This window comes from Undibacterium sp. GW821-FHT11H02, from assembly GCF_058808015.1.
This window is the reverse complement of sequence record NZ_JBXARG010000008.1, coordinates 115,343-173,013: the sequence shown is the minus strand read 5'-3', so window position 1 is coordinate 173,013 and position 57,671 is coordinate 115,343. Positions and strand designations below refer to the sequence as shown.

Genomic DNA, 57,671 nt, shown 5'->3' with positions numbered 1-57,671 from the left:
TTCGACGAGTTGCTTAGACCAACCAGCGCGAATTGCTCACCAATTTTGTAATTATCGTACTTGAGATTAGAACGTACATAAGTGTAGTTGGCGGAGAGACCAAAACCACTTTCACCAAACATATGTTGCACGTTCAATTCTAATCCATCCAAATTGGCAGCTTTCTGATTGGTGAACGTGGTAATTTCAAATTTTGCTACTGGATCACTAGCTTGACCGGTAATGGTTCCTGTTTCATTTCCAGAGGCATCCGGAGTTCCCTTAACTACGCCAGGAGCGCCATTATGATTTCTGAAAATGTAATTACGGATACAAGTGACGTCACCTGTCGCGCAAGCGCTTCCACCTTTTGCGATGGCTTCGTTCCACAAGGCGCCACCAACTGGTGTGTGCAAATTAAATGGTGTCGCTGTGATTTTTGATTGTCCCACATAATTAGTTAAGTCTTTGCGGAACAAGCCAGCTGAGAGATAGCTTTGTTTTGCGTAATACCATTCAAAAGACAGATCCAGATTTTTGGATTTGACAGGCTTCAATGATGGATTACCTTGGCTACCCGTGCCGCCGTTGATTCGCACTAATGAGTCTAGCGTTTGGCCGCCTTGAATCTGATCATAACGTGGACGGCCTATGGTTTCTCCATAGCTGGCACGCAAGACCATATCTTTGCTCAGCTCAACATCATAGTCTAAGCTTGGCAAAACATTGCTGTAGCTTCCTTTGAGGGTCGTGAAGCTTGGGTCACCAAAAGTGATAGGGAACTCATTGTTCGATACCATCACGATCGCTTTGGCTGTCGGTACTAAAGCCGTTGAGACGACATCCGTTTTTTCGAAACGTACACCAATTGCTGTATGCATAGGCAATGTGGTATCCCAGTTTGTATTCAACTGTAAGTAGGCGCTCTTCGATTTTTCAGTCGCGAGTTGATCGGTATCGAAAGTGGTTTTTGGTAAGTAGAGCTCTGGCTTACCTGAAGCAGTCGCGGCTAATTGACGTACCTGTTCAAAATTGAAGGTATTGAAATTATTGAAGAGGTCAGGACTGTTGCTACCGCTAATTTTGCTGAAGTATTTTCTTACCGTTTCAGCATGCCACACGTTGCTTGGATAATCAGATGGTTTGGTTGCACCGCCCCAGGTATCACGTTGCTGATTCGAAAATGCAGAGCGATTATCCACTGTCGTAGCCGCGACACCGAATACCAAATGGGAGTCTTCTAATACCTTCAAGCGTCCTTTTAATTGCAGCTGACTAATGTCACCTTTCATATAGCCGTTTTGAAACACGGAGCCAGTGACTTGTTGAGGCGCCGCAGTGTAATTTGCACCTTTGATACTTAACACTGGAAAGTCGTTACTAAAGTTAGCAGTCGTAGTGCCTCGGCTAAAACTCGCGGTACCAAGGACATTGCTGGAACCGAAAGGACTATCAGACATCGATTCAGCGCTTGACTTGTGGGCATCGAGTTCAAGTTTAAGTGAACTCGTTGGCGTCCACACAGCATTGAAGCCCAATGATTTGTTCTGCGTCTTGGTTGCGAATTTAGCACCACCCATAGCGATGTCGCTATTGGCGGGGTCTATGGTCTCAGTATAGATAAGTGGCGCAGCGACCGGTCCTTTACTAAAAGAGGTAACGGAAGGCCCAAAATTGAACCATGCGGACAAGTCTTGACGACGCGTCTGAATCTTATTTTCAGAAAGGGTGTAATCGAGAGTCGTCACTAATTCTTTGATCGGTGCAAATTGCAGCGTTAATTGCCCATTCGTGCGCTGGCGTTGTACGCCGCTCATACTGTAGTTGAGGTTCTGCGGGACTGAATAAATGTCTGTTGGTCCTGGGCGATTAGTAATGTTGTTGGCACCAGGCGTGCCGGGTTGAGGTACGGTACCCCAGTTGTTTTCATCTCCACGAAACGGACCACGCCAGCCGTTGGAGACAGCCGCTGTGTTGTAACCGAGATTACGTTCCTGTTTGCTGGCACTGATAGCGATACCAACTCTTCCTTCGTCAAAGGTATTGCTATAGATTCCGGAGAATTCTGGCGTTACCGCTGAGCCTGATTTGACATCATTTGGTAAGGCACTACTGGAATTGTCCTTGACTGCTTTAATTCCAACGCTGGCGTGCATACCAGGATTTTCAAATGGTCGAGCAGTCATCACGTTAACTGTCGCGCCGATACCGCCGGTAGGTGATTCCGCACGGCTGGTCTTGTAAACTTGAAGTTGCGAAATTGCTTCCGATGCCAAATTGGCGAAGTCAAACGCGCGTCCATTGAGGTCGCCCAAGTTCGATGTTGGCATCTGGCGACCGTTCAATAACACGAGGTTAAAGTCGGGCCCAACGCCACGCACAGTAATCTTCGAGCCTTCGCCAATCGAGCGGTCAATTGAGACACCGCTGATACGCTGTAGCGATTCGGCTAAATTTGTATCGGGAAATTTTCCTATGTCTTCAGCGACGATGCCATCCACGATACCCTGAGAATCGCGTTTCAGATTCATTGAAGAGCTCAAGCTCTTGCGGTAGCCGGTAACTACTACGGTGCTAACAGCAGCCTCTTCTTTTTTTGCTGTATCTGCTTGTTGTGCATATGAACTTGCACCAACGAGCCCACATGCACTTGCCACAGCGACACTCATTAGCGTTCTCTTGCTCTTCGGGTTAAACATTTTGTCTCCTTGTTTTAATATTCTGCGATCTCTAGTATCTCTGATCGGATCATAGAGGCTTGTCACTACAGGTGTATGTTGTTCGATGCTGCTTATCGCGGCGATTTCTTAGGCAACTTATTGCTGCTTTTACCTCTTGTTAAATCCTTGTCCTGATTTGCTCTTACGTGTACCTTACTTGTCGCTTTACTGTCAGCACCTACAAAGGTCTTTATCCAAAAAAACTATTTTTTACGCGATACCAACTTAAGCAGCTCGCTCAAAGTGTTTATCGCCGGGTTCAGCAAACAAGGTCAATTAGCTGAATTTGTCAATTTTATGGAATCGTTTCCATTTGTGGTTTGAAATATAGCATTCATCAAAATTTGATGTCAACATTTTTTTGGAAACGTTCCCATTTTGTGTCTATTTGCGACATTTTTATCGCTTTTTGGTAAGAACCAGCAAGCTATTCCGCGGCAGAGTCGCGCACAATTTATGCCACTTAGTTAGGACTTTGTTTGCAAAATCTGTGGATAACTTTGTGGGTAAGATTTGAATAATTTTGGATTTGAATTCATCTTGAGATAAATCAAATTAATTACCCATATTAAGTCTTTGATTTTTAAATGAATTTATATATATTTATCAAGTGGATAAAATTTCCACAGGAAAATATTTATTGGTTTTTTTGTGGATAATTAATTTCCGGTGTGATGCACAATCAAATTGACGGCGCCGCTACACTCATAAAGAGGAAGAAAATCTCATTCGACTTTTAACTTATATAGCGCGGGATTTTCAGCCGGATAAGTGAGACCCAGCTCTGCTAACTTTTCGCTTACGATATGCGCAATCGCGAGATTTCTTTGGGTCTTAGAATTAGCCGGAATAATATGCCAAGGTGCCTGCTCAGTATGCGTTGCGCGTATCGTGTCTTGATAGGCACTTTGATAATCACTCCAAAATTTTCGTTCGCTTAAATCCTGAGGATCAAATTTCCAATGTTTATTCGGATCAGCGATACGCTCTTCTAAGCGTAGCTTTTGTTCGTCTTTAGAAATATGCAAAAAGAATTTTAAGATGGTCGTGCCTGTTTCAACCAGCATGCGCTCGAAAGCATTGATGTGGGCAAAACGTCGCTTACATTCTGCACCGTCTATCCAAGCATGAACTTTGGTGATCAAAACATCTTCGTAATGGCTACGATTGAAAATGACAACCTCACCTACAGCAGGTACTTGCTGGTGGACGCGCCATAAAAAATCATGCGCCAACTCAATAGCGCTTGGTGCTTTAAAACTGACACTGCGCACACCTGCGGGATTGAGCTGACCGAAAACCGCCTTCACCGTGCCATCTTTGCCAGAAGTATCCATACCCTGCAAAATGACCAGCAATTTATGCCGACGTTGCGCATATAGAATGTCCTGATAGGCAGCGATTTTTTCGCCCAAGCTACCCGTCTTCAATTTCATCGCCTCTTTGGTTCCGACATCAGTAAAAGGACGCTTAGCTGCGTCTTTGTCCTGCAAGACAAAGTCTGACGCAGCGAGAAACTGTTGGGCGATATTGGTCATGGCGCTTATCTCGGAAATTAGGAAATTTGATGCAAACGTTTATGCTCTATCTTAGTACATTTATCCATAATGACATGCAATCCTGCCGCTAGCGCCTGTTCAGCTGCAGCACCGTTGACGATGCTTAGCTGCATCCACACCGCACCTGCATTGATGGCAATCGCTTCATTCACGATCTCTGGGATATCTTCAGCTTTACGAAAACAATCAACAATGTCTATTTTGAGACCACTATGTTGTTGCGCCTCGCTCAAACTCGCATAGCAAGTCTCGCCCAATATCGTATTCCCTGCTTGCAATGGATTGATGGCTAACACCTTATAAGCATGTTCTTGCAAGTACTGCGCGACTTTGTAGCTGTCGCGCTCGGGTTTATTCGAAATGCCGACGATGGCAATGGTTTTTGCTGTGTTTAAGAGGTGATCAATCAACTCGTCTGACATGCCTGACATATTTCGGCTCCCTACAAAAATCCTGTGGAAAAAGAAAAAGGCAGCCGTAGCTGCCCTATTCTATTTAGACTTAATGTCTCGTAAAACTTTTGCAGAATTAACGCTTAGAACGTAATTTCTGTATCGCTGCCAATTGTGCGATCGCTGATTGCAACTCGGCTTGCGCTTGCGCGTAATCGATGCCCGAATCACGATTCACCAAAGCTTCTTCTGCCAATTTCTTAGCTTCAGCCGCTTTCGCTTCATCAAGATCATGACCACGAATCGCTGTATCAGCCAATACAGTGACTGTATCAGGCTGCACTTCCAGGATACCGCCAGCAACGAATACGAATTCGTCTTCAGCTTGACCTGCAACCTTAATACGCACTGCGCCTGGCTTGATACGTGTGATCAATGGTGTGTGCTTTGGATAGATACCCAATTCACCTGATTCACCCGGCAACGCGACGAATTCAGCTTCGCCAGAAAAGATCAACTCTTCTGCTGAAACCACGTCAACGTGAATAGTATGTGCCATGTGCTAACCTTTTTTCAAAATGCCCCTCCCCCTTCAAGGGGGAGGTCGGGAGGGGGATGGGTTTAACGTCGAGCGCTAATAACGTTCTTCCTCACTCGCTGTTTACCCCATCCCCACACCGACCCGTCCACTGCGCTGCAATTATGCAGCTTAGAAATGGAAGGCGAAAAAACATGTTTTTTCGTCCGACCAATTCCCCTTGAAGGGGAGGGGGCGTCACTCCTCGCCCTTGCGGGCTTGGAATAATTATGCAGCCATTTTCTTCGCTTTTTCGATCGCTTCGTCGATTGTACCTACCATGTAGAACGCTTGTTCTGGCAAGTGATCGAGTTCACCGGATGCAATCATCTTGAAGCCTTTGATTGTATCTTTGAGTGAAACGTATTTACCTGGAGAACCAGTAAATACCTCAGCAACGTGGAAAGGCTGGGACAAGAAACGTTGCATCTTACGTGCACGAGCAACGATCAACTTATCTTCAGGTGCCAATTCGTCCATACCCAAAATCGCGATAATGTCACGCAATTCTTTGTAGCGTTGCAAAGTACCTTGAACAGCGCGTGCTGTTTCATAGTGATCTTGACCAACGACTTGTGGGTCCAACTGACGTGAAGTTGAATCGAGTGGATCAACCGCTGGGTAGATACCCAAAGAGGCGATGTCACGAGACAAAACAACGGTGGAATCCAAGTGAGCAAACGTTGTCGCTGGGGATGGATCTGTCAAGTCATCCGCTGGAACGTAAACCGCTTGAATAGAAGTAATAGAACCAGTCTTAGTGGAAGTAATACGTTCTTGCAAACGGCCCATTTCTTCAGCCAATGTTGGTTGGTAACCCACCGCGGAAGGCATACGGCCCAACAACGCAGAAACTTCAGTACCAGCCAATGTGTAACGATAGATGTTATCGACGAAGAACAACACGTCTTTACCTTCGTCACGGAAACCTTCAGCGATCGTCAAACCAGTCAAAGCAACGCGCAAACGGTTACCTGGTGGTTCATTCATCTGACCGTACACCATCGCTACTTTGGAATCTTCAGGCTTTTCCAAGTTAACAACGTTAGCGTCAGCCATTTCGTGGTAGAAGTCATTACCTTCACGAGTACGTTCACCAACACCAGCAAACACGGACAAACCGCTGTGTGCTTTAGCAATGTTGTTGATCAACTCCATCATGTTAACGGTCTTACCAACACCAGCACCACCGAACAAACCAACTTTACCACCCTTCGCAAATGGGCAAACCAGGTCAATAACTTTGATACCGGTTTCCAACAATTCTTGCGATGGAGAGAGTTCGTCGTAAGCAGGTGCTTTACGGTGAATAGATGCTTGTGTCTCACGGCTAACCGGACCACATTCATCAATTGGGTTACCCAATACGTCCATAATACGGCCCAGTGTTGCTTTGCCGGTTGGAACCATAATTGGTTTACCTGTGTTGCTAATCATCATGCCACGACGCAAGCCATCAGATGTACCCAAAGCAATCGTACGGACGATACCGTCACCCAATTGCTGCTGGACTTCCAATGTCAGATCGGAGCCTTCCATTTTCAAGGCATCGTAAACCTTAGGCATCGCGTCGCGTGGAAATTCAACGTCCACAACAGCGCCGATACACTGAACGATTTTGCCATTAGCCATGTTCGTTCCTTCAATAATATTAAAATTCGTTTAGACCGCTGCCGCGCCGGCGACGATCTCGGAGAGCTCTTTGGTAATCGCTGCTTGACGAGTTTTGTTGTAAATCAACTTCAACTCACCAATCACATTACCTGCGTTATCGCTAGCTGATTTCATCGCCACCATACGTGCCGATTGTTCAGACGCCATGTTTTCTGCCACTGCTTGATAAATCAGCGCTTCTACATAACGTACCAACAATTCATCGATCACCGCAGCTGCATCTGGTTCGTAAATATAGTCCCAAGAATGGGAAGCTTTATTTGTTTCCAGCTTGTCCGATGTCAGAGGCAATAATTGCTCAACCACCGGTTCTTGCTTCATGGTGTTAATGAATTTGGTGTAGCTCAAATAAACCGCATCGAGCTTGCCTTCCTGATACGCATCCAATAACAATTTCACTGGACCGATCAATTTATCGAGGTGGGGTGTATCACCCAATTGCGTCGCATGCGCCACAACTTTTGCACCTACACGATTCAGGAAGCCGAAACCTTTGTTACCGATTGCGACCGCTTCAATTTTTGAACCCTTACCTTCGAGTTCACGCATCTTGTTGGTGACCAAACGCAAAACGTTGGTATTCAAGCCACCGCACAAACCTTTATCAGTTGTGACAACGATCAAGCCAACTTTCTTAGCTTGATCTTGTTGAACCATGAAAGGATGCGTGTACTCTGGGTTGGCCTGTGACAAGTTCGCCGTGATCGTACGAATTTTTTCACTGTACGGACGAGCCGCACGCATTCTGTCCTGCGCTTTACGCATTTTAGAAGCAGCGACCATTTCCATCGCTTTCGTGATCTTCTTCGTATTCTCTACGCTTTTGATCTTGCCACGTATCTCTTTACCTACAGCCATGAGTATTGACTCCTTCTAGCTACGGTAAATTAAAATGCGCCGGATTTTTTGAAATCAGCGATTGCGGCAGCCATGGCAGCTTCGCCATCTTTGTCCAATTGCTTAGTCTCTTCAATCTTTTGCAACAAGGCTGCGTGACTAGTTTTCATGAAGTTGTGTACGCCAGCTTCGAAAGCCAAAACTTTCTTCACAGGTACATCATCCAAGAAACCTTTGTTCACTGCGAACAAAGTCACCGCCATCAAAGAAATCGACAATGGTGCGTACTGAGCTTGTTTCAACAATTCAGTAACACGGGCACCACGATCCAATTGCTTACGGGTTGCTTCATCCAAGTCAGACGCGAACTGCGCAAACGCAGCCAATTCACGATACTGTGCCAAGTCAGTACGAATACCACCGGACAAGTTTTTGATAACTTTAGTTTGCGCAGCACCACCAACGCGAGACACGGAAATACCCGCGTTAATCGCTGGACGAATACCTGCGTTAAACAAAGAAGTTTCCAAGAAGATCTGACCGTCAGTAATCGAAATTACGTTGGTTGGAACGAAAGCAGAAACGTCACCAGCTTGTGTTTCAATGATAGGCAATGCTGTCAATGAACCTGTCTTACCTTTAACTTCACCTTTAGTGAATGCTTCAACGTAGTCTGGGTTAACACGTGCTGCGCGCTCTAACAAACGTGAGTGCAAATAGAACACGTCACCTGGGTACGCTTCACGACCTGGTGGACGGCGCAACAACAGGGAAACTTGACGATACGCTACCGCTTGCTTAGACAAATCATCATAAACGATCAATGCGTCTTCGCCGCGATCACGGAAGTATTCACCCATCGCACAACCGGAGTATGCGGATACGTATTGCATCGCTGCAGATTCAGCTGCAGTTGCCGCAACAACGATGGTGTATTCCATCGCGCCGTGTGCTTCTAAAGCACGAACAACGTTTTTAACAGAAGATGCTTTTTGACCAATCGCTACATAGATACAAGTAACGTCTTGACCTTTTTGGTTAATGATCGCGTCAATCGCTACCGCTGTTTTACCAGTTTGACGATCGCCAATGATCAATTCACGCTGACCACGACCAACTGGAACCATGGAGTCGATAGACTTCAAACCAGTTTGCAATGGTTGAGAAACGGATTGACGTGCAATAACGCCTGGAGCAATCTTTTCGATTGGAGCAGACAATTTTGCATTGATTGGACCTTTGCCATCGATTGGTTGACCCAATGCGTTGACAACACGGCCGCGCAATTCTGGACCGATAGGAACTTCCAAAATACGACCAGTACATTTGACTGTGTCGCCTTCAGAGATGTGCTCGTAGTCACCGAGAATAACGGCACCAACGGAATCACGTTCCAAGTTCAAAGCCAGACCAAATGTATTGCCTGGGAATTCCAACATCTCGCCTTGCATCGCATCGGACAAACCGTGGATGCGGCAGATGCCGTCGGTAACGGAAATAACCGTACCTTGATTACGAATCTCAGCACCGTCGCCAAGGCCTTGAATACGGCTCTTGATCAACTCGCTGATTTCTGATGGGTTGAGTTGCATACAAACTCCTAAAATTATTTCATTCTTTCGGGAACCACTAAAATCCAATTCTAGAGCGCATCACTGCGTTGCATTTCCTCGCAATACATCCGTATTGCTGCGGGAAGCGCCTTGTGCTGCATCTCTATAATTGAATTTATAGAGGCTCCCTTTTGACTGCCAATTAGGCCGTCAGAGCGTTGTGCATCTGTTGCAGCTTGGCACGAACCGAAGTATCTAACACTTGATCACCAACCACGATACGCACACCACCGATCAGGGATGAATCCACTGTGACGGTTGGGTGCAGTTTGCGACCAAATTTCTTTTCCAGTGTTGCGGCCAAATCTTTAACCTGTGCCTCAGTCATTTCAAATGCGCTGGTGATTTCAGCATCTGCAGAGCCAGCGTCGGCGTTTTGCAAAGCATGAAATTGCACAGCGATTTCTGGCAATGTGGTTAAACGGTCATATTCAGTCAATGTCGTGATGAAGTTTTTCGCTTCAGCAGTTACAGGTGACTTCAACACGGACAAGAAAGCCTCAGCAGTTTGCGCTGCGGAGACTTTGGGGTTGTGTGCAAGAGCTACTACATCGGGATGCGCTGCCGCTTGCGCCATCTCGGCAACCAGTTCCGACCAAGCGGACAAGTTACCGGACTTTGCAACGCGATACAAGGCTTCTGCGTATGGACGAGCGATCGTTGCGAGTTCTGCCATGATTACAGCTCAGTCTTCAATTGGTTCAACAAATCTGCGTGAGCAGAAGCGTTAACCTCACGTTTCAGAATTTGCTCTGCGCCTTTGACTGCCAATACAGCAACCTGGTCGCGCAATTCTTCGCGTGCTTTTGTGACTTGATTTGCAGCTTCCGCTTGAGCAGCAGCGATAATACGCGCGGCTTCTGCATTGGCAGCATTCTTAGCTTCTTCGACGATCAACTGACCACGCTTTTCAGCGTTAGCAATTTGTGTCATACCTTTGTCATGAGCGGCTGCCAATTCAAGCTGAATCTTTTTCTCAGCTTCTTTCATGGCGGCTTGCCCTTGATCCGCAGCGGACAAGCCGTCTGCGATTTTTTTCATACGTGCATCGATGGCACCAATCAATGGTGGCCAAACGAATTTCATGGTAAACAAAGCCAGGATGAAGAACACCCCTGCTTGGTACCACATGGTTTGATTAAGATTCATCGTCGTTTCCTTGTGTGAATTATCGTTCCGCTAGCGCTGATCCTGTGACCAGCACCGCGGTAGAAAAGGAAATTAAATTAACCTTTGAATGGGTTCGCAGTTGCGAAGAACATCGCGATACCAACACCGATAATGAACGCAGCATCGATCAAACCAGCCAACAACAACATTTTGCCTTGCAACTTGTCCATCAATTCTGGTTGACGAGCAGACGCTTCCAAATATTTACCACCCATCATAGCGATACCGATACAAGCACCCAAAGCGCCCAAACCAATGATCAAACCACAAGCCAAAGCTACAAATGCGACGTTAGTCATGAGAAAACTCCCTAAAAGTTAAAAAATTAAAATACCAAAAAACTAAATTACAAAACTAAAACCAAAACCTAAAACCAGTGACACCATTAATGCGCTTCGTGCGATTGACCCATGTACACCAAAGTCAACATCATGAAAATAAAGGCCTGCAAGAATACGATCAAAATATGGAAGATAGCCCAGATAGAACCAGCAATGATTTGGCCAACGCCGCCGAAATGGCTGTAAGCGCCTAACAAAGCAATCAACAAGAACAACAATTCACCGGCAAACATGTTACCGAACAGTCGCATACCGAGTGAGAAAGTCTTTGCTGCGTATTCAACTACGTTCAAAGCAATATTCGCTGGGAACATCATTGGGCCAAACGGTGCGGTACACAATTCTTTGAGGAAGCCGCCAGCACCTTTAATTTTGATGGAGTAGTACATCATCAGCGCAAACACACCTACAGAGATACCTAAAGTACCATTCAAATCAGCAGTAGGAACCACGCGGTGATGCATCTCTGGGTCTAAACCCAACAATGGGAACAACCAGACTGAGAACAAATCTACAGGCAAGAAATCCATCGCGTTCATCAGGGAAACCCACATGAACACGGTTAATGCCATAGGCGCGATAAAGGAAACATTGCCATGAACGATGCTTTTCGCTTGATCATTGACCATTTCAACAATCATTTCAATCGCGCATTGAAAGCGACCAGGCACACCAGAAGTTGCTTTACGAGATGCCATGTACATTACGATGATCGCAACCAGACCACAAAACACCGACCAAATAATGGTGTCGTAGTTAATGTAAGACATGTCCACCAGGGCTGTCTGTTGATCATGGGAATTGCTTAAGTGACCGAGATGATGGCCGATGTATTCCGACGGGGTTGGGGCGTGCTCAGTTGCGCTCATAATCAATGCCTAAAGAGTAGTATTAAATAACTTTTCATTACCACGATGAATGCAGCGAGAAACGCCAGCCAGTTCAAATCGGGGTAAAACATAACCACCGCTCCCATAAGAGCCAAGGTCAGTGCAATTTTTATAAACTCGCCGACGAAAAAATTCATCGGGTTGGCACCACCGGGTTTTCGCACGCTGCTGAGTAAGCGCAAAGCAAAAAACGCGTTCGGGAGCGCGCAACATAGACCGCCGAGTAGAGCGGATATACCGGAAGAGAGACCAGACACTAACAACGCCACCAGCGCCGCGATGAAAGCTGCTGCAAATTGCAACAGGATGATGCGCGCCATGCCACTCCCCAGTTTTACAACAAATGTTCGTTTTTCACCAATAGGCTAGGCACGTTTTTCTTATTTTTATGTGCGCAGTGTGTGCTAATTTGGTGCTAAGTATGTTCTATTTTAGTGCTGCATCTGTACTGTTTCAGTGCGATTTCGGTGCACTTACAGGCAGATTTTCCAAAGCCACGGAATTATACGTGCATGTATAAGCGAGGTCAAACGTTTGATGCAATGCAGCAAATTTCGTTTTGTAATTCATTCACCTAATTGTCTTCGACTTTTTAACGAGTTTGCCGAGGATTATCGGCAAACCATTGCCATTCAAACATTTATTGAAAACTTAAAGCACACCTCTCAACACTGAGGCACGAAGAAGAAGAGAAAAATACGGAGAAAAGCAGTAACAAATTATAGCGATTGCCTTTCTTCGTATTTTTCTTTTCTCCTTAGCTTTGGGTCTCTGTCTTGAAAGGTTCTGAAATGGTTTCTGAAGACGAATTACTGACCACGAATTTTCAGTATCACGCCATCTAAAGAATCCAGATCTTCAAAATCAATCATCATCTGACCGCGACCTTTACTGCCCATCTTCAAAGTCACTTGAGTTGCTAGCAAATCTGACAATTCTTCTTCCAAACGCGTAATGTCACGCGATTTTTCTGCCTTGTCTTTTTGTTTGGCTGGCGTTGCCAATTCAGCTGTCGTCTTAGTAACTAATTTTTCCGTGTCACGTACTGACATGCGTTTTGCCACGACTTGATTCGCTAGTTGAATCTGTGTTGCTGCATCAACTGCCAATAAAGCGCGGGCATGCCCCATGTCGATATCGCCTGCCATCAGCATGGTCTGTACCGGACGCGCCAAATTTAACAGACGCAACAGATTCGATACCGCGCTTCGCGAACGCCCTACCGCATTTGCCGCTTGTTCGTGGGTGAAAGTAAAGTCGGAGATCAGGCGATGGATGCCCTGCGCTTCTTCCAAAGGATTTAAATCTTCGCGCTGAATATTTTCAATCAGAGCCATTGCCGCAGCGGCTTGATCGTCGACATCTTTTACCAAGACGGCGACTTCGGTCAAACCCGCCATCTGCGAGGCACGGAAGCGACGCTCACCGGCGATGATCTCGTATTTGGTGACGCCATTGGCTTGGCCTATAGGACGTACCAGAATAGGCTGCATTAAGCCCTGCGCTTTGATTGATGCGGCGAGCTCGGCCAAAGCGCCCTCGTCCATACGAGTTCGTGGTTGGTATTTACCGGCTTGCATTTGCGTCACCTGTAAACTGGTTGGTGCACCAACCACGGTTGGAACCGCCTCAGCGAAATCACCCGCACCATCTAATAAAGCGTCTAAGCCGCGCCCTAAGCCTTTTTGTTTTTTCGTTGCCATAGTCATCTTACTTTTTATCCAATAACTTAATTCTTTCCACCATCTCCGCGCCGAAGGCGATATAGGCTTGCGCGCCTTTAGATGAGGGGTCAAACACCACGCCCGGGATGCCATAGGAAGGCGCTTCTGCCAAGCGCACATTGCGCGGGATCACGGTCTTAAATACTTTGTCGCCAAAATGTTGTTCCAGCTGGTCGGAAACTTGCTGCGACAAGGTCATACGTGGATCAAACATCACACGCAGTAAGCCAACAATTTTCAAATCAGGATTCAAGTTGGCGGAGACTTTCTTGATCGTATTCGCTAAATCCGACAAGCCTTCCAGAGCGTAATATTCGCATTGCATAGGAATAATCACGCCATTTGCCGCGCATAAACCATTCAGTGTCAGCATCGACAAAGCCGGTGGACAATCGATCAAAATGAAGTCGTAGTCAGTACCCACTTGGTCTAAGGCTAAGCGCAGACGCTTATCTCGGTTTTCCAGCTCCACCATTTCGACCTCGGCACCGGCTAGTTCGCGGTTCGCAGGAAGAATGTCAAATTTACCAGATTCGGATCTAACCACAGCCGATTTCACATCAGCCATTCCCAGCAATACTTGATAAACAGACAATTCTATCTTGGCCTTATTGACACCGGCTCCCATAGTAGCATTGCCCTGAGGGTCAAGATCGACCAGCAAAACCCGCTGATCAAGCTTCGCCAAACCCGCAGCCAGATTGACCGTTGTAGTAGTTTTTCCTACACCACCTTTTTGATTGGCAACGCAAAAAATTTTAGCCATAGACACTTTTTTAGAATAATTGCGGTTAAAAGAAAATCCCGGAACTGCTGTTTCACGTGTAACTTAACTTACTGAGACAAGCTTTTTCACATGCACCAGATGTCTTTCTACATCCAGACCCGGCACTTGCAATGGTTCAATGCTCTCCACTTCCCAAGCTTCTGGCAGACGCTCAATTTCTTGCGTTGGCGACACGCCCTTCATCGCAAGGAAACGGCCATCTTCTGCCAACAAATGATGCGACCAGTTGATGAAGTTATTCAGCTCGGAAAAAGCGCGCGAGGTAATCACGTCAAATTTATGTTCAACTTTCAGGAGTTCAACGCGCCCTGTATGTACGGTGACATTTTTGAGTTTAAGTTCGACTTTTACTTGCGTCAGGAATGCGGTCTTCTTACTTACGATATCTATCATTGTCACCGAAGCCGCTGGAAAAACAATCGCCAAAACGATACCAGGTAAGCCACCGCCAGAGCCGACATCGAGAATATTCTTCGCTTGAGTAAATGCATGCACCGCGGACAAAGAGTCAAGCAGATGCTGTTTGACCATATCGTGCGGATCGCGGATCGAAGTCAGGTTGTAGACCGAATTCCACTTGATCAATAAAGCCAGGTAGGACAACATCTTTTCTACCTGTTCCTCATTTAAAGGCAGACCTAAGGAGGCAATACCATCTCTCAGCTCATTTCCCAGAGCTTCTTTATCAAAACGACTCATAGACTATTCACCCGCCACTTTGGCATTCAGTTCTTCATCATTGGCAGGTGCTGCATTGGCAAAACCTTTAAAGCCACGTTTCTTCAGATGCACCAGCAACAGAGACAAAGCCGCTGGCGTCACACCAGAGATACGACCACACTGCCCTAAAGTTTCTGGCTTTTGCGCATTCAGTTTTTGCTTCACTTCGATGGAGAGGCCATTTACTTCCAAATAATCAAAGTCGCTTGGCATCTTCAGATTTTCATAATGTGCCTGACGCTCGACCTCTTTGGCTTGACGTCCAATATAACCGGAATATTTGATTTGAATTTCTATCTGTTCTTTGACTGCCGGATCGGTCACGATTTCACCACCCAAGGATTGCCCTTCTTTGCCTTTGAGTGTCATCAAGTGATCATAAGTAACTTGTGGACGACGCAATAAGTCCGCCAAGGAATATTCGCGTTCTAATGCTTTACCGACCACACGCTCGGCTTCGGCATCTTCGACGATACGAGGATTAACCCAGGTTGATTTCAATCTTTCCATTTCACGTGAAACCGCTTCACGCTTTTCTTCAAACATATGCCACTGCTTATCGCTGACGCAACCAAGCTGACGACCAATCTCGGTCAGGCGCATATCAGCATTATCTTCGCGCAAACTGAGACGGAATTCGGCACGACTGGTGAACATACGGTAAGGTTCTTGCACGCCTTTCGTCACCAAATCATCGACCAATACGCCGAGATAAGCTTCATCACGACGCGGCACCCAGGCCTCTTTACCCTGAGTTTGCAAAGCGGCATTCAGGCCCGCCAGCATGCCTTGGGCTGCGGCTTCTTCGTATCCGGTCGTTCCATTGATCTGTCCGGCAAAGAATAAGCCATGGATAGAACGTGTCTCCAGCGAAGTTTTCAAGCCGCGTGGGTCAAAGTAATCGTATTCAATTGCATAGCCTGGACGCAAGATATAGGCGTTTTCCATACCCCGCATAGAGCGCACGAGCTCGAGCTGCACATCAAATGGCAGGCTGGTCGAGATGCCATTTGGATAGAATTCATTGGTGGTCAAGCCTTCTGGCTCAAGGAAAATCTGGTGCGAATCCTTGCCGGAAAAACGATGTATCTTGTCTTCTATCGATGGGCAATAACGAGGGCCGACGCCTTCGATCACCCCCGTGTACATCGGGCTACGGTCTAAGCCGGCACGGATAATGTCATGGGTTTTTGCATTCGTGTGGGTAATCCAACACGGCATTTGACGTGGATGCATGCCGACATTGCCCATCACCGAGAAAACAGGAATAGGATCAAGATCGCCTGGCTGCTCTTCCATTTGCGAGAAATCGATGCTGCGACCATCAATGCGCGGTGGCGTACCGGTCTTCAAACGACCTTGCGGCAATGCCAATTCTTTCAGGCGACTAGACAAAGAGATGGCTGGCGGATCACCAGCACGACCGGCTGAATAGCTATTTAAGCCAACATGGATCTTCCCATCAAGGAAAGTACCCGCCGTCAAGACCACTGCGCGCGCCTTAAATTTCAAACCAACTTGCGTCACCGCTCCGACGACTCTGTCGCCTTCAACCATCAGATCATCCACCGCTTGCTGGAAAATCCACAGATTTTCTTGATTTTCCAGGCGACTACGGATGGCTTGCTTGTACAAAATCCGGTCAGCCTGGGCACGAGTCGCTCGCACCGCAGGGCCTTTCGATGAATTCAAGATACGAAACTGTATGCCCGCCTCATCGGTCGCGATCGCCATCGCACCGCCCATGGCATCGACCTCTTTGACTAGATGCCCTTTACCTATTCCACCTATCGACGGGTTGCAAGACATCTGCCCTAGGGTCTCAATATTATGGGTCAGCAATAGCGTTTTTTGGCCCATGCGTGCAGAAGCCAAAGCGGCTTCTGTACCGGCATGACCGCCGCCAACGACGATGACATCGAATTCATTTGGATAAAACATGTGGATAGCTCAAGGAGGAATTGCTTGGTGACAATACAGTCAAACTAATACGAGGCACGATTATAGTTGCTTTTCGATCCGAAAATAGCTTATTCAAACTCAAAATTTGATCAATTTACGAACAAACTCGAAATATCAGCAACAAGCCCAAGCAAAAATCTGAAGAAACTGTTTCACGTGAAACACGAGTCGATTAATGCAAGAGCGAGAATAAGGCTAACAAAACACCGCCAGCAATCAATCCCATGTATACGCGCAACTTCCACTTGCTCTCTGGAACAGGCTTGACCTTAGATTTCGAGCGTTTGCGTTTCTTAATCTTCTCTGGCTCTGGAAAAACCTGCACCAATTTCTTTTTCAAACGCTTAGTCTTCTTATCCTTCAGCTCATCATCCAGCCCAAGTGAAAGCTCGAATGACTCATGTACTGAAAAATCACGATTCTTCAAATTCAGAGACTTCATTTTATTTGCACGGGTATCAACCACCATTCCCGACCCCTGGTGCAGAGGCTGGAGTGAGCCGGAAAAATTATCAACATCAAACTCTTCAATATTCGACTTCAAAAGATCACCCTGGGCAACTGACTTAGCAACCACATCCTGCACGAGTTCAATCAAAGACTTCCCTTGAAGGCTATGTATAGCCTCATCAAATTCCGACAATTCACTCGATTGAAACAATCTGCCAAGCTCAATCAAACTTGTTTCACCATCGACAGCGAGCAACAAAGTTTGCTCAAATTTATTCAGCGACAGCACTCGCTCACGCAATTCAGCGTTACCCAACTCTGTACGTCTAAATAACTTGCTATTTATCTCAGCCAAAATATTCTCACTCAAATTTGTTTCACGTGAAACCATTGCTATTTCAAAAATGCATCATACGAGGTTTTCACCACTAAAGCGGTAACCACCAGCAAAAACAAGGATCTCACAAATCCACTTCCGTGCTTAATTGCCAAATGACTACCTGCGATTGATCCTACAACACCACATACCGCCATAGCGAATCCCAAGAGCCACATCACATGCCCACTAAAGCCAAACCAAATCAATGCTGCAATATTACATGCAACATTCAATACTTTAGCGGAGGCCGACGCGTGCAGGAAATCATAGCCGAAGATACGCACAAAAATAAAGATAAAAAAGCTGCCAGTACCAGGCCCGAAAAAACCATCATAAAATCCTATCACGCCCCCCACGAGCAAAGCCATGTACAACTCCCTTCTACCACTATACAAAGGACGAAAGTGATTGCCCAAATCTTTTTTCCAAAACGTATAAACGGCGATCATCGCCAAAATAAACGGTAAGGCTTTACGCAAATAAGTCGGTGGAATATGCGTCACCGTAACGGCGCCCGCAAAGGAAAGTACGAAAGCCATACAGGCAGCGGGCAAAATAACCTGCCATTTAAGCTGAACCGATCTAACATAATTCAAAGCCGCAACCGAAGTTCCCCATACGCCAGCCAATTTACTGGTTCCCAACAGGCTCGCAGGTACTGACGACGGAAAAACAGTAAAGAGTGCTGGCAACTGGATCAAACCACCTCCGCCCACCACTGCATCCACAAAACCTGCAAAAAATGCCGCCATTCCCAAAAGTAAATAATCGCTCACACTAAGCTCAATCCAATAAATAATGCCCTTCATTGCCCCAACTCAAACACGGCTTTATTAACACCCTTTCATAATTCTTTAACTTAAAAACTTACTATCTAACAAAACAAGCTATTAAACGAAGACCTAGCAAAGATACCACGTAGACAAATGCAATCAGGAAACATCGATTAAATCAAGTAAAAAAACAACTGTTGTTTAGCGAAAACATCGCTGTGGGTTCAATTGACATGGCGAACTGGAAAATGGTCTCATTACGCCTGCATACATCAATGCAAATATAGTCGATGTAAAGAGCACGCTACTTAAGACGTGTATAAAACTTACCACCCAAGAGGGAAGCAGCAAACAACATCAGTTTTTATACCAGACTGACTTTCAAAATAGTGTTCCCCCACACGAGGAGTATCAAATGATTGTAGAAAAAATCCTGTCGCGTTCCTTGCGACTCATGTTTACCGGCGGTGTAGTAGCAAGTATGGGCGTCATGGCTTTACCTGCGATGGCACAAGAAAAAAAGATGGACACCGTCGTCGTAACCGGTACCCGTATTACTTCCCCAGGTACGACTTCCAATAGTCCTATTGGTTCCATCTCCGCAGAAGAGATCAAGTCCTCCCAACCAGTTGCTGTAGAAGAATTTTTCAAAGGCTTGCCAGCAGCTGTCCCTGCTATCGGCCCAGGCACTAACAACGGTACTGGCGGCGCGGCGACGATTGATTTACGTGGTTTAGGCTCTAACCGTACGCTGGTCTTGGTCAATGGTCGCCGTCTGGTACCTTATGACTTAGGTGGCACCGTCGATACGAATTCAATTCCTATCGCCTTGTTAAGCCGTGTTGACTTAGTTACTGGTGGTGCTTCCGTGGTGTACGGTGCTGACGCCGTTTCAGGTGTCGCCAACTTTAATTTGAAAAAGAATTTCCAAGGTTTTGAAGTCAATACTTCCTACGGCTCCACGAGCAAATCTGATGCCAAACGTAATCGCACCGACATCACCATGGGCGCCAGCCTTGACGAAGGTCGCGGTAACGTCGTATTAAGTCTGGGTCGTACTAAATCTGATCCTTTGACACAAGGCACACGTGCCTATGGCTTAAGTGCATTAAACTCAGTTACTGGCGCACCAGATGGTTCTGGTACAACAATCCCTGCAGCCATGTCCACCACCAAAGGCACTGGCGGTACCGACGTCTTGGCAGGTACTTGGCAGATCGATCCGACAACTGGCAAATTAGTACAGCCTGTCAATTTGTATAACTTCAATCCATTGAACTACTACGTAACTGGTTTAGATCGCTCACAAGCGACATCGCTGGCCAATTACAAGATCAATGACAATTTTGAAATGTATGCGGAAATGTTCTACACTGCGAGCAAAGTCGCATCCACCTTAGCAGAGTCTGGAACATTTAATAATACCTTCAACGTACCTATCGGTAATCCATTCATTCCAGCTGGGGCACGCGATCAATTGTGCCAACGCCGCGGGATTGCTGCAGCAGATTGCGTAGTTGGGAATACAACAATAGTGCCTTTGACCATCGGTCGCCGCATCACGGAAATGGGCCCACGCTTCAACGATTTCGATAATAAAACACTGCAGTACACTATCGGTGCTAAAGGTGAAATCGCTGGCTCTTGGAACTATGACGCGTATTGGAGCCGTGGATCAGCTGACCAGACTCAAATTCGTAAGAACTGGGGTTCATTGTCCAAAGTTAAACAAGCTTTGAACTCTGTTGCTGTTGGCAAGTGCGTAGACACATCTAATGGATGCGTACCTCTGAACGTATGGGGCGCAGCAGGTTCTATCACTCCTGAACAAGTTGCATTCATCAATCAAAGTGCTATTTTGATGCAAGGCGTTGAACAAGACGTCGCCGCTGCGTCTACATCCGGTGATTTAGGTAGTATCAAGAGCCCATGGGCGAAAGATCCTATCAGTGTTTCAGTCAGTGCTGAACAACGTAAATTGACCGCTTATACTAAGTCTGATGCTGCGTCTCAATTACAAGGTGAAGTTCTCGGTACTGGCGCACCGACTCCTGATCGCACAGGTAGTTTTAAATTGAAAGAATATGCGGTTGAAGCAGCGATCCCTTTGATCAAAGACTTACCATTCATTCGTTCATTAAATGCTGAGATCGGCTATCGTCAAACTAATTTTGCAACTGCTAAAAAATCACAAGATTACGGCAGCTACAAATACGGCGGCGAATGGGCACCGATTCAAATGTTACGTTTCCGCGGCATGGTACAAATGGCAACACGCGCACCTAACGTCAACGAATTGTTCGCACCACAAACAACTGGTTTGAGCAACTTAGCAACGGATCCTTGCCAATTGAATTTGATTAATGCCGCTGAAGCCAATACAGCAGGTACTCTATCCAATCTGTGCCGCTTAACTGGTGTACCAGCTAGCGTGATTGGCTCATTAGATAAACCATCCGCAGGTCAGATCAATCGTCAAACCGGTGGTAACCCAAATCTTGGTCCTGAAGAAGCAAAAACCAAAACTATCGGTTTCGTAATCGAACCATTGCCGAAATTGGCAATTAGTCTCGATTACTACAAAATCGACATTACAAAGGCGATCTCCTCGCCTACGACAACAGACGTTTTGGATGGCTGCTACTCAGCAAAGTTCAATCCAGGCTTAACGATGAACGCTTCTTGCGCTCTGGTATTCCGTAGCACGGCCAACGGTAGCTTCAACGGTACGGATTCGAAAGGTGTAGTCACAACTTTGTCTAACCTAGGTAAGCAAAGTACCGCTGGTTACGACTTAAGTGTGAAATACCAAGTACCAATGACAGTTCTGGGGTTGGACGCGAAATATGGACGTTTGGATTTAGGCTTCGATTTGAACAAGACGACGTCATATCATGCACAACCAACCCCAGCATCCGTGGATCGTGATTGCTTAGGTTACTACTCAGTTGCTTGCGGCGGCCCAACATACAAAAACAAATTTACTCAACGTACAGCATGGACGTTTGGTGAATTCGTCTTCGGCTACAACTGGCGTCATGTTAGTGGTGTGATCGAGGAACCAGGTGGCACCAACTTCTTGCCAGCTTACGCATCAATCAAAGCCTATGATTACTTTGATTTGAGCGCTGTCTGGAACTTCAACAAACACATTCGCCTAAACATCAGTATCAACAATGCAGCGAATAAATTGCCACCGATCGTCGGTTCAACTATTGGTTCAACAGGTACTAACAGCGGTAACACCTTCCCACAATACTACGATGCAGTCGGTCGTTATTTCAGTGTAGGTGCAACAATCAAGTTCTAATCTGATTAGTTCTTAGTTTGAAAAATGGCGAACTTCGGTTCGCCATTTTTTTTCACTATTTTTCATAATTCAATACCACTTCTTTGCTTTCAATCCCTACTTTGTTTAAGCTAAACGACGCCACAATTTAGCTCACAGAGATAGAAGGAAGCACATGAAAAAAATGACTCGTATCACCGCAGCGCTAGTAACAACGATGTCGCTAGCGCTTGGCATCAGCGCTTGCGCCACAACAGCATATCAGGCGACAAAACAAACTGGCTTTATGATCACTGAAGCACAATTTGAAAATCTTTTCCCAAAACGTATTCCCTTCTACACCTACGCTGGATTAGTCGAAGCAACCAAGGCCTATCCTGAGTTTGGCAACTTTGGTAGTGAGCTAGAAAACAAACGTGAAGTTGCCGCTTTTCTCGCCAACATCATGCATGAGTCACACGAGTTACAAGCAATTACCGAAGTTGATACCAGCGCTCACGACCACTATTGCAATGACAAGAATGGTGTTCCTTGCGCAAAAGGAAAGCAGTATTTTGGACGCGGTCCGATTCAACTGAGCTGGAATTTCAATTATGCTTTAGCAGGCAAAGCGCTGGGTTTAGATTTGCTGAATGACCCCGACATGGTGGCACGCAATCCGACCGTCGCCTGGAAAACGGCCTTGTGGTATTGGATGGAAATCAAAGGGTCTGGACCTTTACCGAGCCATGTCGCGATTAAACAAGATTTAGGATTTGGCGAGACCGTGCGCAGTATTAATGGCGACTTGGAATGTTCTAAACCTAGCGACAATATCGGCTATAAACAACAACAAATGCGCATACAGAATTATTTGAAAATTACCGCTATGCTGGGCGTAGCACCGGGCAAACACAAAGCTTGCTGATCAATCAGTTGGTCAAATTAAAGCATCAAACCAATTCAATCTTTAGAGAAAGACAGTAGCGCTATTTTCTGTCTTTCCTTTCTTTCTCCTATCATTTTCCTACCAATCACTTCGCCACCGGCATAGTAAATTCCGCCCCCTTGGCTATGCTGTCTGGCCACCGCTGCATAATCGATTTATAGCGTGTATAGAAGCGAATTCCCTCCTCGCCATAGGCATGCATATCCCCAAACAATGAACGCTTCCAACCGCCGAATGAGTGCCATGCCATCGGTACCGGGATCGGTACATTAATACCGACCATACCCACTTGCACACGACGTGAAAATTCACGTGCGGTATTACCATCGGCGGTAAACAATGAAACCCCATTGCCAAATTCATGTCGATTAATCAGCGCCAAAGCTGATGCGAAATCTGGCACCCGCACCACGCACAATACCGGGCCAAATATTTCTTCGCGATGGATCTGCATCCCTTCTTGCACATGATCAAACAAAGAGCCGCCTAAAAAATAACCGTGTTCATGTCCAGGCACTTGCAAACCTCGTCCGTCGACTCGTAATTGCGCACCTTCACTGACACCGGCAGCAATCATATTTTCTATCTTCTGCTTATGCGCAGCCGAAATTACCGGCCCCATTTCCGCTGCGGCGTCCATGCCATCACGAATTTTCAAGGCGCGTACTCGCGGCACTATTTTTTCCACTAATTGATCAGCAATAGCACCGACTGCCACGGCGACAGAAATTGCCATACAACGCTCGCCTGCCGAACCGTAAGCCGCGCCCATCAAAGCATCTACCGCCTGCTCCAAATCGGCATCTGGCATCACGACCAAATGATTCTTAGCACCACCCAAGGCTTGCACGCGTTTGCCACGACGTGTCGCTTCTGCATAAATCGTTTCCGCAATCGGGGTTGAGCCAACGAAAGAAATTGCTGCAACATCTGGATGCACCAACAAAGCATCTACCGCGACTTTATCGCCTTGCAGTACATTAAAAACACCATCGGGCAAACCAGCTTGTTTAAACAAATCGGCGATCAACAAAGACGCCGAAGGATCACGTTCTGAGGGTTTCAAGATAAACGTATTTCCGGTCGCGATTGCCAACGGTGCCATCCACATCGGTACCATGAAGGGGAAATTAAATGGCGTAATACCGACACAAACCCCTAAAGACTGACGGATATTCCATTGATCGATTCCACCACCAATATTGTCCGAAAACTGGGTTTTCAATAATTGCGGCAAACCGCAGGCAAACTCCACCACCTCAATACCGCGCGTCACTTCCCCCATCGCGTCCGAAAAAATCTTACCGTGTTCACGGGTAATAATGGCCGCCAGTTGTTCCTGATGTTGTTCTAGCAGAGCTTTAAATTTAAACATCACCCGCGCCCGTCGCAAAGGCGCCGTCTCACTCCAAGCTGGCCAGGCGGCTAGTGCGAACCCTACTGCCCGGTCTACCTCATCAGCACTGGCCAATGCCACACTAGCGATTTGCTCACCGCTGGCGGGGTTAAATACAGCTTGTTGACGTCCACTATTCGACGCGACCAATCCGCCATTCATATAATGCGCAATCACTGTCATGCTTATCCTTCTGGTATTCTCCAAATCGAGCGTCTAGATTATCATGTTGGAGCTTAAGTTTCGAGGCGAAGTTTCAAAGCTATTTACACAAAGCTAGGTATCGACGCTCACTGCGACACCAAATCCGTCGTCAAACATGACGCCTCGCGCCTCATAAAAAAACAAGGACACTATGGCACGTTCAACCAAAGCAAGTAATGCCGTGCTACGTTTAAAACAACGTAGCAATAATGCGCCCTATTCTATGGTGAGCACCGGCAGCGGGCATTTTTATCTGGTGCTTGGTCATGATCCTGAAACCCAAGAGCAACTTTGTACTGCTTTAGACATCGATGACTTTGTGCGTTTTGTTAATAGCGTACAAAAAGAAGCTCCTCGCAAAGCCAGTAAACTGGACATCGCATTCGAAGCAAAATTAAAGCGCTAATATTCAAACCCAAATACCAACACGCTAAACAACTACTCAATCAAGGAAAACTCATCTATGAAATCAAGTCTGATCGTAACGCTCGCACTTGCCGGCAATTTATGCGTAAGCACGACGCATGCGCAGGAACAAAAAGCTGCACAAGAAAAAGTGGCCAGCACGACAGCTAGTGCAGCAACAAGCAATCAAGAAACCCCTGCACCAGTCGCGCCAGTAGTACCGGTCGCTCCCGTATTAGAAAAAATCGACAGTGTGGTCGGTAGCGGTCTGGAAGCCGTCACGGGTAAGACGGTGGTCGTGCACTATAGTGGCTGGCTGCGTGATCCTCAGGCAGAGCATCAACATGGCAAAGCTTTTGACAGCTCGATTGGTCGCGGCCCATTTAGCTTTAATCTCGGCGAAGGTCGTGTCATCAAGGGTTGGGAACAAGGCGTACAAGGCATGAAAGTCGGCGGTAAGCGCACCTTGATCATTCCTTCACAATTGGGCTATGGCTCACGTGGTGCAGGCAAAGGCGTGATTCCACCTGACGCAGATTTGGTATTTGATATTGAATTATTGGATGTCATTAATATGCCAGAAGTCAAAAAGATAGATAACAAGCTAGGTAAGGGCGTAGAAGCGATCAGCGGCAAACAAGTCACTGTTCATTACACAGGCTGGTTGCGTGACCCGAAAGCCAAAGGCGAAAAAGGCAAGGAATTTGACAGCTCACGCAAACGCGAAGCATTCAGTTTCACCATCAATGGCGGCGAAGTGATACGCGGTTGGGATCTGGGTGTACAAGGTATGAAAATTGGCGGCAAACGCACCTTAATCATCCCCGCTGCGCTCGCTTATGGCGCCCGTGAAGTGGGTAACGGTTTGATCCCAGCCAATTCAGATTTGATTTTTGAAGTTGAACTGTTAAAAGTAAAATAGATTATTTTGACGGATACCAAATCAAACACACTTAAGTATCTCACTGCCTATCCTGAGCATTTACAAGCCCAGGTCAGGCAGTTGCTTGAGAGCGAAAAACTGGCGCAACACTTACGCAAAAAATATCCACAGATCCATGACATCCGCACCGATAAAGCCTTATATCAATACGTCCAGGATTTGAAGAGTGAAACGCTAAGGAACGGTGATCAGATCAGTAAAGTTTTGTACGACAATAAGCTACACGTCATCAAAAATGCTTTAGGCACACATACCTATGTGTCGCGGGTGCAAGGCAGTAAACTCAAGACCAAAAATGAAATCAGAATAGCCAGTCTATTCAAATATGTACCTGAAGAATTTCTTAAGATGATCAGCGTGCATGAATTAGCGCACCTGAAAGAGAAAGAGCACAATAAAGCCTTCTATCAATTGTGCACCTATATGGAACCCGACTATCATCAATACGAACTGGATTGCCGTTTGTATCTGACGCAAATTGAAGTACATGGTGGTGAAGTCTGGGGTCAAAGTAACTCGCAGTAAGCAAAACAGTCACAGCATCTGGAGAGCCGCATGACCTATTTACTAGCACTCGATCAAGGTACTTCCAGTTCACGCTCTATTCTTTTCAATCGCGCAGGTCAAATCATTGCCAGTGCCCAGCAAGAATTCCCACAATATTTTCCACAAGCGAGTTGGGTCGAACATGATGCGATGGAAATATGGCGCAGCCAACTTGCCACCATCAAACAAGTGCTTCAAACAAGCGGCATCCATACCCGAGAAATCGCCGGCATAGGCATCACCAATCAGCGTGAAACTACCGTAGTTTGGGACAAAAAAACTGGCCATCCCATTTGCCCGGCTATCGTCTGGCAAGACCGGCGCACCAGCGCTCATTGCGATGCCTTACGGGCTCAGGGCTACAGTAAAACCATACAAGAAAAAACCGGACTGGTGCTCGATCCCTATTTTTCTGCGACCAAGCTTGCCTGGATACTTGATCATATTCCGGATGCCAGAAACAAGGCACAAGGAGGCGAATTAGCCTTTGGCACAATAGATACCTGGCTCGCTTGGCAGCTCAGCGAACACCAATTACATGTCAGCGACGTCACCAATGCCTCACGCACCATGCTGTGGAATATTCATCAGAATCGCTGGGACGAGGAGCTACTGTCACTGTTTAATATCCCGGCTGCAATCTTACCCGAGGTACATGCATCCAGTCATCACTTTGGTGATTGCCATCTGTTTGGATCAGCAATACCCATCGCTGGGATCGCTGGTGATCAACAATCTGCACTATTTGGTCAAGCCTGTTTTCAAGCTGGTATGGCAAAAAATACCTACGGCACTGGTTGCTTCATGCTGTTACAAACCGCAGATCTATGCAGTCAGTCACAACATGGCTTAATCAGTACCGCAGCTTGCCAACTCGATCATCAGGTGCAATACGCGCTGGAAGGCAGTGTCTTCATCGGCGGTGCGGTGGTACAGTGGTTGCGTGATCAGTTGCATCTGTTTAGCCAAGCCAGTGACATTGAGGCGCTAGCCAATAGTGTGCCCGATAGCGATGGTGTAATCTTCGTACCTGCATTTGCCGGACTCGGTGCGCCTTATTGGGACCCGCACGTCAAAGGTGCGATCTTGGGACTACATCGCGGCACTCAGGCCGCACATATCGCCAGAGCGGCTATCGAAGCAATTGCCTTCCAAAGTGCCGAGTTGCTGTTTGCGATGCAGAACGACAGCCATACCACCATCACCGAATTACGAGTAGATGGCGGTGCCGCTTCAAATAACACTTTGCTGCAATTTCAAGCCGATTTACTTGGTATTCCAGTCGTCCGTCCGGACATCTTAGAAACCACCGCTCTTGGTACAGCCTATTTGGCAGGACTAAAACTGGGTGTCTACGCGAATTTGGAAGAATGTAGTGCTCTATGGAAAGAACAGCGACGTTTTTTACCCGGTATTTCGCGCGACGCCGCACACAATTTAATGCAAAACTGGAAAAAAGCCGTACAAAGCTTGCGTTAGTTTTAGAAACTGCAGCACAATACTTTATTCAATTCTGAGAAGGGAACATCATGCAACTACTAAAACGATTGCTCATAGGCTTAGCCGCGCTGATACTAATTTTGATTGCCGTCGCCTATATGATGCCCAATCATTACGGCGTCATCCGCAGCATCAAAATTAATACTTCACCAGATAAAATCTATCCCTTGATCGCAACACCAAAAGAGTGGAAAAAATGGTCGGTCTGGAATCAACGTGACCCCAACATGGAAATGCTGTATTCAGGACCAGAAATGGGTGCAGGTGCAGCTTGGGATTGGAAGAGTAAAAGCGAAGGAAACGGCGGTATGAAATTTACCAAAGTAGCCGCCAATCAAGTTATCAACTATGAACTCTATTTTGAAGGTATGGGCAAACCTTCTACGGGTACTTTAACGTTAGAACCTGAAGGCACGACTACCAAAGTGACCTGGTCCATGTTGGGTAGTAGCGAAGGCAATTTTATGATGAAATTATTTGTCCCGTTTATGGACAAAATGGTTGGTCCTGATTTTGACAGTGGTCTACAAAATCTAAAATTAATCGCTGAAAAAAATTAAACTAGCCCCAAAGATCATATTGAAAAAAATGGCGAGGAAGTTCTTCCCCGCCATTTTTTTATCTATCTTTTTTTACCTAGGACTTACACAAAATTGCGCTGGCTAGCCGTGGAGCCGAAGACAGTGCAATTGCACGGCTAGGCGAACACAACAACGCCAGCGTCTGTTTTGCGTAAGTCCGACTACTATTTACTGTGATTGCTGACGCATAGTCGCAAACGCCGCCTTCATTTTCTCAGAAGCAGGCGCACCCAACTTACTACCAATCACAACAGCCAAACAAGCGAATAAAAATCCCGGTACTAATTCATACAAACCAAACCATTTAAATTCACCCCACACCAAGACCGTCAAAGCACCAACGAACATACCCGCCAATGCACCATTACGATTCATACTCGGCCAGATCAAAGACAACAAGACGACCGGTCCGAATGCAGCACCAAAACCAGCCCAGGCATTGCTAACCAAACCTAGTACACTGCTGCTAGGATTTGAGGCGATCGCGATAGAGATCACCGCAATCACCAACACCATCATACGACCAAACCACACCAATTCTTTTTGTGATGCATTAGGACGGAAAAATGGCTTATAAAAATCTTCGGTCAAAGCCGACGAACATACCAATAATTGGCAAGACAAAGTACTCATCACCGCGGCTAAAATGGCTGACAACAAAATACCAGCGATCCATGGATTAAATAAAATCTGTGACAGGGAAATAAAAACTGTTTCCTTATTTGCGGTTACCGCACCAGCTTGATCAGGATGCATCGCAAAATAGGCAATGCCAAAAAAACCAACAGCAATCGCACCACCTAAACACAAGATCATCCAGGTCATACCGATGCGACGTGCATTCTTAATCGTCGCAAAATTTTCAGCGGCCATGAAGCGCGCCAAAATATGGGGCTGTCCCATATAACCTAAACCCCAAGCCAATAAGGACACGATACCAATGAACGAGGTACCACTAAATAAATCCGTGTATTTAGGATTGATATTTTGAATCACCGTGATCGCTTCACTGAAGCCGCCCACATGCATAATCACCATCACTGGCGCTAACAACAAAGCAAAAATCATCAAAGTCGCTTGCACGGTATCAGTCCAACTCACCGCTAAAAAACCACCGATAAATACATAAATAATCGTCGCTGCTGCACCCGCCCACAATGAAACTTCATAGCTCATGCCAAAAGTTTGCTGGAACAAGCGCGCACCTGCGACCATCCCAGACGCACAGTAAATCGTGAAAAAGACCAAAATAACTAAGGCAGAAATAATCCGCAATAACTTACTGGTATCTTCAAATCTGTGGGTAAAATAATCAGGTAAAGTCAAAGCATTATTCGTCAACTCTGTGTACACACGCAGACGTCCTGCAACTAAATGCCAGTTAAACCAAGCCCCCAAAGTTAAACCTATCGCGATCCAACTTTCAGATACGCCAGAAAAATAGAGTGCGCCGGGCAGACCCATCAACAACCAACCACTCATATCCGAAGCACCCGCACTCATCGCAGTAACGAAGGCACCGAGACTACGCCCACCCAAAATATAATCCGATAAATTGTTGGTAAAGCGCCATGCGGCAAATCCTATCCCTATCATGGCTAGAATATAAATGATGAAGGTGATACTGGTAGGGTTACTAAAATCCATCTCCGTGCTGCCTTTCTTTTTTAATGTTTTTCAATTTAAGGAAATATAGGTAAATTATGACTAGCCACTTTTTCCTTGGCTGACGCATTTACATCAATTAGCGCCAAACTTCTGCCTCGCAGTATCGCTCAAGCCAGAACAAGTCACAAGAACAGAAATAGCTCTCATGCCAGGTCAATTCAGACAAGTCGTTGTACAGACAGTTCCTACGGTCTTACATAAGCCTTGAAGTAAATACAAAGTCAAATCAGAATCCAAAATCAACGTATATTCTTCCAAAAAAAATTAGAAAAGCTTGCACTAATTTTGAAAACAGCATTTTCAAAAAAACTCAACTAGGGCTAGTGTCTGTTAACTTCAGCCCAGCAAATTTTGTTTAATGATGTAAAAAAGCCTATTCGATGTTAATCTTCGATTCTCCAGCTTCCGCTTCCGGCTACCTTTACTCTTCCATGCATCAACAAAAATTACGCCAACACAGCATCTTCTTTATCGTTGTTCTCATCCATCTTGGTGTATTTTTTTCCTGGCAAACCTATTCCAAGTTATTGATAAAAACTGATCTTCAAGCTAAACAAAATCAATTCCTACATATCATTCACCTGCCGGCTTTGAATCAAACAGCCCGACTAAAATCAGCAACAGCTAATTCCGTCAAAATTTCGCCCAAGAAAAATAGCATCGACTCAGCTCACAGGAAACGATTTTCTGCGCTTTCAATCTCAGCTCAGAATCAAAACGAAAACAAAACTGAAGAGCAAAGCAAAGCATCACCAGCAGAAGACACAATACAGCGCCCTTTGCAACGCAATATTGCTGAGCTCACGCAAAGCTTGAAAGCAGATTTTCAAGAGCAAGAAAAAAGACTCAAACCTAAAGCTGATCCCATCAAACAATTCGGCAATGCAGTCGCCGATGCGGCTCAAATTCCGCGTGAAGGTGTCAAAATAGAGAATAAACATACTTACGATGACCGCCCCGTCAGCAAAGTAAAAACACCCTATGGCACGTATTGCATACGTCATCGCAAAGCCGGTGAATCGCCAGACCTGGTACCACCAGCTATACCGGTCAGCTGCGGTCGCTTATAGTAACAACGCTGAGCGAGATCTAATGTCATAAACATGTCACCTTAAAGCCCTACAGTCTGTCCTATTCCTCGATACTTTCAGGTGTAGGCCATGACTAGCAAGACGCTCTTCCGTACCAATCAAGACCATTCCGTATTCAAATTGCCAGGATTTCATTTTGTAAAAAATGAAAATAAAGTTCCTAAATTACATCAAGGTTTAATACAAACTCAAACTTGGGCCGATAGTTCAGTTGATTTACTTGCTCTGAATTTAAAGCCAGCGTCCAATATCGTTACGATTTCTGCCGGCGCCTGTCATGCCTTAGCCTATCTCAATAGCAAACCAGCAGCGGTACACTGTGTCGATGAAAATCCAGCACAACTCGCTCTGCTGGAAATAAAGACCAAAGCAATTGCTCATTTGCCTGACTACGACGCAGTACTACAATTTTTGTTAAATCCCGGCCAAAGCGATAATCTAAAACGATATCAACGTCATATACGCGGCAATTTGTCGGTATCTGCGAGTAAGTACTGGCAATCCAGAAACTTTCTCGGTCAACCTCGCTATCAGATATTTAGTCAAAATCTACAGAAACATGGCCTCTACAACATCAGTCTGTCTTGCCTGCGTTTTATCTTAAAGAAGCTAGGTGCCGACTTTAAAAGTATGCTCAGTGCCCAAACGCTGGAACAACAAAAAATCATTTTTGATCAAGCTATCTTGCCTGCATTACATAGAAAATCTTTGAGATTTCTAATCAATCAGCAAAGCATTTTGCGTGGTTTAGGGTTTAATCAAAACCAAATCACTCGACTAAAACAAGTGCACGACGCACATCAAAATATCAATACCATTTTGGTTCAAAGATTAAGACATCTATTATGTGATTTTCCTATACAAAACAATCACTTTGCACTTCAGGTTCTAGGCCAAACCAGCCCATTACACCAACAACATAGTCTCCCTACGTATTTACAAAAAGAATTTTTCCACCATCTACGTCAATACGCACATCGTATTCACGGACATCAAACATGTCTGATCGACTATTTGAAACAACAGCCCGCGTACTCTATTGATGTCTTTGTACTACAAGACCACCTTGATTATTTACATCCAACAGCGATGAAAGAACTATGGGGAGAAATCGAACGCTGCGCAGCACCGCAAGCCAAGGTATTAATCCGTAGCCTGGGAACCAGTTTACCCCTGCCACAAGATGTTTTTTGTAAAACACCCTCAATGTGGCACACCAATTCCCTACTAAATCAAACACTACAAGCAAAAGATCGCAGTGCTTTGTACGGATCCTTCTTCCTTTTAGAACGAAATTAAGCCTTAAATAAGACAATTTTGCCTATAAAATAAGCACTTTTGCTGTGGATAAGTCTTTGCATATCTTGAGGAAGTAATGTGTAAAACCACATCAGCTATCCACAGTCAAAATCTTATGCAGAATCTGTTCTTTTTCTGTACAAGTCTTGTCCCAGTCCTTATCCTTAGGCTAAAGCCTTGATTTCATTTCAGTAAACCGGCTTATCCACAAAAAAGCGCTACGTTAACTACTACTACTATGTATATATATACCTTATGTATACAAAACAAAGCTGCTTTCCTCTTTAGCTCTTCTTCTAAAAACTTATGTCTAATTCAATCAAACCTAAGATCACTGGCTTAATCTTCGCTATGCGTGAAGAACAAGAAGGCTTACAAGCATTCATCGTCAATAAAAAAGTTCATCACATCGCTAAACGTGAATTCATACAAGGTGAATTGTGGGGAAATACGATTGTTATGGTGTTAGCAGGAATAGGAAAAGTTGCTGCCGCCAGTACAACCAGTCTTCTGATTCATCATTTTCAAGTGAATCAACTGATTCTAAGCGGCGTTGCCGGAGCTGCTGACCGCTTGCTGAAGGTAGGAGATATCGTGATTGCTGACGCGCTACTACAACACGATATGGATGCTTCACCGCTATTTCCACGATTTGAAATTCCATTAACTGGTAAATCGCGTTTTTTTGCACACAAAGATTTACATCAAGAGCTGCAAACCGCCACGAAAAAATTTATCCAAAACTTAGGACAACAATTTTCTGCGGCACAAATCGAGGAATTTCAATTACAAGACGTAAAGTTACACAACGGACTAATCGCCAGCGGTGATCAATTTATTCATGACAGCGCTAACTTACGACAATTAAAACAGGCTTTACCTGATTTACTGGCAGTGGAAATGGAAGGTGCGGCAATTGCTCAAGTCTGTGAAGAACATGATTTAGCATTTGCTATTTTGAGAACTATTTCTGATAGTGCGGATGAAACAGCGCATATCGACTTTTTAAGTTTTGTAAAAAACGTCGCAGCACCGTATAGCTTAGGAATTTTAAAGAACTATTTTGAAAATCGACAAGAACAGTTAAATTGAAACAACAAAGATTCATTTATTTTTGTGGATAAAGCTGTGCATAAATTATGCAGATTTTGTGTAGAACTTGCTTACTTACTCAAGCTTAAAAACTTATACAAATATTGTTGAGTCTTCATACAAAGATTTTCCGCCTACTTATATTTTCTCTAGCGCTTTGATTTTTATTAGTAAACTAGGCTTATCCACAAAATTTGTCGACGTTAACAACTACTACTATTCATATATATAAACTTATTCAATTAAAAGAAAAAAACGCTTTTTCTCACCACAAAAAAAACTGCTGAAATAAATCACATTTGTTGAAATAAATGGGTATGATTGCGGCTCACTTCGAGTTTCTCTGAACTTCCTTTTAAACCTAACATTTGCCGACCACGAAAATCCCGCGTTACTTCTGCAATTGCACTCACCCTAACCAAAGTCGATCGATGGATACGCCAAAATTCTTTAGGATCTAGTTCATCTTCTAATTCTTTTAAAGTTTTACGAATTAAAAATTCGGCCTGTTCAGTTTGCACTAAAGTATATTTTTCATCCGATTTAAAAAATAAAATTTCTTTGGTACTGATCATGCGTAAAGTGGATCCAACGCTAGCTTGTATCCAACGTAAATAATCGCGTTGCTGGCTTTGTTGATGTTGCATTAATTGGTTTAACAATTGTTCGACTTGTTCTGATTGTGATTTGGTTTCAGTCGTACTTGTAATAATTTGAGATTCACGATGATCATTTTTATGCGGCTGTTTTTCTTCTAATCTTTGTTGTAAGCGCAAACAAGTTTGTTGCAATCTATCGTTATCGATAGGCTTTAATAAGTAGTCCATAGCACCGCGTTCAAACGCTTGAATTGCATATTCATCATAAGCCGTTACAAAAACAATTAAGGCTTGTTGTGCTAATTGACTTGCCGCTTCAATACCGTTTTTTCCAGGCATACGAATATCTAAGAAAATAATATCGGGCTGATATTGCTGAGCTTCTTCTATCGCTACAATTCCATTAGGCGCTTCTGCAACTATCTGTAAATCAGGCCAGATTTTTTTTAATTTAGATCGCAGATGATCACGCATAGGTGTTTCATCATCAACGATCATGGCAGTAATAGTTTTCATAGAGCAGAATATTCTTTTATGTAAAAGTCGAGTTTAATGATTGTGATTAATCAGGAATATGTAAAGTCAATTTTGCGCCGCCTGTTTCTGGAACTTCAATAACTAAGCTTGCTTTCATGCCGTATAAGACTTTTAAACGTTCCCGAATATTGCTCAGTCCTATACCATCATCAGCGTGTAGATCAAAACCAATACCGTTGTCGCTGACTTCTACCTGGATTTCGTGTTCACCCTGACGTGCGATGATATTGATATGACCGCCATCAGTTTTAGGTTCTAATCCATGTTTGATCGAATTTTCAACCAGAGTTTGTATCATCATAGATGGAAAATGGGCGTGTTCCAATTCACGTGGACAGTCAATTTTATAAGTCAAACGTTCTTGCATACGGGCTTGCATAATATTCAAATAGGCACGCGACAATTCCAATTGCTGACCTAGTTTTCCACCGCCTTGTTCACGAATTTGCGGTAAAGCTGCACGCAGATATTTAATCAAGTGCGTATGAACAATCGATGCCTGTTCTGGATTGGTTTCTATTAATTGCCCAATCAGCGCCAAGGTATTAAACAGAAAATGCGGCTCAATTTGTGCTTGCAAGGTGGCCATTTCAGCTTCTAAAACACGGCGTTCTAAAGCCTCTACATCAGCTCTGGTGGCGGCATCACTGGCAGCGATTTCTGCACGACGTTTGCCACCAGCCAAACTCTTGATCATGATGGATGAAAATACTAGCAAAGGTAAAAGAGCACCCAAGCCTAATATGCCACCGATAATCATCGCTAACAGCGATACAAAAACCAAGTAACTCCAGGAAATGACAGCTAACCAATCAAAGAATTTCCACCAAAAGACTTTCGCTGTATCCGCTACATCCAGCATGAACAAAAGTACCTGATTTTTATTGTCTTCTTTCATGTTAATTCTCCTGATGAACTTCATCCGGTTTTACTTTTTCTGAACCTTCATTTTGTGTGTTGGTTTGCGCATTAGCCTGTGACGGCGTTGTTTGAACCTGATCTTCTTTACCTATAAAGCATTTCAATAACAAAGATCCTATAACTAACCAATTTGCCAGGCTATGGATAGACAAAATGCCACCGATAATTAAGGTCAATAAACAAGCCAGAAAAAGTTTGCCCCAAGAGACCTCAATTATCCATTCCATATAATGTTGCCAAATGTATTTACCAGCATCTGTGACGTTCAAGATAAATTCCAAAACTGGATTGTTTTTGGTGGATTGATTTTTTTCATTATTAGCTTGTTGTGCTTCTTGATTATGTGTTTCAAAGTTCATGATATTTCTCCATTTTTCTGGTTAATTTGATGCAGACCCTGCATCCATGACTACACCTTAGCACCGCAAAAAAACACTCACTAGCCGCCTGCGATTAAAAGCAGAAAGTGAGGTCTCAAAGGTAATTTCCAGCGATGAGTGGGAACAAAAACAGGAATAAAAATCAGGAGCAGTTTGAAAAACTCAAGAAGAAGTAGAGCGATTATGTGTTGAATAGGAAGAATAGACTCAGTTGTCGCAAATTTCACTGCGAACTCAAGACGCTTTCACCTACAATGAGAACTAATCTGAGTTTTATCTTTGTAAATGATTCTTCTATGTCGAAAGCAGTGTTTTTCATGTCTAAACTTCATACTTTTATTGTGATTTCTTGTTTCTTCTTACTTTCCGCATGTTCGCCAAAGTTTGACTGGCGTGAAATCAGAATGAACGATGCACCAATTAGCTTGTTAATGCCTGGTAAACCAGCCAGTCATGCAAGAGATGTAGATTTGAATGGTATAAAAGTTAAGATGCAAATGACGGCTGTGGATGTTAATCAAATCAGTTTTGCATTGGCCTATGCCAAATTAGATCAAGCAGATACAAACTTAAGTGTCGAACAAAAGAATCAACGGCAACAACAAGCTTTAGACGCAATGAAACAAGGCATGTTAAAAAATATTCAGGGAACCTTATTAGAAAAAAATACACCTGAATTACCGAAAGATACTATAGCCGCATTAGGTAAGACCCAAAATGGACAAGCCGTTAAATTCGTAGGTCGTTTTGTTATTCAGGGTCCGTGGATCATTCAGGCAGTGATGATAGGTGAGGAAAAACACTTTAATCCTGAAGTGATTGATATGTTTTTTGGTTCCTTAAAGCTTAATTAAAACTAATTAAGATAAGTAAATAAGACAAGTAAAACGATCGTCATAAGAAGAAAATCAAAGCAATCAAATTATCAGTGAGAAAAATATGTTAGTCAGTTTTAAATCAACGGCTGCGGCAGAAATTATTATGTACAAAGAACATATCGCCGCGGTTTTAGAATTGTTAGGCAAAGACATAGAACGTGGTGTGATTACAGCCGCTGAGACAGCCTCGGCAATTCAACAAATTGAAGCACTGATTGACGCTGATAAGAAACAAAGGCAATTACTTGAAAGTGCTGAAGATAGAGACGCTGATGAAGATCTGGACAGTATCGACAAGAAGAAAAAAAATGATGTAGTGACTTTGTCTGCACGCTTGTTTCCATTCTTAGATATGTTACGAGCCGCCAATAAGAAACAAAAAGACGTATTGTGGGGCGTTTAAGTATGGAAAAAATGAGGAAATTAAGTTCATGAGCGCACACGTAGAACATACCGAAGAATTTTTCTTAGAAGTGGCCGATAGCACTTCTCTCTTCGTGCGTGATTGGCCTGCAAAATCTCTAACCGCGCCCGGCATATTGATTATGCATGGTCTGGGTGAACATTCAGGGCGCTACATTCATATAGCGCGGTTTTTTCTTAACTTAGGATATAGGGTCCGAAGTTTTGATCAACGTGGTCATGGTCAATCGAATGGCAGACGTGGCGATGTTCCTGATGATGAAACGATATTGCGTGACACCCGTGTCGTTCTAAATGATTTTTTGAAGCAATTACCTGGCGCACCGCTACTATTTGCGCATAGTATGGGCGGTCTGTTCGCCACACATTTTGTTTTACAGGGTCTGGCTCCGGTTAAGGCCTTTATTTTGTCGTCGCCGGCATTTTCCGTAAGAACCAGTACTTTTCAGAAAATTTTATTCAAACTTAGTCGTGCTGTGATACCCCATTTAGGGGTTGCACATGGAACCAATGGCCGCTTTTTATCACACGATTCCGAAGTGGTAGCTGCTTATCAAAATGACCCTTTAGTACACTCTCGTATCAGTGCCAGTTTGTTCGGAAGTATGTTGTCTTCTATGCGTTATGTGAAAGCGCATATTGAAGAATTACCTATTCCATTACTATTGTTGGTCGCCGAAGCCGATGTGGTAGTTAACCCACGTGGCGCCAAGGCGCTAGTACAACAAATTGAGCGTAGTGCTAATGCTAAATTTCTTAGTGCTATTTTTTATCCCGGGTTTTATCACGAAATTTTTAATGAATTAGAAGCCTTACGTGCTTTTGATGATGTCAGGACCTGGTTAGAACAAAAAAATCTGATGCCTGAAACCTAGACTTTTTACTTAATATCGCTTGTCAAAACCTTATGTCAGAAACCACCCGCAAAGTATTAACCCGTCCCGTTTTGAGCAAAACTAAGCCCAAATCGAAGTTTAGTACTGGATCAAGATCAGCATCGACGCCAAAGCCAACACCCATCTCAGTAGAGACAATCAATGAGATCACAACGCTGCATATCAAACCAGATTCGCTCGCATATAGCCTGGTCGGTGCGGCACAAGCAGTTGCTTATGTGTTGGAAGGTAGCGCTTTGCCTCAAGCCTTATCAAGAGTATTTGCGCAAAATGAATTGAGTCCACAAGCGCGTGGTGCAATTCAAGATATCGCTTACCGGACTATGCGCCAGGTTGGTCGGGTTGATGCTTTAATCAAAGCGATGACCAGTAAATTACCCGAACCACCTTTGCTTTATAGCCTCCTATGTTGTGCGCTCACTCTACTCGTGACAGAAAATTCTGAAGAGGCACCCTACGATGATTTTGTGGTAGTCGATCAGGCCGTAAATGCGGCAGCTTCTTCTACTCAAATGGTTTTTGCAAAAGGCATGGTCAATGCAGTCTTGCGTCGTTTTCTTAGAGAAAAAGTACAGTTATTAGCACTCGTAATGAAGCAGCCGGCTGCCATGTGGAATTATCCTCAATGGTGGGTAGACCAATGCAAAACGGCTTACCCAGAGCAATGGCAAGCGATTTTAAGAGCGGGCGATACACCGCCACCCATGACTTTACGTGTTAATCAAAAACAGATTTCTGTCAGTGATTATTTAGCTTTATTAACAAAAAACGATATACAAGCTCAGCAAATCGGACCCGTCGCCGTACGTTTAAGTCGAGCTATGCAAGTACAACTGATACCAGGATTTGAACAGGGTATGGTTTCAGTTCAAGATGCGGCAGCCCAGTTAGCCGCTGATTTACTCGACGTGCAAGACGGTATGCGCGTGTTGGATGCCTGCGCTGCCCCTGGTGGTAAAACCGGGCATTTGTTGGAAACCGCAAAAATCGATTTGTTGGCATTGGATGCTGATGCCAAACGGGTAGAACGTATTCACGACAATTTGGCGCGCTTACAATTGTTCGCGACGATCAAAAGCGGTGATGCAAAATATTCAAATTGGTGGGACAGTCAGCCATTTGATCGTATTTTGGCCGATGTTCCTTGCACTGCCTCTGGTGTGGTAAGACGTCATCCTGATATACGCTGGCTCAGACGCAAAAACGATGCAAACCAATTGGCAGAAACATCGGCCAGCATTTTGGATAACCTTTGGCGTATGTTAAAACCAGAAGGCAAATTATTATTGGTCACTTGTTCGATCTGGCCGGCTGAGTCTGAAAATCAAGCGGCAGCATTTGAAAAACGACATGCTGCGATTCGTTTGTCAGCACCAGGTCAGTTACTACCTACGTCGGAAATCAACAACGAACACGATGGTTTGTTCTATGCCCTATTTCAAAAACCAGCGGTTTGAAACTTGTTTCAAGTTATGATGTCAATAAGAATACAGTGAATCAGAACTTACGCAAAAAAAGACGCTAGCGTCGTTGCAGTCGCCTCGGTGTACAAATTGTACTATCTTCGGCGACGCGCCTAGCTAGCGCTATTTTGTGTAAGTCCTATGAGTATTTGCTACAGACATTCATTGTAAAAATTTGTAGCCGTAGACTTGATTTTCATAACTTTCCAGGATTTTCGTGTTATTTCTATGTTCACCCGTTTGATCCAATTCTCGCGATCAATTTTTCTTGCATGGGCGCTAAGCTGTTTAGCGCCCATGATGTTTTCTTGCGCCCAGGCTCATGCTGCCGGGGTTGAGGTAACGACTGCAAAAATTGAAACCAGCGATGAGGGTTATCGGGTTCTGGTCGCGTTTTCATTCGAGCTTGGAAATGATTTAAAGACCGCGATTAATGAAGGAATTCCAGTTTCCTTCACGGCGGAAGTCGAAATTAACCGGCCACGCTGGTATTGGTTTGATGAAAAAACCATACGCTCTTCACAAACCGTCAAAATTCAATATGATCTCTGGCGTCGTCAATACACGGCAGCGGTGAATGGCGGCTTGAAACAAAATTTCGCTACCTTAGAAGAAGCCATGACTTTGGTCTGGCGCCCAAGACGTTGGTTGGTAGCGGAAAAGAATTCCTTAAATCCGAATGCAACGTACAACGTTGCAGTGCGTTTAAAGCTCGATAGCAATCAACTCTCGAGACCTATGTTAATTACCTCGTTTAGCAATAGCGATTGGCGTCTGGCCTCTGAGTGGAAACGATTTACGTTTAAGGCAGACGATAAGTGATTAAGTTTTTGTGGAAAGGTTTGGTAATCGGCGGCGTTCTGATGAGCGTCTTATTATTTTCGCTGATGACCTCTACCGAAAATTCCAGCCGTTTTCAATACACTAACGCGAATTTTCCCCTGCTGCTGATCGCCAACGCAGTAGTGGCTCTTGGCTTATTGGCCATGGTAATTACGCTTTCATGGCAATTGGTCAGACGTTATCGTAAACGCGAATTTGGCTCGCGTATCATGACCCGCTTGGTGGTTCTATTTGCGCTTGCTGGTATCTTGCCGGGCACTTTAATTTATATCGTTTCAGTAAAATTTGTTACGGGTTCCATCGATTCTTGGTTCATCGTTAAACTCGATCCATTACTTAATTCGGGAGTTGATTTAGGGCATACCGCTTTAGATTACACCTTGAAAGATTTGGAGGCCAAGGCGCGTAGCATGGCGAATCAACTCAGCGACGTGAGCGAAAATCCATACTCTTCGACCTTGCCGATTAAGTTGTCGCGTTTGTTAGAGCAAATGCAAATTGAGGAAGCGACTATCATCAGCGGTCGTGGGCGTGTTATCGCAACGGCCAATAAAAACCCAGCGATTTTGGTACCCGAATTACCGAATGCCAGCATCATTCAAACCGTAAGAATAGAAGGTAAGTACGCAAAAATTAGTACCCACCTTGATCATATCGGTGAAGATGCGACGCGTAATCTATATACCGATGCTCATCAAAACAGCGGCGGTGATTTGGGTGATAAAGAATTTTTACGAGTGATTATTCCTCTGCAATTGAGCGGCATGAATGCCCGTTTTCAACATGAATCTAGCTATTTACAACTGATTCAACCTATCCCAGAACTATTGGATACGCAGGCAAAAGTATTTACTACTGCAATTTCAGAGCATCGTGAACGGTCCAGAAGCCGTGAAGGTCTGAAAGACATGTACTTGGTCAGTTTGACCTTGCTTTTATTGTTTGCGATTTTTGCTGCGATCACAGCGGCGTTCTTTATTGCTAGCGAATTGTCTCGACCATTATTATTATTGGCAGAAGGTACCAAGGCGGTCGCAGAAGGCAATCTCTCACCGCGCCCTATCACGACGACGTCGGATGAGCTGGGTAGCTTGACGCAGTCATTTAACACGATGACGCGGCAATTATTTGATGCCCGTTCGGCAGTGGAAAAAAATCGAACCGAACTAGAAAACGCCAAGGCTTACTTGGAATCGGTGTTAGCGAGCATGTCGGCTGGTGTGATGGTCTTGGATCAATATGGTTGCTTGGTCACTTGTAATCATTCGGTAGAGCGGATTTTGCGTCGTCAACTAGAGAGCGAAACAGGTAAGCCTTTAAGTGATATTCCCGGTCTGCAAATCTTTGCGGAGGCAATTGACAAGGCTTTCTCTGAGCAACACGCACAATCAGCAGGTGGCGCTGGACAAGAACATTGGCAACAACAAATTGAATTGCCTAGTTCGGCATTTGACGAAGTGCCAGATGCGGTTTCAAGCCTACAAGCGGGTGATGGAGATAAGGGCGTGACTTTATTAGCGCGCGGTTCACATTTGCCTGTAGCTTCTGGTCTGGGCTATGTGATCGTGTTCGATGATATTACCAATATTATTTCCGCTCAGCGCTCTATCGCTTGGGGCGAAGTCGCCCGTCGTCTGGCTCATGAAATTAAAAACCCACTTACCCCCATTCAATTGTCAGCCGAACGTTTGCAAATGAAGCTGGTGGATAAGTTAAATGAAACCGATGCTTTGTTTTTGAATAAAAGTACCACCACCATCGTTAATCAGGTCACTTCGATGAAACGCATGGTGGATGACTTCCGCGATTACGCCAAAATTCCGCAAGCAGTTTTGTCTAAGATTAATTTGTCGGCCTTGATTGACGATGTACTCCATTTGTATTTGTCGGGTGATGGTCGCGATATCATTCATCTGCACATAGAATCGGAATTACCTTTGATTATGGGCGACGCGACTCAACTGCGTCAGGTGATACATAATTTACTGCAAAACGCGCAGGATGCCGTTAGTGAAAACGCGAAAACGGGGCAGATTCCAAGAATCGATGTCGCAGCGGAAATCGTGCATTACACCAGTGCCGATAAGACCGAGAGAATTGCGGTACGTTTGTCGGTAATTGATAACGGACCAGGTTTTTCAAATAAAATATTGGCTCGCGCTTTTGAGCCCTATGCGACATCGAAGCCAAGAGGTACGGGTTTAGGTTTAGCGATGGTGAAAAAAATTGTAGATGAACATGGGGGCAAAGTCGATATTCAAAACCGTAGCGATGCAAACGGTGCCAAAGTTTCGATTTTGCTGTTAAAGTTAGCACCGGAGTCAAATACCTGAGTATCATTCGGGGTTTATCTCAAGTGCTGTGTATGCTGGAGGCTTCCAAAGAGAAGCACAGTGTCGTGTAATTAGCGAAGTAGGTTTTAGGGTACATTTATGGCAAACATATTGGTCGTCGACGACGAAATGGGAATTCGAGAGTTACTCTCGGAAATTTTGGGCGATGAGGGACACGTCGTTCAATTAGCAGAAAATGCACAGCAAGCGCGTGAGGCGCGAGCACAATCACGGCCAGATTTAGTTTTACTCGATATCTGGATGCCTGATACCGATGGCGTGACTTTATTGAAGGAGTGGCAGCGTGATGGTTTATTGACGATGCCAGTCATCATGATGTCAGGTCATGCAACAATCGATACGGCAGTGGAGGCTACTCGTATCGGTGCTTTGAACTTCTTGGAAAAACCCATCGCTTTGCAAAAACTTTTAAAAGCGGTACAACAAGGTTTGACCCGCAATGTAGAAGCACCACGCCCAGTTGCACCTGTTACGCGTATCAGTAGTATGGATACGAATCCTCAGGTCAATAATGTGACTTCATTTGCTGCAACGCCAGTGACTTATGAAACGCGTGATTTCGCGATGGGAAATCATCTGGTTCAAAACAACCAGCATTCATTCAATAATTTGTCTTTTGATTTGCCTTTACGTGAAGCACGTGATGCCTTTGAAAGAATTTACTTTGAATATCATCTGCACCGTGAAGGTGGCAGTATGACGCGGGTGGCAGAAAAAACGGGCTTAGAACGTACGCATTTGTATCGCAAACTTAAGCAATTGGGCGTTGAATCAGTCAAATATGGCAAACGCGGCGAATAAGCCGACTACGCCAATTGCACTGGTTCTTGTGGCAGGTAGTAATTATCAGGCGCGTGAAGCCTGGATTGCTGCCGCCACCGCCACTCTTCCCTCAGATGAAACAACCGCAGTCTTATTAGAAGGCTTGCCAACAGGCGTACTGCTCCTGCGGGACGATAGCCATCTTATCGTAGAACGCATCGCTCCCGGTTGCCTATGCTGTATAGGTCAGCTCGTCATGCGTGTCACACTGAATCGCTTGCTCAGGCAAAACATAAAAAATTTATATATTGCTATTAATGATGCGCAACATTTAGTGGAACTACGCCAAGCATTATCACTGCCGCCCTATGATCAAATGCTTCAATTTAAAAAAGTGATGATAGTCTAGCCTAAAGTTAACACCTTGCTCTGCCGTAACTCTTTACAAGAGAGCGGTTTTTCTCTTTTCAAGCCAAGCACCCTGTTTGTTTTTGAATGATAGGTTTCTCATACGAGACTCCCCTGAGAAAGGAAGAGCAAATGAACATCATCTATAACAGCGACCAATATAGTGTGGTCGAATTCGGTGCCCAGGCAGAGCACGAAGCTTTGCGTTTTGGTGGTTATGAAATTACTGACAAATCTGTTTGCCGTGAATGTTTCATTGGCGGCATACAGGCTGAGACTTTCCGACAAGATGTGAAAGAATTGATTTCTAATGAACCCAGTATTGAAGAAATAGACGAATTCTTAGCGACATTTGATTCTTACATGGGGCAATCAGTATTGCTGCACTGAACATGCTGTCAGGCAAATTTAATTGACGCTAATTGTATGTTCAAAACCGGGAGTGTCGATGTTTGATGCGAATACGCAGAAACATCACACTCCTTTCTTTTTGTGTATCGTCGCTCTACATCAATTAATTCCCCCATTTTTCTCTTCAATTTGCTCAATCTTAGGTAATGTTTTTACATCCGCAGGAAAAAATGGACAAAAAAAACCCGCTAGCTATTCGCTGCGGGTTAAGTCCAAACCTTTGAAGGTGTTGGAGGAGACAGGTGTTACTTTATCGCAGTGCAGCAAATAAGTCTTGTCGCTTTTTCGTATACCAGACATAAACAAAGGATATATCTAGAAGAAAACATAATGCCGGGCGTTTGCCAGAGCAATCGCATAGAGCGCTTGGGAATTAAACAAAAGATAAAAGCGCTAGCCGCATAGGCGCAGATAGCGCAGAGAAGGCAAAAGCCAAGTTTTTTCTGCGCCCCCTGCGCCACTGCGACGAGGTTTTGTTGGGGTTTTCACCTTGCTTTAAATTTTTCTCTTAATTTTCTTCGTGCGATTACCTTGCTTACGTAGTGGGAGCGTAGCCGAATCCGAAAAAAATGATTTACACTGCCAGACTGATAATTGCCGTCTGAGGACAGTATGAAACTGATTGATTCTATTCACGAATTCCAACAAGAAATTCAAGCTATACGGCGTGATATCCATGCTCATCCCGAATTATGTTTTGAAGAGCACAGAACCGCTGCAGTCGTGGCGGCGAAGTTGGAAGAATGGGGTATCCCCATGCTGCGCGGATTAGCTGATACCGGCGTGGTTGGTATTATTCAACGCGGGACTAGTTCGCGAGCTATAGGATTGCGTGCCGATATGGATGCCCTACCTATGCAGGAGCTGAATCAATTTGCACATACTTCGCAACGTGCAGGAAAAATGCATGCCTGCGGACACGATGGGCATACCGCGATGTTATTAGGCGCAGCGCGCTATCTGTCGCAACATCAAAATTTTGACGGTACCGTCTACCTTATTTTTCAGCCAGCTGAAGAAGGTGGCGGCGGTGCCCGACGGATGATAGAAGAAGGTTTGTTTGAGCGTTGCCCTATGGATGCGGTATTTGGAATGCATAACTGGCCGGGTATGGAGACCGGTACTTTTGCTGTGCGTTCCGGTGGCATGATGGCTTCATCAAATGAGTTTCACGTGACGGTGCGGGGTAAAGGAGCCCATGCTGCGCAGCCTCAAAAAGGGATAGATCCAGTAATGATAGCGGTACAAATTGCACAAAGCTGGCAAACCATAGTCAGTCGTAATGTGAACCCACTGGAGCCGGCGGTGCTGTCATTGACGCAAATTCATTCTGGAAGTGCTACCAATGTGATTCCCGATGATGCCAGCCTGATCGGTACCGTACGTACCTTCAGTACCGAGGTATTGGATTTGATCGAAAGTCGTATGGAGAAAATTGCCCAATCGACTGCGGCTGCTTTCGACGCAGAAGTAGATTTTGTTTTTAAACGCAATTACCCGCCTTTGATAAATCATGAAAAAGAAACGCAATTCGTGACTCAGGTCATACGCGATTTAGTTGGCCCCGCAAAGCTTGACGAGCATGTAGAGCCGACGATGGGTGCCGAGGATTTTGCTTTTATGTTACAGCATAAGCCTGGATGCTATGTTTTCATTGGCAATGGCGAAGGCGCGCATCGCAACGCTGGTCATGGATTAGGACCCTGCAATTTGCATAATCCTAGCTATGATTTTAATGACGATTTATTACCAATCGGCGCTAGTTATTGGGTGCGATTGGTAGAGGCTTATTTACCAGTTTGATCTTGTATTTGTCATAAAAAAATCCCACATGCCGATGTGGGATTTTTGCTTTGTGCTACAAAGAATGCACTCTATTTAACCCAGATTTTCCATTAGGCGCGTCTTCGACGCTATTTGAGCGCTGGCGGCGCATTTTCGGTCATTTTTTTCGTTCTTCGTTGCAAATAGCTAGCTATTTGCGCCTCATTCACGTAAAAACTGCCTCGAAAAGTGCATCCACCATCGCCTCAAATCCCAATGGAAATTCTGGGTTTAAAATTCATCCCAGTCACCATCGGCGGATTGTTTGTTCGAGCTAGCGGGACTTGCTGTAATTCTGGCTTGTACAGGGCGTCCACCGCCTGTCTTTGAACGCATGGTAGCACTAGCTCGGACAACGTTAGATTTGCTGTTGACGTTGTTTAATTTGAATACATCTAATGCCTTGGTCAGCAGGTCAGCTTGCTCTTCCAGAGACTCCGCCGCCGCCGCTGCTTCTTCTACCAACGCGGCATTTTGTTGGGTCATTTCATCCATTTGATTGATCGCTGAACCAATTTCCTGGATACCCGTACTTTGCTCCTGACTAGCTGCGGTGATCTCAGCCATGATGTCGCTGACTCTACGCACCGAGGCCACGATTTCCCCCATAGTTTGCCCGGCCTGATCAACTAAGACAGAACCGGTACGGACTTTATCCACCGAATCACCAATTAAAGTCTTAATCTCTTTGGCCGCCGCGGCACTGCGTTGCGCCAGACTACGAACTTCCGATGCGACAACAGCAAAACCGCGGCCTTGCTCACCGGCACGAGCCGCTTCAACGGCTGCATTTAATGCCAAAATATTAGTTTGAAACGCGATGCCATCAATGACGCTGATGATGTCAACAATCTTCTTCGAGGATTGGTTGATATCGTCCATAGTAGTCACAACCTGGCTGACAACTTCGCCGCCTTTTACGGCGACTTCTGAGGCGGTTTCTACCATCTTGTTGGCTTGACGCGCGTTGTCGGCATTTTGCTTGACGGTTTCAGTCATCGTTTCCATAGAGCTGGAAGTTTCTTCCAGACTACTGGCTTGCGATTCTGTGCGCGAAGACAGATCAGAATTGCCACTGGCGATTTCCGCGCTGGCGACTTTAATGGTTTCCGCTGAAGTTTTGATGTCCGAAACCATATTTTGTAAGCGCGTTTGCATTTCGCCCAATGCGGCCAACAGGCTGGTCGTGTCACCTCGTTCAACGTCTATCTGCATAGTCAAATTGCCCGATGCGACTGCCGATGCAATTTCTTGGGCATATTCTGGTTCACCGCCGAGTTGTTGCCAGATCGTGCGGATAATAAAATATGACACGACAACCAGTACCAGCATAACGATTAAACCTGCCGCAATGACTGTCCACAAGACATTACGTACATTGGCGCCAGAATTATCCACACCCATAGTGAACTGTTTTTGAGCAGACTCAACCGTCCTTTTTAGATCGTCTTCAAGTACTTTCAATGAGGTTTGCATTTGCCCGATAGCAGCTTGTGGATCTCCCTGATCCACGCCAAGCATGATTTTTGCAACACTTGTGGCTGGACCAAAATAGGCGTCAAATTCCTTAGCGAGGCGATCACCTAAGGCCTGCTGACCAGGCAGTGTGCCGAGATTTTTGAATTTCTCGCGGACTTTCTTAGCACGCTCATTGACCGCGTCTATGCCTTTTTTATCGTCTTCACCCACTGCTTGTTTCAAAGCATCAACGATACCTTGCACGTCTGCTTGAATATTCTTAGAACGATCAAGTACCGGGTAATCGATCTTTTCAGTGGTCTTAATAGAATCAATGGCGGTTGTCGAAAAATAGACACTGGCGGCAATACCAATACCAAAAATGACAGTAGCGATGATGGGCAGTGCCCAAATTCTGCGTTTGATGCTCATCAAAAAACCTCGACTAATGTTGTAAAAAATCGCGGGAGACAGTGTTGCCTTCCGGCTCTAGCCCTACACTTGGTCACAATTACTTTGGAACATCAACGCGTTACTGCATCTTGCTTTGATGGTGAATTTAAGAACTTGGTTTTTCGATTTCAGCTTGTCGTTGATGGAGGCCGATAATATAAAGTACTTACTGCTAGGTAATAGTGTAAGCCAAACTTTTGAAAATTGCGAAACTCTTATTGCGGTAGATTAAGGTTCACGCAATGCGCGGCGATACTGTATCGCTTCTGCCACATGGGCTTGTTGAATCTCAGTGGTATTTGCCAGGTCGGCGATGGTGCGAGCAACTTTTAGTACCCGGTGGTAAGCACGTGCCGACCAGTTTAACTTGAGCATGGCATTGCGCAACAATTGTCCTGCCGCCTCATCGGTCTCACACAGTTGATCGATTTCCTTGGTGCTAAGTAGATTATTCGCTTTATTTTGACGTGCTATTTGCCGCTCGAAGGCACGCTCTACTCGCTCTTGTATGGCTAGACTTGGTTCGCCATCACTTTGACGCAATAAGTCTGCATGCGCTAAGGCCGGTACTTGAATTTGCATATCAATGCGATCGAGCAAAGGTCCAGAAATCTTGCCCTGATAACGACTCACTGCGTCGGGAGTACAGCGACATTTGTTATTAAAGTGCCCCAGATAGCCGCAAGGACAGGGATTCATGGCAGCGATTAGTTGAAAGCGAGCTGGAAAGTCGGCTTGTTTCGCTGCCCGCGAAATATGGATATGTCCCGATTCTAGGGGTTCGCGTAATACCTCTAAGACTTTGCGGTCGAACTCTGGCAATTCATCGAGAAATAATACACCATGATGCGCCAATGAAATCTCACCTGGACGTGGCGTGCTACCACCGCCTACCAGTGCGACTGCGGAGGCCGTATGGTGCGGCGACCGATAGGGACGCTGCTTCCATTTGCTCAAAGTAAAGCCACTACTCAGCGATTGTACGGCGGCGGATTCCAGTGCCTGTTGTTCGGTCATACCCGGCAAAATACCCGGAAAGCGGCTCGCCAACATGGATTTGCCAGTACCTGGCGGCCCCATGAGGAGGACGCTGTGGTTGCCGGCGGCAGCGACCTCCAAAGCACGTTTCACTTGCAATTGCCCTTTTACATCACTAAAGTCGGGATAGCGTGGCGCTTCGCTTTGCACCAGGCTTTTATGCGTGCTGATCTTTGATTCAGGGTCAATACCAGCGAAGTGGGCGCACACCTGTAGCAGTGATTCAGCCGGATAAATACGCGCATCACTGACTAAGGCGGCTTCATTGGCATTCGCTTTAGGCAACATAAATGCTCGTGCGCTGTTTGAGGAATTGTCGGTGCTTCTGCAGATGGCATAAGTCATGGCGAGCGCACCACGTATCGCTCGCAATTCGCCTGACAAAGATAATTCCCCGGCGAATTCATATTGATCCAAAGTATCGGCAGGAATTTGTCCCGAGGCAGCCAGTATGCCCAGAGCGATGGGCAAATCAAAGCGCCCTGATTCCTTGTGTGAAAAACATCAGTAATTGAGAAAACAACCATTGCTATTTGCGAATAGCTAAATTGGATTGCTTGCTTTGATTATTGTTCACTTAAGGAATCAAAGATGAATTTATCAATATTTTCAGTATCAAAAGTGTTGAGCACCTTAAAGAAGACTTTGGGGGCAAGTAGTGAGCGTGAGGTTTCCTACTTTAAAGGTAAGCCAAGACCATACTTGGAAGCAAAAGAGCTTTTGGTGATAGATGAGCGAATTGAGAAACTTGTTGACACCCTAAATTCGCCTCATTTGATAAGAACTATCGGTAGTTGCGAAGGTCATGGATGGGGATTCATTAAAAGTTCACCTTATGTGTCCTTTAAATGTGACAAAGTTCTTGCGGCTACATTGGTAAAGTCTCTGCATGCAGAGATCTTTAATTCGGCTTCTCGACTAAATTATTTCTGGGAAATCTCTGCATATTTTGACTTTGAGTTCGATCTTACCTATTCGCTCTCTGTGCCTGGGATTATGTCAGGGCGGCGATTCTATGCAACTAGAAATGGAATCGACCATGACCTAGCGATTATTGAGTCACTGTTTAAAAAGCAAATTTTTGACCATTTGAAAGGTCAAGAACTCAAATTTAAACGCCAGAAAAATACCGATACCAATAACAATCAAAACGAGCATCATGCTGAGTCGGAATTTATCGCTAGCACGTTGTCGACCAAAGGGATCAGTCGAATTGCAACCATTACATTGTTTAGCTGTTGCGCTCAATGGTTTTTGACAGTCAATGCACTCATACAAAGCCATGTGTACCCCGTGTATATAAGTTTAAAGAGAAGATTGATCGTATCATATGAATATAAAAAATTAGAAATATATTCGATTACGTGTAGGGAAAAGTACATACGTAACAACACCCTTATTGGGAACTTATGCGACAAAAGATCATCAGGATTAGGACAAAAAACGACGTCTCACTTCAAAGCTATTTGGAGGGAGATGAAATGCTGATGCCAATTAGAGAAATTACAGCTTCCAACTTTGGGATAAAGTCATCCTTTGCATCGAATAAAAACCCATTCCCAGCGCAAGCAGAATCAATGCTAGAACATGATTTTTTGACGTTATTGGAATGGGACAGTCGAATCGAAAAGTACGCAACACAGCCATTTTCGATTGAGTGGATTGACGCAGATGGTGTTTCTCGTACATACACACCAGATGTACTTGTTTCCTATCATTCATTGGCACGTAGTCGCGATGCAAACCTTGTACCCACCGTTTTTGAAGTGAAGCCAATCGCCAATCTTAAGCGGGACTGGGAAATTCAAAGACATAAATATCGCGCCGCAATTGCTGCTTTAAGACCAATAGGTATTCGCTTTAAAATTGTTACTGAAAAACATATTCAAACTGACCTATTGGCGAATGCGAGATTTTTACTTTCTTATAAGACGACACGCTACCTAAATGCGAGTTTACAGGAACGTGAAATGCAATTGGAAATTAGACGGTCGATGCTACGTTTAAAATTGACTACACCCAAGAATTTATTGAATGAACTGACAAATAGTGATGAGCGAAAAATTCAATATATACCGTGGATTTGGTGGCTTGTTAATATTGGAATAATTTGCACGGATTTGACCAAACGTCTAACGATGTCCAGTGAAATATGGACAATCGATACAACAAAATCTATCCCAAATAGTTGAAATTATATGACTCAAATTCTTCAAATATTTCCAGGTGTACTGGTTGAAACAAACGCTGGTGCAAGGTGCATTGTAAAGCGTCTTGAAACGCCAACAAAAGTTAGCATTCGCAATCTTGTTTCGAATGAAGACGAAATAGTTGAGCTATCTACTCTTCAGCTTATAAATTCTGTGCGTGCGAAGGGCATACGAAGTTTTGATGCAGTTGACGATGATGAATTTAATATTGCGTATGAAAAATACACTGCAATTAGCCGTCTAATTGATCGCAAGGTTCATACCGTAAATGATATCGATGAGATAGCCAGTAAAGCACAAGTAAATCGATCTACTATCTACCGTTGGATAGCGGAGTTTAAGCAAGGTGATTTAGTTACAAACCTGTTGAGAAAAAGGCGATCTGACAAAGGTTCAACAAAAATTGCGCCTGAAGCCGAGAAATTAATTGGTCAAGTTATCCTTGAATTTTGGTTAAACACTCAGAGACGAACAATTCGAAATGCCTATCGAGAATTAGGCCGGTTGTGTCGAAATGAACAAATACAAATACCCTCATACAATACTTTTCGCGGACGAATAGAAAAAATTGATCAGAGTATAGTGGCTACGAAACGTGGCGGTGCGAAGGCTGCACAACGTTTTCGTCTAACCGAGGGAACTGTTCCAAATGTCGATTATCCATATTCAGTAATACAGATCGACCATACTTTTTTAGATGTGATGCTTGTCGATGAAGAGCATCGCGTCGCGATTGGACGACCTTGGATTACGGTTGCTATCGATGTCTTTAGTAGGATGGTCGCTGGATACTATGTGTCGTTCGATCCACCAGGCATACTTGGAACAGGGATTTGCATTGCAAACGCTATTTTGGCTAAGAAGGAATTTTTAGTGAAAAATGGATTGGATGTTAGTTATCCGTGTATGGGAAAGCCCAAGGTAATTCACGTTGACAATGCCAAAGAGTTTCGCGGAGAGACTTTGAGTACCGCATGCAACAATCTAGGAATCAACCTAATTTTTAGAAAATTAAAGACTCCGAATTACGGTGGACATATTGAACGATTGATGGGGACACTTGCAACTGAAATACATGCACTACCAGGAGCAACATTTGCTGATCATGATCAGCGGGTAGTTTATGATTCTCAGAAAAAAGCGGCAATGACTTTAAATGAATTTGAGAAGTGGTTGGCTACTTTGATCGCCGGCGTTTACCACTACAAAATACATAGCGCACTTAAGAAAGCGCCTATACAACGATATACAGAAGGTCTTTTGGGATCTGATACAGAAATTGGTACAGGTCAGATTACACTTGTCACCGATGAAGAGTCATTGAGAGTTAGTTTCTTGCCGATTATTGAACGCACGATTCAACATTATGGCGTGTCCATAGATGGCATTCACTACTACGCAGATGTGCTGCGTCGTTGGGTTGGTGCTGCTGACCCCGAAAGTAAGAAAAATAAGCGCAAATTTCTTTTTCGCCGTGATCCGCGTGACATCAGTTTTCTTCTTTTCTTCGATCCTGATGCTGAAAAGTATTTCAAGATCCCATACCGCGACACGAGTAGACCACCGATGAGCCTTTGGGAGCTTCGGTCTACGTTGCGCTTTCTCGCTGATCAAGGGAAAAATAATGCTGATGAAACTCAAATATTCAGAGCATATGATGAAATGCGTCGAATCGAAGAGTTATCGAAAACCACAACACGTAAAACCCGCTTGGCACAAACCAGGAGAAAGCATCATGAAAAATTTCGTGAAGAATCCAAAGCAAGTGATTCTAGCGTGCCAAATTCAAAGGTGATACCAGAACAATCACCTAATATTGAGCCATATGACGAAATAGAGCGTTATTGAGAATCAGATGAATCAGGATCATTCTAACGAATCACGCATTCGAACACTTCACGAATCAACGTGGATTGGATATGGGCGTGCAATTGAAATTCGTAACACACTCGAACAATTATTGGTGCACCCTACAAAACATAGAATGCCCAACCTAGCCATCATTGGTGAAACTAATAATGGCAAGACGATGTTACTAAAGAATTTTTTGAGGCGTCACGCGCCGAATCCTGATCCCACTTTAGATCGAGTGATTCTTCCAGTATTGATGATTCAAACACCACCAGATCCAGATGAAACACGATTGTATGGGGCTCTGCTCGAACGGCTGCAAGCATATGGTGCGTCAAGGGAGCCAGCGGATGCAAAGTTGCGACGACTTCAAAAAATTCTTCAAGATTTGCAGACCAAAATGATCATTCTGGATGAGTTTCAACATGCATTGGCTGGTACACCAATAAGGCAAAGAAAATTCTTAAATGGTCTTAAGTATTTAGGAAATGAATTAGAAATCCCGATAGTGGTTTCTGGAACACCTGATGGTCTGAATGCACTTCAAACAGACCAGCAAATCGCGAATCGATTTGAACCAGTGTTTTTACCAAAGTGGCGATATGGTGAAGAATTCTTACGCCTGTTGGTAAGTGTCGAGAAGGTATTGATGCTTAATGAAGTTTCGTCGTTAGCCGCCGAGGATATGTCGATGAGACTCCTTGAGGAGTCCGAAGGCACTATTGGCGAAGTTATGCGATTAATCAGATTACTTGCGGAGCAAGCCATTAGAACGGGGAAGGAAAAAATTTCACTCGATGCTTTAAGCGCTAACAATTTAAAGAAATTAGGTTGGCGACGCCCTTCTTCTAGAACTCGATATCCAGGTTAAATGAGTCAAGATAATCTATGGTTTGTTCGTCCAAAACCACAACCAGATGAAATCTTGTCTTCTTGGCTGGTGAGGCTTGCGTGGAGCCAAGGATTAAAGTTAGAGAGTTTTTGTTACCGATCTTGGGGGCGTGGCGCTCAAGTAATGTCCGGTGATGTTGATCTTTTCGCGCGAGATGAAATTTTAGAGACATTGCATGTCCATACGGGTACACCGTATATCCAAGTTGTGAATACCACTCTTCGACCATACGACGGAATACTGTTTAAAGCCTTAACAAAAAAAGGGGCAAATTCATGGGTTTCGTTTCTAGGTAATAGAGACCAAATAGAACGTGAACGAGGTTTTTCGTACTGTCCCGACTGTTTAGGGACAGATGATGTCCCCTACTTCAGACGCTCATGGAGACTCGCATTCGTTACAACTTGCTTAGTTCATCATCGACATCTACTAGACATGTGCCCGTCCTGTAATGCTCCCGTTGTCATTGATCGTTGGGATAAGCAGACGAATGATTTGCTAGATGGAAATCCAATACTGAACTGTCATTGTTGTAGGCAAAGTCGAATTACAAATAAGGATATTGATGATGTCCCAACTGAATTATTGCTTGATTTTCAGTGGGTACTAGAAAGAACTTTAGCGAGAGGATGGATGAATATAGCTGGCAAGCCAGTCGATGCTTTTCTTGCCTTTAGTGGCTTAAGGATGATAGCAGGACTATTTTTGGATCGGCGTCGGACGAATCGATTGCAAAATGAATTTAAAGATCTTGGTTTTCTTGAAGAATTTGATCATTTACCGACAAAAAATAGGAGATTTGAATCTTTACCCATTGAAGTTCGTTACAAAATTATGAATTTAATTGCCTGGTTAATTCAAGATTGGCCAAATCGGTTTGTTTCTATTTGTGAGAAGCGTCGATTTAGTAGTTCATACCTTTTTGATCAAAGTAAAAATCGTGTTTCCAATATTCCATTTTGGCTTTGGGAGCCAATACATCAAAATTTGAACTTTAAATTTTATGCACCTTCACCTGCTGAAATTCAGTCAGCGGTAGATTTTTTGATTCGAACAAAAGGTACATTCCGCAAAGGTGAGTTAGCACGCGTTCTTGGCGTCTCTTGGATAAATAAGAGAGTACTCAAACGATATGCTGCCTTTTTTTCTGAATCATAACTAATTGGTAACATTTAAACACTATTGAAGTTTAGTGGTGATAATTCAACATAAATATGGATATTTACTTGAATATATAGATATTTTCTCGAAATCATTGAATAATCAACGTATATGGTGAATATACGTGAGTGGAGTTTCAATGTTCGAACAAGCTTGGACAAATAAGGCCTCCAATATCCTGAAAGCAGAAATCAAAAGATCTGGGATCGGATATGAGGAACTAGTGAAGCGCCTTGCTGCCATCGGTGTTGATGAAAGCTATAAAGGTTTGGCGAATAAAATTAATCGAGGAGCATTTACATTCATATTTTTTATGCAATGTATGAAAGCACTTGGTAAATCATCGATACGTTTAGAAGACGAATAAATTTACGAATAGAACATTGTAGTTATACTGTATTTATATACAGTGTTTATTCGAGAGGGAGAATTATATGGGCGTAAATAGCAAGATTGAGTGGACACATCATACATTCAACCCGTGGTGGGGTTGTGTACGTATTTCGCCCGCTTGTAAGCATTGTTATGCTGAGACGTGGGCGAAACGTGTTGGTATGGATGAACTATGGGGTAAGGCTGCGCCGAGACGCTTCTTTTCTGAGGCACATTGGAAGGAACCTTTGAAATGGGACAAAGAAGCGGCCAAGGCAGGCGAACGGCGGAGAGTGTTTTGTGCATCAATGGCAGATGTATTCGAAGACCGAGCTGATCTAAACGAGACAAGGGAACGACTTTGGGGGCTCATCGAGGCGACTCCCAATCTGGATTGGTTATTACTGACAAAACGAATTCGACATGTCCGCAAATTGGCTCCTTGGAGTGGAAAATGGCCACAAAACATTTGGCTGGGTACAAGTACCGAGAATCAACTATGGTTGGAAAAGCGTGTTGAGCATTTGCTTGAACACGATGTCGTGGTACGCTTTGTTTCCGCTGAACCGCTATTAGGTCCATTAAACTTAGCGCCGTGGCTAGCATCTCCTGGATCTCAACATGCAGGAATTAATTGGGTTATAGCAGGTGGCGAAAGTGGTCCAGAGTCGCGCTCCATGAATCCTGCATGGCCAGAAAGTATTAGGGATCAGTGCAGAGAAGCAGGCGTTCCTTTTCATTTTAAGCAGTGGGGTCATTGGGCTCCTGAAGAACTTATTGCAGAGGGCATTTCTGCAAGGGCACAGCGTATTGAGGTAATTGGCCGTGATGGTGCGTTAATTCGTTTAGTAAAAGTAGGGAAAACCAAAGGTGGGCGAGAGCTGGGCGGTACAACTTGGGATCAGGTGCCAGAATTATCGCTATGACTTTAACGTAGTGCATTCTCTTTAAAGTGGGGCTGCAACTTGGCAAAAAAAGACGATAAATGGAATTGGAAAATTGGCGCAGCACCGCCATCACTTGATCCGCATAGCAAGGTAAAACATCAATTAGTGACTGATTATTTGCGGCGCTATATTGCTGTGTTGATGGCAAATGAGCGAATGCCCAGTCTTAAGTTAACTCTTGTTGATGGCTTCGCTGGTGGAGGAATCTATGCAGATGGAAATAATTTAGCCTTAGGTTCTCCATTACTGCTACTGCAAACTGTACAGGAAGCAGAAGCACAATTAAATCTGAAACGAATACATTCCAATCGTAAAGTTGATGCTCACTACCATTTTGTTGAATTAAACCAATCAAATTTTGCACATCTTAAATACGTTTTAAGTGGCGAAGGCTATGACTCTCGCATCGGTAAAGATATTGCGCTTTATCGTGATGACTTCGAAAATGTTTGCGGCTCTATTGTGAATTCGGCGAAGCAACGAAAAGGCGGCGAACGAGTACTTTTTTTGCTCGACCAGTATGCCTATGATGACATCAAGATGTCGACAATTAAAAACATAATGAGTACCCTTCAAGGTGCCGAAGTTATTTTGACTTTTAACGTTGATTCACTATTGGCATTTCTAACAGATAGCGATCAGTTTCATCAAATCACCAGAAAAATCGGTCTTGAACAATTCATTGATTGGGGAGGATATGCTCGGTTAAAAGCACAGGCACGATGGCGTGAAATCATTCAGCGACAAATTGCGCTAGGAATTTGGAAAGCAAGTGGAGCGCGATTCATGACCTTGTTTTTTGTTACTCCCAGAGGAAATAACCCATGGTCTTACTGGCTGGTTCATTTATCAAATGCCTATAAGGCGAATGACGTAATGAAAGAAGTGCATTGGGAGCACGGAAATAGTTTTGGGCATAGTCTAGAGCCAGGTCTTTTTCAGCTTGGCTACCAAGCGAACCAAGATGAACAGGTGACTGGTCAATCAGGCTTTAACTTTGGCGCTACGGCTGCATTTGACGAACCATTGCGCAAGGCAAGTATAGGTACACTTCAGGAATATTTGCCCAAGATTATTTATGATAAACAAGATGGTGTTCCC

Annotated in this window: 52 protein-coding genes and 1 pseudogene (2 of these 53 running past the window's edge); 28 read left to right on the top strand and 25 right to left on the bottom strand. The window is 44.6% G+C overall.

The window, feature by feature from the left end; genetic code table 11:
• The 18 genes from AC1RR2_RS10645 to AC1RR2_RS10560 form a co-directional block, all read right to left on the bottom strand.
• Positions 1–2,678, bottom strand: partial view of a TonB-dependent receptor gene (locus AC1RR2_RS10645; RefSeq protein WP_493222232.1) — the 5' portion only. It extends 295 nt beyond the left edge of the window; only the first 2,678 of its 2,973 coding nucleotides appear in the window; the start codon lies at positions 2,676–2,678; the stop codon falls past the left edge of the window.
• Between the two features lie 746 nt (positions 2,679–3,424).
• On the bottom strand, positions 3,425–4,237 hold the full coding sequence (locus AC1RR2_RS10640) for a PPK2 family polyphosphate kinase (protein ID WP_493222231.1): 813 nt from the start codon (positions 4,235–4,237) through the stop codon (positions 3,425–3,427).
• 17 nt (positions 4,238–4,254) lie between these two features.
• Entirely contained in the window at positions 4,255–4,689 is a 435-nt protein-coding gene (locus AC1RR2_RS10635; protein ID WP_493222230.1) for a CoA-binding protein, read from the bottom strand.
• Positions 4,690–4,786: 97 nt separating this feature from the next.
• A complete protein-coding gene (locus AC1RR2_RS10630) occupies positions 4,787–5,209 on the bottom strand; it encodes a F0F1 ATP synthase subunit epsilon (protein WP_493222229.1) in 423 nt (140 codons plus the stop codon).
• Between the two features lie 246 nt (positions 5,210–5,455).
• The gene (gene atpD / locus AC1RR2_RS10625; RefSeq protein ID WP_493222228.1) at positions 5,456–6,859 is read right to left on the bottom strand and encodes a F0F1 ATP synthase subunit beta; all 1,404 of its coding nucleotides are present in this window, start codon (positions 6,857–6,859) and stop codon (positions 5,456–5,458) included.
• Positions 6,860–6,889: 30 nt separating this feature from the next.
• Positions 6,890–7,759: a F0F1 ATP synthase subunit gamma gene (gene atpG, locus AC1RR2_RS10620; protein WP_493222227.1), complete on the bottom strand. Its 870-nt coding sequence runs from the start codon at positions 7,757–7,759 to the stop codon at positions 6,890–6,892.
• Positions 7,760–7,788: 29 nt separating this feature from the next.
• A complete protein-coding gene (gene atpA, locus AC1RR2_RS10615) occupies positions 7,789–9,330 on the bottom strand; it encodes a F0F1 ATP synthase subunit alpha (protein ID WP_315472397.1) in 1,542 nt (513 codons plus the stop codon).
• Positions 9,331–9,493: 163 nt separating this feature from the next.
• On the bottom strand, positions 9,494–10,027 hold the full coding sequence (locus AC1RR2_RS10610; RefSeq protein WP_493222226.1) for a F0F1 ATP synthase subunit delta: 534 nt from the start codon (positions 10,025–10,027) through the stop codon (positions 9,494–9,496).
• Between the two features lie 2 nt (positions 10,028–10,029).
• A complete protein-coding gene (locus AC1RR2_RS10605) occupies positions 10,030–10,500 on the bottom strand; it encodes a F0F1 ATP synthase subunit B (protein WP_423053182.1) in 471 nt (156 codons plus the stop codon).
• A gap of 77 nt (positions 10,501–10,577) precedes the next feature.
• A complete protein-coding gene (atpE, locus tag AC1RR2_RS10600; protein ID WP_186917574.1) occupies positions 10,578–10,820 on the bottom strand; it encodes a F0F1 ATP synthase subunit C in 243 nt (80 codons plus the stop codon).
• Between the two features lie 86 nt (positions 10,821–10,906).
• A complete protein-coding gene (gene atpB, locus AC1RR2_RS10595) occupies positions 10,907–11,731 on the bottom strand; it encodes a F0F1 ATP synthase subunit A (RefSeq protein ID WP_493222225.1) in 825 nt (274 codons plus the stop codon).
• A gap of 2 nt (positions 11,732–11,733) precedes the next feature.
• Positions 11,734–12,072, bottom strand: coding sequence for an ATP synthase subunit I (locus tag AC1RR2_RS10590; protein WP_493222224.1), 339 nt, complete (start codon positions 12,070–12,072; stop codon positions 11,734–11,736).
• 489 nt (positions 12,073–12,561) lie between these two features.
• Positions 12,562–13,455, bottom strand: a complete 894-nt coding sequence (locus tag AC1RR2_RS10585) for a ParB/RepB/Spo0J family partition protein (RefSeq protein ID WP_493222223.1) — start codon at positions 13,453–13,455, stop codon at positions 12,562–12,564.
• A gap of 7 nt (positions 13,456–13,462) precedes the next feature.
• Positions 13,463–14,242 (bottom strand): ParA family protein, encoded by a 780-nt coding sequence (locus tag AC1RR2_RS10580; RefSeq protein WP_493222222.1) that lies wholly within the window; start codon positions 14,240–14,242, stop codon positions 13,463–13,465.
• 63 nt (positions 14,243–14,305) lie between these two features.
• A complete protein-coding gene (rsmG, locus tag AC1RR2_RS10575; RefSeq protein ID WP_493222221.1) occupies positions 14,306–14,962 on the bottom strand; it encodes a 16S rRNA (guanine(527)-N(7))-methyltransferase RsmG in 657 nt (218 codons plus the stop codon).
• A 3-nt stretch (positions 14,963–14,965) separates the two neighbouring features.
• A complete protein-coding gene (gene mnmG / locus AC1RR2_RS10570) occupies positions 14,966–16,924 on the bottom strand; it encodes a tRNA uridine-5-carboxymethylaminomethyl(34) synthesis enzyme MnmG (RefSeq protein ID WP_493222220.1) in 1,959 nt (652 codons plus the stop codon).
• A 193-nt stretch (positions 16,925–17,117) separates the two neighbouring features.
• Positions 17,118–17,750, bottom strand: a complete 633-nt coding sequence (locus AC1RR2_RS10565; RefSeq protein WP_493222219.1) for a hypothetical protein — start codon at positions 17,748–17,750, stop codon at positions 17,118–17,120.
• A 38-nt stretch (positions 17,751–17,788) separates the two neighbouring features.
• On the bottom strand, positions 17,789–18,550 hold the full coding sequence (locus AC1RR2_RS10560; RefSeq protein WP_493222218.1) for a TSUP family transporter: 762 nt from the start codon (positions 18,548–18,550) through the stop codon (positions 17,789–17,791).
• A 412-nt stretch (positions 18,551–18,962) separates the two neighbouring features.
• Here AC1RR2_RS10560 and AC1RR2_RS10555 point away from each other — a divergent pair, with 412 nt between their 5' ends.
• Positions 18,963–21,857, top strand: coding sequence for a TonB-dependent receptor domain-containing protein (locus AC1RR2_RS10555; protein WP_493222217.1), 2,895 nt, complete (start codon positions 18,963–18,965; stop codon positions 21,855–21,857).
• A 154-nt stretch (positions 21,858–22,011) separates the two neighbouring features.
• Positions 22,012–22,743, top strand: coding sequence for a chitinase (locus AC1RR2_RS10550; protein WP_493222216.1), 732 nt, complete (start codon positions 22,012–22,014; stop codon positions 22,741–22,743).
• A gap of 106 nt (positions 22,744–22,849) precedes the next feature.
• Here AC1RR2_RS10550 and AC1RR2_RS10545 read toward each other — a convergent pair whose 3' ends face one another.
• Entirely contained in the window at positions 22,850–24,343 is a 1,494-nt protein-coding gene (locus AC1RR2_RS10545) for a CoA-acylating methylmalonate-semialdehyde dehydrogenase (RefSeq protein ID WP_493222215.1), read from the bottom strand.
• 172 nt (positions 24,344–24,515) lie between these two features.
• On the opposite strand from AC1RR2_RS10545, the gene AC1RR2_RS10540 reads away from it, so the two are divergent.
• Genes AC1RR2_RS10540 through AC1RR2_RS10520 form a run of 5 tightly spaced genes read left to right on the top strand, consistent with a single transcriptional unit; the run spans position 24,516 to position 28,318 of the window.
• The gene (locus tag AC1RR2_RS10540; protein WP_493222214.1) at positions 24,516–24,770 is read left to right on the top strand and encodes a hypothetical protein; all 255 of its coding nucleotides are present in this window, start codon (positions 24,516–24,518) and stop codon (positions 24,768–24,770) included.
• Between the two features lie 57 nt (positions 24,771–24,827).
• Positions 24,828–25,691 carry an FKBP-type peptidyl-prolyl cis-trans isomerase gene (locus AC1RR2_RS10535; protein ID WP_493222213.1) on the top strand — a complete coding sequence of 288 codons (864 nt, stop codon included), beginning with the start codon at positions 24,828–24,830 and terminating at the stop codon, positions 25,689–25,691.
• Between the two features lie 6 nt (positions 25,692–25,697).
• Complete coding sequence (locus tag AC1RR2_RS10530; RefSeq protein ID WP_493222212.1) at positions 25,698–26,237, top strand: YgjP-like metallopeptidase domain-containing protein; 540 nt, start codon at positions 25,698–25,700, stop codon at positions 26,235–26,237.
• A 30-nt stretch (positions 26,238–26,267) separates the two neighbouring features.
• On the top strand, positions 26,268–27,737 hold the full coding sequence (gene glpK / locus AC1RR2_RS10525; protein WP_493222211.1) for a glycerol kinase GlpK: 1,470 nt from the start codon (positions 26,268–26,270) through the stop codon (positions 27,735–27,737).
• 50 nt (positions 27,738–27,787) lie between these two features.
• Complete coding sequence (locus AC1RR2_RS10520; RefSeq protein WP_493222210.1) at positions 27,788–28,318, top strand: SRPBCC family protein; 531 nt, start codon at positions 27,788–27,790, stop codon at positions 28,316–28,318.
• 189 nt (positions 28,319–28,507) lie between these two features.
• Here the strand turns inward: AC1RR2_RS10520 and putP are convergent, their stop codons facing one another.
• Complete coding sequence (gene putP, locus AC1RR2_RS10515) at positions 28,508–29,986, bottom strand: sodium/proline symporter PutP (protein ID WP_493222209.1); 1,479 nt, start codon at positions 29,984–29,986, stop codon at positions 28,508–28,510.
• Between the two features lie 401 nt (positions 29,987–30,387).
• Between putP and AC1RR2_RS10510 the strand changes: the two genes are divergently transcribed.
• The 3 genes from AC1RR2_RS10510 (at position 30,388) to AC1RR2_RS10500 (ending at position 33,489) form a co-directional block, all read left to right on the top strand.
• Positions 30,388–31,077, top strand: coding sequence for a hypothetical protein (locus AC1RR2_RS10510; RefSeq protein ID WP_493222208.1), 690 nt, complete (start codon positions 30,388–30,390; stop codon positions 31,075–31,077).
• Between the two features lie 90 nt (positions 31,078–31,167).
• Positions 31,168–32,397 (top strand): DUF3419 family protein, encoded by a 1,230-nt coding sequence (locus tag AC1RR2_RS10505; protein WP_493222207.1) that lies wholly within the window; start codon positions 31,168–31,170, stop codon positions 32,395–32,397.
• A gap of 306 nt (positions 32,398–32,703) precedes the next feature.
• A complete protein-coding gene (locus AC1RR2_RS10500) occupies positions 32,704–33,489 on the top strand; it encodes a 5'-methylthioadenosine/adenosylhomocysteine nucleosidase (RefSeq protein WP_493222206.1) in 786 nt (261 codons plus the stop codon).
• 293 nt (positions 33,490–33,782) lie between these two features.
• Here the strand turns inward: AC1RR2_RS10500 and AC1RR2_RS10495 are convergent, their stop codons facing one another.
• Genes AC1RR2_RS10495 through AC1RR2_RS10485 form a run of 3 tightly spaced genes read right to left on the bottom strand, consistent with a single transcriptional unit; the run spans position 33,783 to position 35,905 of the window.
• On the bottom strand, positions 33,783–34,604 hold the full coding sequence (locus AC1RR2_RS10495; RefSeq protein WP_493222205.1) for a LytR/AlgR family response regulator transcription factor: 822 nt from the start codon (positions 34,602–34,604) through the stop codon (positions 33,783–33,785).
• Positions 34,605–34,650: 46 nt separating this feature from the next.
• Positions 34,651–35,523 carry a sensor histidine kinase gene (locus AC1RR2_RS10490; protein WP_493222204.1) on the bottom strand — a complete coding sequence of 291 codons (873 nt, stop codon included), beginning with the start codon at positions 35,521–35,523 and terminating at the stop codon, positions 34,651–34,653.
• A 1-nt stretch (position 35,524) separates the two neighbouring features.
• Entirely contained in the window at positions 35,525–35,905 is a 381-nt protein-coding gene (locus AC1RR2_RS10485; RefSeq protein ID WP_493222203.1) for a hypothetical protein, read from the bottom strand.
• A gap of 338 nt (positions 35,906–36,243) precedes the next feature.
• Here AC1RR2_RS10485 and AC1RR2_RS10480 point away from each other — a divergent pair, with 338 nt between their 5' ends.
• The 10 genes from AC1RR2_RS10480 (at position 36,244) to AC1RR2_RS10435 (ending at position 46,167) form a co-directional block, all read left to right on the top strand.
• Complete coding sequence (locus tag AC1RR2_RS10480) at positions 36,244–36,780, top strand: hypothetical protein (protein WP_493222202.1); 537 nt, start codon at positions 36,244–36,246, stop codon at positions 36,778–36,780.
• An 85-nt stretch (positions 36,781–36,865) separates the two neighbouring features.
• Positions 36,866–37,207 (top strand): DUF1840 domain-containing protein, encoded by a 342-nt coding sequence (locus tag AC1RR2_RS10475; RefSeq protein ID WP_493222201.1) that lies wholly within the window; start codon positions 36,866–36,868, stop codon positions 37,205–37,207.
• Between the two features lie 28 nt (positions 37,208–37,235).
• Positions 37,236–38,102, top strand: a complete 867-nt coding sequence (locus tag AC1RR2_RS10470) for an alpha/beta hydrolase (protein WP_493222200.1) — start codon at positions 37,236–37,238, stop codon at positions 38,100–38,102.
• Between the two features lie 32 nt (positions 38,103–38,134).
• The gene (rsmB, locus tag AC1RR2_RS10465; RefSeq protein WP_493222199.1) at positions 38,135–39,580 is read left to right on the top strand and encodes a 16S rRNA (cytosine(967)-C(5))-methyltransferase RsmB; all 1,446 of its coding nucleotides are present in this window, start codon (positions 38,135–38,137) and stop codon (positions 39,578–39,580) included.
• A gap of 303 nt (positions 39,581–39,883) precedes the next feature.
• Positions 39,884–40,408 (top strand): DUF4390 domain-containing protein, encoded by a 525-nt coding sequence (locus AC1RR2_RS10460; protein ID WP_493222198.1) that lies wholly within the window; start codon positions 39,884–39,886, stop codon positions 40,406–40,408.
• 41 nt (positions 40,409–40,449) lie between these two features.
• A complete protein-coding gene (locus tag AC1RR2_RS10455) occupies positions 40,450–42,762 on the top strand; it encodes a sensor histidine kinase (RefSeq protein WP_493222197.1) in 2,313 nt (770 codons plus the stop codon).
• A gap of 99 nt (positions 42,763–42,861) precedes the next feature.
• Positions 42,862–43,584, top strand: a complete 723-nt coding sequence (locus AC1RR2_RS10450) for a response regulator (RefSeq protein WP_493222196.1) — start codon at positions 42,862–42,864, stop codon at positions 43,582–43,584.
• Positions 43,565–43,954, top strand: a complete 390-nt coding sequence (locus AC1RR2_RS10445) for a GTPase (RefSeq protein ID WP_493222195.1) — start codon at positions 43,565–43,567, stop codon at positions 43,952–43,954. Before AC1RR2_RS10450 ends, AC1RR2_RS10445 begins: the two co-directional genes overlap by 20 nt.
• A 131-nt stretch (positions 43,955–44,085) precedes the next feature.
• A complete protein-coding gene (locus AC1RR2_RS10440; protein WP_493222194.1) occupies positions 44,086–44,343 on the top strand; it encodes a BTH_I0359 family protein in 258 nt (85 codons plus the stop codon).
• Positions 44,344–44,976: 633 nt separating this feature from the next.
• Positions 44,977–46,167 carry a M20 aminoacylase family protein gene (locus AC1RR2_RS10435; protein ID WP_493222193.1) on the top strand — a complete coding sequence of 397 codons (1,191 nt, stop codon included), beginning with the start codon at positions 44,977–44,979 and terminating at the stop codon, positions 46,165–46,167.
• 252 nt (positions 46,168–46,419) lie between these two features.
• Here AC1RR2_RS10435 and AC1RR2_RS10430 read toward each other — a convergent pair whose 3' ends face one another.
• Both AC1RR2_RS10430 and AC1RR2_RS10425 read right to left on the bottom strand, forming a co-directional pair.
• Positions 46,420–48,078: a methyl-accepting chemotaxis protein gene (locus AC1RR2_RS10430; protein WP_493222192.1), complete on the bottom strand. Its 1,659-nt coding sequence runs from the start codon at positions 48,076–48,078 to the stop codon at positions 46,420–46,422.
• Positions 48,079–48,327: 249 nt separating this feature from the next.
• Positions 48,328–49,629 (bottom strand): annotated as a pseudogene (locus AC1RR2_RS10425) (YifB family Mg chelatase-like AAA ATPase); the annotation flags it as partial.
• Positions 49,630–49,728: 99 nt separating this feature from the next.
• On the opposite strand from AC1RR2_RS10425, the gene AC1RR2_RS10420 reads away from it, so the two are divergent.
• The 8 genes from AC1RR2_RS10420 to AC1RR2_RS10385 form a co-directional block, all read left to right on the top strand.
• Positions 49,729–50,625, top strand: a complete 897-nt coding sequence (locus tag AC1RR2_RS10420; protein ID WP_493222191.1) for a hypothetical protein — start codon at positions 49,729–49,731, stop codon at positions 50,623–50,625.
• A complete protein-coding gene (locus AC1RR2_RS10415) occupies positions 50,619–51,329 on the top strand; it encodes a Tn7 transposase TnsA N-terminal domain-containing protein (protein ID WP_493222190.1) in 711 nt (236 codons plus the stop codon). The genes AC1RR2_RS10420 and AC1RR2_RS10415 overlap by 7 nt, the downstream gene beginning before the upstream one ends.
• Positions 51,330–51,335: 6 nt before the next feature.
• Entirely contained in the window at positions 51,336–53,195 is a 1,860-nt protein-coding gene (locus AC1RR2_RS10410) for a transposase (protein ID WP_493222189.1), read from the top strand.
• Between the two features lie 7 nt (positions 53,196–53,202).
• The gene (locus tag AC1RR2_RS10405) at positions 53,203–54,069 is read left to right on the top strand and encodes a TniB family NTP-binding protein (protein ID WP_493222188.1); all 867 of its coding nucleotides are present in this window, start codon (positions 53,203–53,205) and stop codon (positions 54,067–54,069) included.
• Positions 54,070–55,248 carry a TniQ family protein gene (locus AC1RR2_RS10400; RefSeq protein ID WP_493222187.1) on the top strand — a complete coding sequence of 393 codons (1,179 nt, stop codon included), beginning with the start codon at positions 54,070–54,072 and terminating at the stop codon, positions 55,246–55,248.
• A 142-nt stretch (positions 55,249–55,390) separates the two neighbouring features.
• Complete coding sequence (locus AC1RR2_RS10395) at positions 55,391–55,618, top strand: DUF6471 domain-containing protein (RefSeq protein WP_493222186.1); 228 nt, start codon at positions 55,391–55,393, stop codon at positions 55,616–55,618.
• Between the two features lie 67 nt (positions 55,619–55,685).
• The gene (locus AC1RR2_RS10390) at positions 55,686–56,549 is read left to right on the top strand and encodes a DUF5131 family protein (protein ID WP_493222185.1); all 864 of its coding nucleotides are present in this window, start codon (positions 55,686–55,688) and stop codon (positions 56,547–56,549) included.
• Between the two features lie 39 nt (positions 56,550–56,588).
• Positions 56,589–57,671, top strand: the 5' portion of a protein-coding gene (locus tag AC1RR2_RS10385; protein ID WP_493222184.1) for a three-Cys-motif partner protein TcmP. Its footprint extends 201 nt past the window's final position; the window shows 1,083 of its 1,284 coding nt (coding positions 1–1,083); its start codon is at positions 56,589–56,591; its stop codon lies beyond the right edge, outside the window.

Coding starts and splice junctions, on each gene's coding strand:
- AC1RR2_RS10395 (WP_493222186.1), top strand. CDS start 55,391: ATGTTCGAACAAGCTTGGACAAATAAGGCCTCCAATATCCTGAAAGCA.
- AC1RR2_RS10520 (WP_493222210.1), top strand. CDS start 27,788: ATGCAACTACTAAAACGATTGCTCATAGGCTTAGCCGCGCTGATACTA.
- AC1RR2_RS10490 (WP_493222204.1), bottom strand. CDS start 35,523: ATGAAAGAAGACAATAAAAATCAGGTACTTTTGTTCATGCTGGATGTA.
- AC1RR2_RS10605 (WP_423053182.1), bottom strand. CDS start 10,500: ATGAATCTTAATCAAACCATGTGGTACCAAGCAGGGGTGTTCTTCATC.
- AC1RR2_RS10480 (WP_493222202.1), top strand. CDS start 36,244: ATGTCTAAACTTCATACTTTTATTGTGATTTCTTGTTTCTTCTTACTT.
- AC1RR2_RS10470 (WP_493222200.1), top strand. CDS start 37,236: ATGAGCGCACACGTAGAACATACCGAAGAATTTTTCTTAGAAGTGGCC.
- AC1RR2_RS10450 (WP_493222196.1), top strand. CDS start 42,862: ATGGCAAACATATTGGTCGTCGACGACGAAATGGGAATTCGAGAGTTA.
- AC1RR2_RS10440 (WP_493222194.1), top strand. CDS start 44,086: ATGAACATCATCTATAACAGCGACCAATATAGTGTGGTCGAATTCGGT.
- AC1RR2_RS10610 (WP_493222226.1), bottom strand. CDS start 10,027: ATGGCAGAACTCGCAACGATCGCTCGTCCATACGCAGAAGCCTTGTAT.
- AC1RR2_RS10485 (WP_493222203.1), bottom strand. CDS start 35,905: ATGAACTTTGAAACACATAATCAAGAAGCACAACAAGCTAATAATGAA.
- atpD (WP_493222228.1), bottom strand. CDS start 6,859: ATGGCTAATGGCAAAATCGTTCAGTGTATCGGCGCTGTTGTGGACGTT.
- AC1RR2_RS10640 (WP_493222231.1), bottom strand. CDS start 4,237: ATGACCAATATCGCCCAACAGTTTCTCGCTGCGTCAGACTTTGTCTTG.
- glpK (WP_493222211.1), top strand. CDS start 26,268: ATGACCTATTTACTAGCACTCGATCAAGGTACTTCCAGTTCACGCTCT.
- AC1RR2_RS10540 (WP_493222214.1), top strand. CDS start 24,516: ATGGCACGTTCAACCAAAGCAAGTAATGCCGTGCTACGTTTAAAACAA.
- AC1RR2_RS10500 (WP_493222206.1), top strand. CDS start 32,704: ATGTCTAATTCAATCAAACCTAAGATCACTGGCTTAATCTTCGCTATG.
- AC1RR2_RS10410 (WP_493222189.1), top strand. CDS start 51,336: ATGACTCAAATTCTTCAAATATTTCCAGGTGTACTGGTTGAAACAAAC.
- rsmB (WP_493222199.1), top strand. CDS start 38,135: ATGTCAGAAACCACCCGCAAAGTATTAACCCGTCCCGTTTTGAGCAAA.
- AC1RR2_RS10580 (WP_493222222.1), bottom strand. CDS start 14,242: ATGGCTAAAATTTTTTGCGTTGCCAATCAAAAAGGTGGTGTAGGAAAA.
- AC1RR2_RS10535 (WP_493222213.1), top strand. CDS start 24,828: ATGAAATCAAGTCTGATCGTAACGCTCGCACTTGCCGGCAATTTATGC.
- AC1RR2_RS10585 (WP_493222223.1), bottom strand. CDS start 13,455: ATGGCAACGAAAAAACAAAAAGGCTTAGGGCGCGGCTTAGACGCTTTA.
- AC1RR2_RS10505 (WP_493222207.1), top strand. CDS start 31,168: ATGACTAGCAAGACGCTCTTCCGTACCAATCAAGACCATTCCGTATTC.
- AC1RR2_RS10445 (WP_493222195.1), top strand. CDS start 43,565: ATGGCAAACGCGGCGAATAAGCCGACTACGCCAATTGCACTGGTTCTT.
- AC1RR2_RS10390 (WP_493222185.1), top strand. CDS start 55,686: ATGGGCGTAAATAGCAAGATTGAGTGGACACATCATACATTCAACCCG.
- putP (WP_493222209.1), bottom strand. CDS start 29,986: ATGGATTTTAGTAACCCTACCAGTATCACCTTCATCATTTATATTCTA.
- AC1RR2_RS10400 (WP_493222187.1), top strand. CDS start 54,070: ATGAGTCAAGATAATCTATGGTTTGTTCGTCCAAAACCACAACCAGAT.
- AC1RR2_RS10545 (WP_493222215.1), bottom strand. CDS start 24,343: ATGACAGTGATTGCGCATTATATGAATGGCGGATTGGTCGCGTCGAAT.
- AC1RR2_RS10420 (WP_493222191.1), top strand. CDS start 49,729: ATGAATTTATCAATATTTTCAGTATCAAAAGTGTTGAGCACCTTAAAG.
- mnmG (WP_493222220.1), bottom strand. CDS start 16,924: ATGTTTTATCCAAATGAATTCGATGTCATCGTCGTTGGCGGCGGTCAT.
- AC1RR2_RS10630 (WP_493222229.1), bottom strand. CDS start 5,209: ATGGCACATACTATTCACGTTGACGTGGTTTCAGCAGAAGAGTTGATC.
- AC1RR2_RS10415 (WP_493222190.1), top strand. CDS start 50,619: ATGCTGATGCCAATTAGAGAAATTACAGCTTCCAACTTTGGGATAAAG.
- AC1RR2_RS10475 (WP_493222201.1), top strand. CDS start 36,866: ATGTTAGTCAGTTTTAAATCAACGGCTGCGGCAGAAATTATTATGTAC.
- AC1RR2_RS10455 (WP_493222197.1), top strand. CDS start 40,450: ATGAGCGTCTTATTATTTTCGCTGATGACCTCTACCGAAAATTCCAGC.
- AC1RR2_RS10555 (WP_493222217.1), top strand. CDS start 18,963: ATGATTGTAGAAAAAATCCTGTCGCGTTCCTTGCGACTCATGTTTACC.
- AC1RR2_RS10635 (WP_493222230.1), bottom strand. CDS start 4,689: ATGTCAGGCATGTCAGACGAGTTGATTGATCACCTCTTAAACACAGCA.
- AC1RR2_RS10550 (WP_493222216.1), top strand. CDS start 22,012: ATGAAAAAAATGACTCGTATCACCGCAGCGCTAGTAACAACGATGTCG.
- atpB (WP_493222225.1), bottom strand. CDS start 11,731: ATGAGCGCAACTGAGCACGCCCCAACCCCGTCGGAATACATCGGCCAT.
- atpA (WP_315472397.1), bottom strand. CDS start 9,330: ATGCAACTCAACCCATCAGAAATCAGCGAGTTGATCAAGAGCCGTATT.
- AC1RR2_RS10495 (WP_493222205.1), bottom strand. CDS start 34,604: ATGAAAACTATTACTGCCATGATCGTTGATGATGAAACACCTATGCGT.
- AC1RR2_RS10590 (WP_493222224.1), bottom strand. CDS start 12,072: ATGGCGCGCATCATCCTGTTGCAATTTGCAGCAGCTTTCATCGCGGCG.
- rsmG (WP_493222221.1), bottom strand. CDS start 14,962: ATGAGTCGTTTTGATAAAGAAGCTCTGGGAAATGAGCTGAGAGATGGT.
- AC1RR2_RS10405 (WP_493222188.1), top strand. CDS start 53,203: ATGAATCAGGATCATTCTAACGAATCACGCATTCGAACACTTCACGAA.
- AC1RR2_RS10430 (WP_493222192.1), bottom strand. CDS start 48,078: ATGAGCATCAAACGCAGAATTTGGGCACTGCCCATCATCGCTACTGTC.
- AC1RR2_RS10435 (WP_493222193.1), top strand. CDS start 44,977: ATGAAACTGATTGATTCTATTCACGAATTCCAACAAGAAATTCAAGCT.
- atpG (WP_493222227.1), bottom strand. CDS start 7,759: ATGGCTGTAGGTAAAGAGATACGTGGCAAGATCAAAAGCGTAGAGAAT.
- atpE (WP_186917574.1), bottom strand. CDS start 10,820: ATGACTAACGTCGCATTTGTAGCTTTGGCTTGTGGTTTGATCATTGGT.
- AC1RR2_RS10510 (WP_493222208.1), top strand. CDS start 30,388: ATGTTAATCTTCGATTCTCCAGCTTCCGCTTCCGGCTACCTTTACTCT.
- AC1RR2_RS10460 (WP_493222198.1), top strand. CDS start 39,884: ATGATGTTTTCTTGCGCCCAGGCTCATGCTGCCGGGGTTGAGGTAACG.